General features: G+C 76.0%; 60 protein-coding genes and 1 tRNA gene (1 of these 61 cut by a window edge). 35 read left to right on the forward strand and 26 right to left on the reverse strand.

Annotated features, from left to right (window positions below):
• Positions 1–139 precede the first annotated feature (139 nt).
• From SK069_RS11885 to SK069_RS11900, 4 genes are all read right to left on the reverse strand, one after another.
• Positions 140–895 carry a 2-oxo acid dehydrogenase subunit E2 gene (locus SK069_RS11885; protein WP_319954453.1) on the reverse strand — a complete coding sequence of 252 codons (756 nt, stop codon included), beginning with the start codon at positions 893–895 and terminating at the stop codon, positions 140–142.
• A 371-nt stretch (positions 896–1266) separates the two neighbouring features.
• Positions 1267–1578 (reverse strand): AzlD domain-containing protein, encoded by a 312-nt coding sequence (locus SK069_RS11890; RefSeq protein WP_319954454.1) that lies wholly within the window; start codon positions 1576–1578, stop codon positions 1267–1269.
• Complete coding sequence (locus tag SK069_RS11895) at positions 1575–2300, reverse strand: AzlC family ABC transporter permease (protein WP_319954455.1); 726 nt, start codon at positions 2298–2300, stop codon at positions 1575–1577. The genes SK069_RS11890 and SK069_RS11895 overlap by 4 nt, the downstream gene beginning before the upstream one ends.
• 144 nt (positions 2301–2444) lie before the next feature.
• Complete coding sequence (locus SK069_RS11900; RefSeq protein WP_319954456.1) at positions 2445–3068, reverse strand: hypothetical protein; 624 nt, start codon at positions 3066–3068, stop codon at positions 2445–2447.
• A gap of 131 nt (positions 3069–3199) precedes the next feature.
• Between SK069_RS11900 and SK069_RS11905 the strand changes: the two genes are divergently transcribed.
• The 8 genes from SK069_RS11905 to SK069_RS11940 all read left to right on the forward strand — a co-directional run bounded on the left by SK069_RS11905 (position 3200) and on the right by SK069_RS11940 (position 11756).
• A complete protein-coding gene (locus SK069_RS11905) occupies positions 3200–4297 on the forward strand; it encodes a polysaccharide deacetylase family protein (RefSeq protein ID WP_319954457.1) in 1098 nt (365 codons plus the stop codon).
• Positions 4294–5076, forward strand: coding sequence for a lipoyl(octanoyl) transferase LipB (gene lipB / locus SK069_RS11910; protein WP_319954458.1), 783 nt, complete (start codon positions 4294–4296; stop codon positions 5074–5076). Before SK069_RS11905 ends, lipB begins: the two co-directional genes overlap by 4 nt.
• A gap of 142 nt (positions 5077–5218) precedes the next feature.
• On the forward strand, positions 5219–6136 hold the full coding sequence (gene lipA / locus SK069_RS11915) for a lipoyl synthase (protein ID WP_319954567.1): 918 nt from the start codon (positions 5219–5221) through the stop codon (positions 6134–6136).
• A 91-nt stretch (positions 6137–6227) separates the two neighbouring features.
• Positions 6228–6779 (forward strand): hypothetical protein, encoded by a 552-nt coding sequence (locus SK069_RS11920; protein WP_319954459.1) that lies wholly within the window; start codon positions 6228–6230, stop codon positions 6777–6779.
• Positions 6780–6924: 145 nt separating this feature from the next.
• Complete coding sequence (locus SK069_RS11925; RefSeq protein WP_319954460.1) at positions 6925–8133, forward strand: acyl-CoA dehydrogenase family protein; 1209 nt, start codon at positions 6925–6927, stop codon at positions 8131–8133.
• Position 8134: 1 nt separating this feature from the next.
• On the forward strand, positions 8135–9274 hold the full coding sequence (locus SK069_RS11930) for an acyl-CoA dehydrogenase family protein (protein WP_319954461.1): 1140 nt from the start codon (positions 8135–8137) through the stop codon (positions 9272–9274).
• A 152-nt stretch (positions 9275–9426) separates the two neighbouring features.
• Entirely contained in the window at positions 9427–10794 is a 1368-nt protein-coding gene (locus SK069_RS11935) for a S1C family serine protease (RefSeq protein ID WP_319954462.1), read from the forward strand.
• Positions 10794–11756, forward strand: coding sequence for a VWA domain-containing protein (locus SK069_RS11940; RefSeq protein WP_319954463.1), 963 nt, complete (start codon positions 10794–10796; stop codon positions 11754–11756). Before SK069_RS11935 ends, SK069_RS11940 begins: the two co-directional genes overlap by 1 nt.
• A gap of 57 nt (positions 11757–11813) precedes the next feature.
• On the opposite strand, the gene SK069_RS11945 is transcribed toward SK069_RS11940, so the two are convergent.
• Entirely contained in the window at positions 11814–12242 is a 429-nt protein-coding gene (locus tag SK069_RS11945; protein WP_319954464.1) for a TA system VapC family ribonuclease toxin, read from the reverse strand.
• On the reverse strand, positions 12239–12469 hold the full coding sequence (locus tag SK069_RS11950) for a hypothetical protein (protein WP_319954465.1): 231 nt from the start codon (positions 12467–12469) through the stop codon (positions 12239–12241). The genes SK069_RS11945 and SK069_RS11950 overlap by 4 nt, the downstream gene beginning before the upstream one ends.
• Positions 12470–12556: 87 nt before the next feature.
• On the opposite strand from SK069_RS11950, the gene SK069_RS11955 reads away from it, so the two are divergent.
• From SK069_RS11955 to SK069_RS11990, 8 genes are all read left to right on the forward strand, one after another.
• Positions 12557–12850, forward strand: coding sequence for a hypothetical protein (locus tag SK069_RS11955; RefSeq protein WP_319954466.1), 294 nt, complete (start codon positions 12557–12559; stop codon positions 12848–12850).
• A gap of 1 nt (position 12851) precedes the next feature.
• Entirely contained in the window at positions 12852–13505 is a 654-nt protein-coding gene (locus SK069_RS11960) for a response regulator transcription factor (protein WP_319954467.1), read from the forward strand.
• A 3-nt stretch (positions 13506–13508) separates the two neighbouring features.
• The gene (locus SK069_RS11965; protein WP_319954468.1) at positions 13509–14636 is read left to right on the forward strand and encodes a sensor histidine kinase; all 1128 of its coding nucleotides are present in this window, start codon (positions 13509–13511) and stop codon (positions 14634–14636) included.
• Positions 14633–15685: an AAA family ATPase gene (locus SK069_RS11970; RefSeq protein ID WP_319954469.1), complete on the forward strand. Its 1053-nt coding sequence runs from the start codon at positions 14633–14635 to the stop codon at positions 15683–15685. The genes SK069_RS11965 and SK069_RS11970 overlap by 4 nt, the downstream gene beginning before the upstream one ends.
• A 24-nt stretch (positions 15686–15709) precedes the next feature.
• A complete protein-coding gene (locus tag SK069_RS11975) occupies positions 15710–16621 on the forward strand; it encodes a DUF58 domain-containing protein (protein WP_319954470.1) in 912 nt (303 codons plus the stop codon).
• Positions 16618–17598, forward strand: a complete 981-nt coding sequence (locus tag SK069_RS11980; protein ID WP_319954471.1) for a VWA domain-containing protein — start codon at positions 16618–16620, stop codon at positions 17596–17598. The genes SK069_RS11975 and SK069_RS11980 overlap by 4 nt, the downstream gene beginning before the upstream one ends.
• Positions 17599–17810: 212 nt before the next feature.
• Entirely contained in the window at positions 17811–18056 is a 246-nt protein-coding gene (locus SK069_RS11985; RefSeq protein ID WP_319954472.1) for a hypothetical protein, read from the forward strand.
• Positions 18057–18278: 222 nt separating this feature from the next.
• Positions 18279–19088, forward strand: a complete 810-nt coding sequence (locus SK069_RS11990; protein WP_319954473.1) for a class I SAM-dependent methyltransferase — start codon at positions 18279–18281, stop codon at positions 19086–19088.
• Between the two features lie 72 nt (positions 19089–19160).
• Here SK069_RS11990 and SK069_RS11995 read toward each other — a convergent pair whose 3' ends face one another.
• Complete coding sequence (locus SK069_RS11995) at positions 19161–20555, reverse strand: serine protease (RefSeq protein WP_319954474.1); 1395 nt, start codon at positions 20553–20555, stop codon at positions 19161–19163.
• A 253-nt stretch (positions 20556–20808) separates the two neighbouring features.
• Complete coding sequence (locus SK069_RS12000; RefSeq protein WP_319954475.1) at positions 20809–21288, reverse strand: glutathione peroxidase; 480 nt, start codon at positions 21286–21288, stop codon at positions 20809–20811.
• A 201-nt stretch (positions 21289–21489) separates the two neighbouring features.
• On the opposite strand from SK069_RS12000, the gene SK069_RS12005 reads away from it, so the two are divergent.
• Positions 21490–22860, forward strand: a complete 1371-nt coding sequence (locus SK069_RS12005) for an SLC13 family permease (RefSeq protein WP_319954476.1) — start codon at positions 21490–21492, stop codon at positions 22858–22860.
• 1016 nt (positions 22861–23876) lie between these two features.
• On the opposite strand, the gene SK069_RS12010 is transcribed toward SK069_RS12005, so the two are convergent.
• Positions 23877–25451: an MFS transporter gene (locus SK069_RS12010; protein ID WP_319954477.1), complete on the reverse strand. Its 1575-nt coding sequence runs from the start codon at positions 25449–25451 to the stop codon at positions 23877–23879.
• A 125-nt stretch (positions 25452–25576) separates the two neighbouring features.
• Between SK069_RS12010 and SK069_RS12015 the strand changes: the two genes are divergently transcribed.
• Positions 25577–26218: a TetR/AcrR family transcriptional regulator gene (locus tag SK069_RS12015; protein WP_319954478.1), complete on the forward strand. Its 642-nt coding sequence runs from the start codon at positions 25577–25579 to the stop codon at positions 26216–26218.
• A 26-nt stretch (positions 26219–26244) separates the two neighbouring features.
• On the opposite strand, the gene SK069_RS12020 is transcribed toward SK069_RS12015, so the two are convergent.
• Entirely contained in the window at positions 26245–26490 is a 246-nt protein-coding gene (locus SK069_RS12020) for a DUF6457 domain-containing protein (protein ID WP_319954479.1), read from the reverse strand.
• Positions 26491–26627: 137 nt separating this feature from the next.
• On the opposite strand from SK069_RS12020, the gene SK069_RS12025 reads away from it, so the two are divergent.
• Positions 26628–27533: a hypothetical protein gene (locus SK069_RS12025; protein ID WP_319954480.1), complete on the forward strand. Its 906-nt coding sequence runs from the start codon at positions 26628–26630 to the stop codon at positions 27531–27533.
• A 42-nt stretch (positions 27534–27575) separates the two neighbouring features.
• Here SK069_RS12025 and SK069_RS12030 read toward each other — a convergent pair whose 3' ends face one another.
• On the reverse strand, positions 27576–28919 hold the full coding sequence (locus SK069_RS12030; RefSeq protein WP_319954481.1) for a PucR family transcriptional regulator: 1344 nt from the start codon (positions 28917–28919) through the stop codon (positions 27576–27578).
• Positions 28920–29046: 127 nt separating this feature from the next.
• On the opposite strand from SK069_RS12030, the gene SK069_RS12035 reads away from it, so the two are divergent.
• Together SK069_RS12035 and SK069_RS12040 are read left to right on the forward strand one after the other, a co-directional pair.
• Entirely contained in the window at positions 29047–30534 is a 1488-nt protein-coding gene (locus SK069_RS12035; protein ID WP_319954482.1) for a flavin-containing monooxygenase, read from the forward strand.
• 43 nt (positions 30535–30577) lie between these two features.
• Positions 30578–30650 (forward strand) — tRNA-Ala (locus SK069_RS12040).
• A gap of 244 nt (positions 30651–30894) precedes the next feature.
• Here the strand turns inward: SK069_RS12040 and SK069_RS12045 are convergent.
• From SK069_RS12045 to SK069_RS12060, 4 genes are all read right to left on the reverse strand, one after another.
• Positions 30895–32016, reverse strand: coding sequence for an NAD(P)/FAD-dependent oxidoreductase (locus tag SK069_RS12045; protein ID WP_406628285.1), 1122 nt, complete (start codon positions 32014–32016; stop codon positions 30895–30897).
• Between the two features lie 5 nt (positions 32017–32021).
• Positions 32022–32600 carry a type 1 glutamine amidotransferase domain-containing protein gene (locus SK069_RS12050; protein ID WP_319954484.1) on the reverse strand — a complete coding sequence of 193 codons (579 nt, stop codon included), beginning with the start codon at positions 32598–32600 and terminating at the stop codon, positions 32022–32024.
• 31 nt (positions 32601–32631) lie between these two features.
• Entirely contained in the window at positions 32632–33771 is a 1140-nt protein-coding gene (locus SK069_RS12055) for a glutathione-independent formaldehyde dehydrogenase (RefSeq protein ID WP_319954485.1), read from the reverse strand.
• Positions 33772–33894: 123 nt separating this feature from the next.
• Positions 33895–34833, reverse strand: coding sequence for a GlxA family transcriptional regulator (locus SK069_RS12060; RefSeq protein WP_319954486.1), 939 nt, complete (start codon positions 34831–34833; stop codon positions 33895–33897).
• A gap of 83 nt (positions 34834–34916) precedes the next feature.
• Here SK069_RS12060 and SK069_RS12065 point away from each other — a divergent pair, with 83 nt between their 5' ends.
• The 3 genes from SK069_RS12065 (at position 34917) to SK069_RS12075 (ending at position 36607) form a co-directional block, all read left to right on the forward strand.
• The gene (locus tag SK069_RS12065) at positions 34917–35222 is read left to right on the forward strand and encodes a putative quinol monooxygenase (protein ID WP_319954487.1); all 306 of its coding nucleotides are present in this window, start codon (positions 34917–34919) and stop codon (positions 35220–35222) included.
• A gap of 133 nt (positions 35223–35355) precedes the next feature.
• Entirely contained in the window at positions 35356–36006 is a 651-nt protein-coding gene (locus tag SK069_RS12070; RefSeq protein ID WP_319954488.1) for a sigma-70 family RNA polymerase sigma factor, read from the forward strand.
• Between the two features lie 199 nt (positions 36007–36205).
• Complete coding sequence (locus SK069_RS12075) at positions 36206–36607, forward strand: GlcG/HbpS family heme-binding protein (RefSeq protein WP_319954489.1); 402 nt, start codon at positions 36206–36208, stop codon at positions 36605–36607.
• 95 nt (positions 36608–36702) lie between these two features.
• Here SK069_RS12075 and SK069_RS12080 read toward each other — a convergent pair whose 3' ends face one another.
• On the reverse strand, positions 36703–37137 hold the full coding sequence (locus SK069_RS12080; protein ID WP_319954490.1) for a hypothetical protein: 435 nt from the start codon (positions 37135–37137) through the stop codon (positions 36703–36705).
• A 121-nt stretch (positions 37138–37258) separates the two neighbouring features.
• Between SK069_RS12080 and SK069_RS12085 the strand changes: the two genes are divergently transcribed.
• Complete coding sequence (locus SK069_RS12085; protein ID WP_319954491.1) at positions 37259–37471, forward strand: hypothetical protein; 213 nt, start codon at positions 37259–37261, stop codon at positions 37469–37471.
• Between the two features lie 27 nt (positions 37472–37498).
• On the opposite strand, the gene SK069_RS12090 is transcribed toward SK069_RS12085, so the two are convergent.
• Both SK069_RS12090 and SK069_RS12095 read right to left on the reverse strand, forming a co-directional pair.
• On the reverse strand, positions 37499–38251 hold the full coding sequence (locus tag SK069_RS12090) for a hemerythrin domain-containing protein (RefSeq protein ID WP_319954492.1): 753 nt from the start codon (positions 38249–38251) through the stop codon (positions 37499–37501).
• Positions 38252–38294: 43 nt separating this feature from the next.
• On the reverse strand, positions 38295–38804 hold the full coding sequence (locus tag SK069_RS12095; RefSeq protein ID WP_319954493.1) for an HPP family protein: 510 nt from the start codon (positions 38802–38804) through the stop codon (positions 38295–38297).
• Between the two features lie 85 nt (positions 38805–38889).
• Here SK069_RS12095 and SK069_RS12100 point away from each other — a divergent pair, with 85 nt between their 5' ends.
• On the forward strand, positions 38890–39798 hold the full coding sequence (locus SK069_RS12100; protein WP_319954494.1) for a LysR family transcriptional regulator: 909 nt from the start codon (positions 38890–38892) through the stop codon (positions 39796–39798).
• A 46-nt stretch (positions 39799–39844) separates the two neighbouring features.
• Here the strand turns inward: SK069_RS12100 and SK069_RS12105 are convergent, their stop codons facing one another.
• Complete coding sequence (locus SK069_RS12105) at positions 39845–40240, reverse strand: RidA family protein (protein ID WP_319954495.1); 396 nt, start codon at positions 40238–40240, stop codon at positions 39845–39847.
• A gap of 151 nt (positions 40241–40391) precedes the next feature.
• Positions 40392–41606, reverse strand: coding sequence for an oxygenase MpaB family protein (locus SK069_RS12110; RefSeq protein WP_319954496.1), 1215 nt, complete (start codon positions 41604–41606; stop codon positions 40392–40394).
• Between the two features lie 254 nt (positions 41607–41860).
• On the opposite strand from SK069_RS12110, the gene SK069_RS12115 reads away from it, so the two are divergent.
• Both SK069_RS12115 and SK069_RS12120 read left to right on the forward strand, forming a co-directional pair.
• Positions 41861–42055 (forward strand): hypothetical protein, encoded by a 195-nt coding sequence (locus SK069_RS12115; protein WP_319954497.1) that lies wholly within the window; start codon positions 41861–41863, stop codon positions 42053–42055.
• 42 nt (positions 42056–42097) lie between these two features.
• On the forward strand, positions 42098–42802 hold the full coding sequence (locus tag SK069_RS12120; protein ID WP_319954498.1) for a trimeric intracellular cation channel family protein: 705 nt from the start codon (positions 42098–42100) through the stop codon (positions 42800–42802).
• Here SK069_RS12120 and SK069_RS12125 read toward each other — a convergent pair.
• The 3 genes from SK069_RS12125 to SK069_RS12135 all read right to left on the reverse strand — a co-directional run bounded on the left by SK069_RS12125 (position 42774) and on the right by SK069_RS12135 (position 47390).
• Positions 42774–43820, reverse strand: a complete 1047-nt coding sequence (locus SK069_RS12125) for a hypothetical protein (protein ID WP_319954499.1) — start codon at positions 43818–43820, stop codon at positions 42774–42776. The two genes, SK069_RS12120 and SK069_RS12125, sit on opposite strands and share 29 nt — an antisense overlap.
• Before the next feature lie 168 nt (positions 43821–43988).
• Positions 43989–45131 (reverse strand): zinc-binding dehydrogenase, encoded by a 1143-nt coding sequence (locus SK069_RS12130; RefSeq protein ID WP_319954500.1) that lies wholly within the window; start codon positions 45129–45131, stop codon positions 43989–43991.
• A gap of 21 nt (positions 45132–45152) precedes the next feature.
• Positions 45153–47390 (reverse strand): LuxR C-terminal-related transcriptional regulator, encoded by a 2238-nt coding sequence (locus SK069_RS12135; protein WP_319954501.1) that lies wholly within the window; start codon positions 47388–47390, stop codon positions 45153–45155.
• Positions 47391–47766: 376 nt separating this feature from the next.
• Between SK069_RS12135 and SK069_RS12140 the strand changes: the two genes are divergently transcribed.
• From SK069_RS12140 to phoU, 3 genes are all read left to right on the forward strand, one after another.
• On the forward strand, positions 47767–48144 hold the full coding sequence (locus tag SK069_RS12140) for a Na-translocating system protein MpsC family protein (RefSeq protein ID WP_319954502.1): 378 nt from the start codon (positions 47767–47769) through the stop codon (positions 48142–48144).
• 62 nt (positions 48145–48206) lie between these two features.
• Positions 48207–48587, forward strand: coding sequence for a Na-translocating system protein MpsC family protein (locus tag SK069_RS12145; protein WP_319954503.1), 381 nt, complete (start codon positions 48207–48209; stop codon positions 48585–48587).
• A 55-nt stretch (positions 48588–48642) separates the two neighbouring features.
• The gene (gene phoU / locus SK069_RS12150; RefSeq protein ID WP_319954504.1) at positions 48643–49344 is read left to right on the forward strand and encodes a phosphate signaling complex protein PhoU; all 702 of its coding nucleotides are present in this window, start codon (positions 48643–48645) and stop codon (positions 49342–49344) included.
• A 92-nt stretch (positions 49345–49436) separates the two neighbouring features.
• Here the strand turns inward: phoU and SK069_RS12155 are convergent, their stop codons facing one another.
• On the reverse strand, positions 49437–50069 hold the full coding sequence (locus tag SK069_RS12155; RefSeq protein ID WP_319954505.1) for a TetR/AcrR family transcriptional regulator: 633 nt from the start codon (positions 50067–50069) through the stop codon (positions 49437–49439).
• Positions 50070–50119: 50 nt separating this feature from the next.
• Between SK069_RS12155 and SK069_RS12160 the strand changes: the two genes are divergently transcribed.
• Together SK069_RS12160 and SK069_RS12165 are read left to right on the forward strand one after the other, a co-directional pair.
• Positions 50120–51232: a phosphotransferase family protein gene (locus tag SK069_RS12160; RefSeq protein ID WP_319954506.1), complete on the forward strand. Its 1113-nt coding sequence runs from the start codon at positions 50120–50122 to the stop codon at positions 51230–51232.
• A complete protein-coding gene (locus tag SK069_RS12165) occupies positions 51229–52224 on the forward strand; it encodes a hypothetical protein (RefSeq protein WP_319954507.1) in 996 nt (331 codons plus the stop codon). Before SK069_RS12160 ends, SK069_RS12165 begins: the two co-directional genes overlap by 4 nt.
• Positions 52225–52242: 18 nt before the next feature.
• Here SK069_RS12165 and SK069_RS12170 read toward each other — a convergent pair whose 3' ends face one another.
• Positions 52243–52749, reverse strand: a complete 507-nt coding sequence (locus SK069_RS12170; RefSeq protein ID WP_319954508.1) for a DUF6328 family protein — start codon at positions 52747–52749, stop codon at positions 52243–52245.
• A gap of 94 nt (positions 52750–52843) precedes the next feature.
• Here SK069_RS12170 and SK069_RS12175 point away from each other — a divergent pair, with 94 nt between their 5' ends.
• Both SK069_RS12175 and SK069_RS12180 read left to right on the forward strand, forming a co-directional pair.
• On the forward strand, positions 52844–53218 hold the full coding sequence (locus tag SK069_RS12175) for a Na-translocating system protein MpsC family protein (protein WP_319954509.1): 375 nt from the start codon (positions 52844–52846) through the stop codon (positions 53216–53218).
• Positions 53219–53423: 205 nt separating this feature from the next.
• Entirely contained in the window at positions 53424–54380 is a 957-nt protein-coding gene (locus SK069_RS12180; protein WP_319954510.1) for a glycosyltransferase, read from the forward strand.
• A gap of 47 nt (positions 54381–54427) precedes the next feature.
• Here SK069_RS12180 and SK069_RS12185 read toward each other — a convergent pair whose 3' ends face one another.
• A protein-coding gene (locus SK069_RS12185; RefSeq protein WP_319954511.1) for a hypothetical protein crosses the window boundary here: on the reverse strand, positions 54428–54551 show its 3' portion. 353 nt of this gene lie beyond the right edge of the window; the window shows 124 of its 477 coding nt (coding positions 354–477); its start codon lies off the right edge, out of view; it ends in the stop codon at positions 54428–54430.

Consider the following 54551-nt stretch of genomic DNA (forward strand, 5'->3'; position numbering starts at 1 on the left):
GCGTCCCCCACGCCCCCTCCGGGGACTCACGCGCTCGGGCCCCGTCGCCCGGAGGGACCCGGCGTCGAGCCGGGGACCGGTGACCCGGGCGCGAGCGACGCCCGGCGACGCGATCACCGTCGAGCGGGCGGCGCTGGACTCAGCCGAGCAGCACGGCCGGCTGCTCGAGGCTCGCCGCCAGGTGCGCGAGGAACGCCGCCGCGTGCGCGGGCAGGACCGCCCGGTGGTCGGCGCTGAGCGTCAGCGTCACGACGTGGCGGGCCTGGACGGCGTCGCCGACGATCCACGGCCGTCGCGCGATCCGCCCGACGGCGAGCGCCGCTCCGATGCCCGGGGGCATGATCACGTCGAGCCGATCGGGGCCCTCGGAGCCCGCGTCCAGCAGCGCGAACGTCGCCCCGCCGCTGTCGGGCGCGCGCAGCTCGCGGGCCGTCGCGCGCGCCTGCAGGTCGCGGCGGCGGGCGGCGATCGTCGCGAGGTCCTGGCCGTCGGCGTCGTGGACGACGGGCGTCGCCAGCGCCTCGCCGTCGTCGAGGAGCAGGGCGACGTTCGCGCGGGACCAGTGCTCCAGCCGCCCGTCGCGCCAGGCGCCGCTGACGCGCTCGCCGGCCCGCAGCGCCAGCCCGCACGCGCGGATGATCGCGTCGATCGGCTCCGGGGCGCCGGGGCCCGCGCCCGGGAGCAGCGCGACGAGCTCCGCGACGTCGACGTCGCGGCTGGCGCTCCACGCCGGCACGGTGGCGCGGACCTCGGCGAGGCGCCGGGCGAGCGCCGTCTGCGCCTTCGTCGGGATCCGGCTGGTGACCGTGCCGCGCTTCGTGCCCTCCTCGACGGAGACGCCGTCGTCGGGGCCCGTGGTGGCAAGCGCGTTCGGCTGGGGCGGCGAGGAGGACACGGGCCTTCGAGGATCGCACGCCGCCGACGTCGACGGCCGGTCGGGCGCGGGCACGGCGCGTGGGCGAGCGCTGGGGGGAGCACGCGGAGGCCGTGACCAGCGGACGCACGAAGACTCCCCGGCGCCGGTCGGCGCCTCCCGCGCAGGAGGTTCCGGTCGGGGAGCGCGCCGAACGCCCTCCGGCGCGGAAGGGGCACCTTCGCGGAGGACGTTCGCCCCGCCGCGCCGCCGCGCGCCCTTCGACCTCGGGGCGTGCCTCCCCGCGCGGATGAGGGCGCGCCGCACCCCGCGGTCGGCATACGTGCCCCGAACCCAGGGCGGGTCGGGGTGACCCGCACCCCGGGGGGAGCGGCATGCGTCCCGGGTCCGGCTCACGTCAGGGCGCGCAGGCCCGCCGTCGTCCCGGCGGCCACGACGACCGCGACGAGGATCGTCCCGCCCCGCCACGCGACGAGCCCGCCCGCAGCGACGCCGGCCGCCTCCGTCCCGAGGTGCCACTCGCCGTCGCGGCTCGCGACGCCGGTGACGACGAGCGCGGCCAGCAGCGCCGGCGCCAGCAGGGCAAGCACGCCCGCGGCCGGCGGGGGAAGGGCGCGACCGCCGAGCGCGACGGGGCCGGCCGCCTTGATCGCCGCGGTCACGACGGCGACCGCGACGATCAGCGCCCAGGGGTCGATCCTCATCGCTCGTCCTCCGCCGCGGAGGCGGCCGGGCGACGCCGCAGGCCGGCGAGCGCCGCGACGCCCGCCGCGAGCACCGGCACGCCGGGCGGGGCGACGGGGATCAGCAGGAGCGCGATCAGCGCGCCGGCCGCGGCGACGCCCCGGCCGCGGCCGCCCCGCAGCTCGTGCAGCAGGAGGACGAGGAAGAACGTCGGGTAGATCGCGTCGAGGCCGAGCCGATCGGTGTCCCCGAGCACCCCCGCCCCGAGCGCGCCCGCGAGCGTGCCGACGAACCACGTGAGGTACTGGATCGCCGTGGCGCCGAGCAGGAACGACCGATCGAAGCTCCCGTCGCCCCGCGCGGCCATCGCCCACGACGCGTCGACGACCGCCTGGCCCTCGAGGCCGCGACGCAGCGGTCCCCCGGGCAGGGACGGCGCGAGCACGATCCCCATCGGCAGGAACCGCGAGTTCATGAACGCCGCGGCCACGACGGCCGCGCCGAGCCCGCCGCCGGCCGTGACGATCGACAGCGACGCGAACTGCGCCGACCCGGCGAAGACGACCGCCGACATCGCCACCGCCTGCGGGGCGGTGAAGCCGCCCCCGACCGCGAGGGCCCCGAACGACGCGCTCAGCAGCAGGTTGGCGAGGGCGAACGGCGTGCCCGCACGCAGCCCGCGCCGGAACGCGGGGCGATCGATCTCCGTCCTCGGGTCCCCGGTCGCGCGCAGGCGTGGCACGCGGCCCATGGTGCCGATCCCGCCGCAGCCGCCCGTCGCGACCGGCGATCCGAGGCGGACCGACCAGGAGGCAGCGCTCCTCGGCGGCGCCCCCTCGCGGGGAGTGATCCCCTCCCCCCACGGGCAGGTGGGCGCGCTCGAGGCTCAGGGATCGACGGTCTCCAGCCCGCCGACCGCCTCGTTCGGGCGTCGGTCGACGTCCTCGCGGGCCTCCGGCGTCGCCGCGTCCGTGCGCACGAGGGCGCACCAGGCGCGACCCGGTTGCCCGATCGGCAGGCAGGTCCGATAGAGGTCCTCGCGGTAGCGGCGCACGTCGGCGCGGTCGAGCCGGACCGTGTCCGGAGCCACCCGGCGCGCGAGCTCCTGGGCCGCCTGGACGATCCGGTCGATCCGGTTGCGCTCGTCGACGACCGCCGGCCGGTGCAGCAGCCCGCCGACGGCCAGGGCGAGGGCGGCGGCGCCGATCGCGTAGGTGGCGGCCCGGTCGCGCGCGACGATCCGCGGCAGCGACGGGTCGCGGCGACGCAGCAGAAGCGACCCGAGTCCCCCGCCGGCGATCACGAGCGCGAGGTTCAGGAACGCCGCGAGGAGCAGCCCGCCGAGGAGCGGGCCGCCGCCGCCGGTGAAGGGGAGCTTCGCGAGCAGGACGCCGTCGAGCGCGACCGCGACGACGAACGCCCCGCGGGCGCTCGCCCCGCGCGTGCGCCACCGCAGCCGGCGCAGCCAGAGCGGCACCCGGGCGCCGGAGCGGGGACCCTCGTCGCGCATCGCGTCCCAGGGTACGCCGGGCGCCTCGGCGCGTCCCCGCTCGTTCGACGCCGGTCGAGCCGGCGGCGGCCGCTCGCGGTCGATCGAGGGGTGCGCGGGGCGGAGGCCGACGTGGTCTACCGTGACCGTCCGTGGTGCCCGGAGACGACGACGACTGGGGCTGGGACGACGAGCCGCCGGAGGCGCCGACGCCGCGCGCGGCGCGGTCCGCCGACGCGAGCGCGGATGGCGCGCGTGGCGACGCCGATCCGCCCGCCGAGGACGCCCGTGCGCCGCGATCGTCGGAGGGCCGGGACGAGGACGCCGAGGACGAGCCCGCCGCCGCCCCACCGGCCGCGTCCCGCGTGCCGCCGCCGGGCCGTCACCGCGCCTCGCTCCTCGCGCTGCTCGCGGCGCTCCTCGTGCTGGGCACGGCGGTCGCGCTGCTCGTCGACGGGGGCGACGAGCGGCCCGCGCACCATGCCCCGGAGCGGTTCCTCGCGCGGCAGACCGCCGCGGCCGGGCGCGACGCCGCCGCGCATCTCGGCGAGCTCGCCGCGCTGCGCCGGTTCGCCCGGAACGGCCGTCCGATCTACTGCGGCGGCGCGCGCAAGCCGATGGTCGCCCTGACCCTCGACGACGGGCCGTGGCCGCTGTCGGGCCGCTTCATCGCGCTGCTCGCCCGCGAGCACGTGCCGGTCACGGTCTTCCGGATCGGCCGCAACGTCCCGGGCCGCGAGGAGTACGTGCGCGTCGAGCGCAACCTCGGCTGGGCCTCCGGCTCGCACACCCAGACGCACCCGCAGCTCGCGCGGCTCAGCACCCGCGACCAGGAGGACGAGATCCTCGCCGGCCAGCGCGCCAGCACCCGCGCGCTCGGACGGCCCCCGATGCTCTTCCGCCCGCCGTACGAGTCCCACGACGGCCGGACCGACCGGATCCTCCGGCGCCACGGCCTCGTCCAGGTGCTGTGGAACGTCGACACGCAGGACGCCCTCGGCGTGTCGGCGTCGACGATCGCGGAGCGCGCGATCAAGGGCCTGCACCCCGGGTCGATCATCCTCATGCACGAGGTGCAGGAGAACACCCTGAAGGCCCTGCCGCGGATCATCCGCGCCATGCGCCAGCGGGGCCTCGAGCCCGTCACCGTGCCGCGGATGCTGGCGGAGGACCCGCCGACGGCCGAGCAGCTGCGCAAGGGCTTCGACGGCTGCCCCGTCGACCTGACGCCGGGCAAGGCGGCGTCGTGAGCGCGTCCGCGATCGAGGTCGCGGACCTCGGCGTCGTCCCCTACGGCGACGCGCTGGAGCTCCAGTCCCGCCTGCGGGAGCTGCGCCTCGCGGGCGAGACCGGCGACCTCCTGCTGCTGCTCCAGCACCCGCCGGTCTACACGCGCGGCCGCCGCAGCGACCCGAGCGAGCTGCCGCTCGGCGAGGAGCGCTACCGCGAGCGGGGCATCGACGTCGTCGCCGTCCGGCGCGGCGGGCGCGTGACCTACCACGGGCCCGGGCAGCTCGTGGCGTACCCCGTGCTCGCGACGCGCGACGTCCCCGCGCTGGTGGCCGCGCTCGAGGCGGCGATGGTCGCGGTGGCGCGCGAGCACGGCGTCGACGCTCACGGCCGCAGCGACGAGGCGATCGAGCTGACGGGCGCGTGGACGGCCGACGGGCGCAAGCTCGGCGCGGTCGGCCTGCACGTCTCGCGCGGGGTGACGACGCACGGCCTGGCGCTGAACCTCGTGACGGACCTGCGGCCGTTCGGGTGGATCGTGCCCTGCGGCCTCACCGCGCCGGTGAGCTCGCTGGCGCGCGAGCGGGGCGCCCCGGACCTCGCCGACGACCCCGGCCTCGACCACGAGCCGCTCGTCCGCGCCGCGGGCGCGACCCTCGCGACGGCGCTCGGCGCGACGCTCGAGCGACCGCTGCGGTCCGTCCCCGCCGCGGAGGCGTGGCGCCGTGCCGGGCTGGAGCCGGTGCGGGTCCCGTCGGCGGTCCCCCGCTGGGCCGCGGGCGACGCGCCCGCGACCTGAGCGGCGGAGGCGACGCACGGGAGCGGGCGTGCGCGAGCGCTACGCTCCGTGAGCCGTGGCCGACGACGCCAGCCAGACCGCCCTCCCCGTCCGTCAGACCCGCTCGCGCGCCAACCCGGGCGGCGCCGACGTCCAGCGGGTCATGGGCACCTCGACGATCCCGTTCCGGACGCGCAAGCCGGAGTGGTTCAAGGTCCCCGCCCCGGGCGGCGAGACGTACCGCGCGCTGCGCAACCGGATGGAGGACGAGAACCTCCACACGGTCTGCCAGGAGGCCGCCTGCCCGAACATCGGCGACTGCTGGGAGCGCGGTACCGCGACGTTCATGATCCTCGGCGACACGTGCACCCGCCGCTGCGGGTTCTGCCACGTCATGACGGGCACGCCGACGTGGAACGATCCGCTCGAGCCGGCGCGCGTGGCGCGCTCGATCGCCCGGATGGGCCTGCGTCACGCCGTGATCACGTCCGTCGACCGCGACGACCTGCCCGACTACGGCTCGCGGATCTGGGCGGCGACGATCAACCAGGTCCGGCGCCAGTCGCCGGACACGAAGGTCGAGACGCTGACCCCCGACTTCCGCGGCGAGGAGATGCCGCTGGCGACGGTCATCGACGCCGGCCCGGACGTCTTCAACCACAACGTCGAGGTCGTCCCGCGGCTCTACCCGCTGGCGCGGCGCGGCTCGACGTTCGTGCGCTCCTGCCGCGTGCTGCAGAACGCCAAGGCGATGGGCGGCGACGCCGTCACGACGAAGTCCGGCCTGATGGTGGGCCTCGGCGAGAGCTTCTCCGAGGTCGTCGAGACGATGAAGGCGCTCCGCGCCGTCGACGTGCAGATCCTCACCGTCGGCCAGTACCTGCGCCCGACGCGCGACCACCTGCCGGTCGTCCGCTACTGGCACCCCGACGAGTTCGACGAGCTCGCCCGGATCGGCATGGAGGAGCTCGGCTTCGACCACGTCGCGGCCGGGCCGCTCGTGCGCTCGAGCTACCACGCGGACGAGCACGTCGGCCAGGACCGGCCGGGCGTCGGCCCGCTCGCCGACGCCGCGGCCTGAGCGTCGGCGCGTCCCCGCCGCCGCGCCGACGGCGGCACGCGGCGAGCCGCGGGGACGCCCGAGCGCCGCGGGGGCGGTAGCGTCGCCCGCCGTGCTGCCGCTGAAGGACGCCATCGACCGGCCCCGTCACCCGCTCGCGTGGGTGCTCGCCGGCACGGTCCTCGCCGTCGGCGTCGTGCGGCCGATCGTCGCCCTGCTCGCGGCGCTCGTCGTGCTCGTGACCGCCGACGCGATCGCCCACCGCAGCCGGCCCGGCGTCGCGATCGCCGCCGCGATCGTCGGCGGGGCGCTCACCGTGCTCTTCGCCTACGACCTCGGCGACAGCACCCCGCCCCATGCGTGGAACCCGCTCGGGCCGCTGGCCGCGGTCGGGGCCGCAGCCGCGCTCGCCGGCGTCTCGGTGGGGATCGCTCCGACGTCGCGCGTGCTCACGCTGTCGCTCCTGCCCGGGGCCGGCGGGATGCTCGCGGTGCCGGCGGCGGTCTGGACCCTCGTCGGCATCGCCCTGATCGTCGTCGGTCAGGCGACGAACGCGATCCTGCCGCCGGGCACCGGCCTCACGACGCTCCTCACCCTCGCGGTCCTCGGCCTGGCGCTCGTCGTCGGGACGCCGCTGGGGTGGCGCGCGCGGCACCGGCACTGATCGCGCCGCGTGACCACGGCGGCGCGGACCGCGTCGATCGATCGGGTGATCGACGAGCGGCGGCCGACCCCCTATGCTCTTGACTGGCCGGTCAGCCAGCCAGCGCGCGGGCAGGCCGCTCCGACGACCGCGAAGGGGAGACGACGTGGACCTGAACGACGATCCGCAGCAGGCGGCCTACCGCCAGCAGGTGCGGGCCTGGCTGGACGAGCACGCGCACGAGGCGCCCGACCTGCAGGCGATCGCCGACGAGCACGAGCGCGTCGCCGCGCACACCGCCTGGCAGGGCCGGCTGGCCGAGGCCGGGCTCTGCGGCGTGACGTGGCCCGAGGAGTTCGGCGGCGCCGGGAAGGGCCCGCTCGAGCAGGTCATCGTCAGCCAGGAGCTCACCCGCGCCGGCGTGCCCGCCCACTTCGACGTCATCGGGGTCGGGATGATGGGCCCGGCGATCATCGCCCACGGCACCCCCGAGCAGAAGGCGGCCCACCTCGGCCCGCTCCTGCACGGCGACCAGGTCTTCTGCCAGCTCTTCAGCGAGCCGGCCGCCGGCTCCGACCTGGCCGGCATCACGACGAAGGCCGTCGAGCAGCCCGACGGCAGCTTCCGCATCACGGGGCAGAAGGTCTGGACGACCTACGCCCAGCACGCCCAGTACGGCGTGCTGCTGGCCCGCACCGACCCGGGCGTGCCGAAGCACAAGGGCCTGACGATGTTCATCGTCCCGATGGACGCCGAGGGCGTCACCGTCCGCGGCCTGCGCCAGATCTCGGGCGAGGCGGAGTTCAACGAGGTCTTCCTCGACGAGGTCCAGGTCGGCGCCGACGCCGTCCTCGGCTCGATCGGCGGCGGCTGGACCACCGCGCTCACCGTCCTCATGTTCGAGCGCCTGACGCTCTCCGGCGCGGTCAGCTCGTACCGCCCGGATCGCTTCGCCGCCGCCCTGGCCGCCGAGCCCGGCGCGCGCGAGGACGACGACGTCCGCCGGCGCCTCGGCGCGATCGGCGTCGAGCTGCTCGCGACCCGCTTCGCCGGCTTCCGCATGCAGAGCGAGCTCGCCGGCGGCCGTCTTCCGGGCCCGGAGTTCGGCCTCGGCAAGGTCACGGTCGTCGCCTCGGCGATCGCGGCCGCGGACCTCATCACCGACGTCATCGGCCCGGAGGCGCTCGAGGAGTCGAGCGAGTGGGCGTACATGACGTCGTTCCTGCCCGGTCTGAAGTCGGCCGGCGGCACCGAGGAGATCCTCCGCAACACGCTCGGCGAGCGGGTCCTGGGCCTGCCGCCCGAGCCGCGGCTGGACAAGGGGATCCCCTTCAACGAGATCGGCAAGAACGCGGCCCCGGTGGGAGGCAACTGACATGGACCTGTCGCTGACCGACGAGCAGGAGTACCTCCGCGAGGCCGCCGCCGGCGCGCTCGGGCGGGTCGACACCGTCGCCGCCGCCCGCGAGGCGCTCGAGGACGAGGGCAAGCGGCCGCAGCTGTGGCCGACCGTCGTCGAGCAGGGCTGGACCGGCCTGCTGACGAGCGAGGAGCGCGGGGGCGCGGGCCTCGGCCTGTACGACGCCGCGCTCATCGTCCAGGAGGGCGGCAAGCGCCTGGCCCCGCTCGGCCTCGCCACGGCGCTGCCGGCCGCGGCGATCCTCGACGCCGCCGGCGACGCGGACGCCGCGCTCGCCGCGGGTGGCGAGCAGCGCGTCGTCTGGCTGCCGGTCGCGCCGCCGACCGACCGCGACGCCCGCTGGACGAGCGACGCCCGCCGCGGCCTCGTGCGCCCGGCCGCGCCGTCGGCCGCGGTGAGCGGCGACGAGGTGACGCTCACCGGCGAGATCGCCTGGGCCCCCGACGCCGCGCAGGCCGACCGCCTGCTCGTCGTCGGCGTGACCGACGACGACGCGACGGCCCCGGTGGCCGCGATCGTCGACGCCTCGGCCGCCGGCGTGACCGTCGAGCCGGTCGTCCGCTACGACGCCACGCAGCCGCTGGCGCACGTCCGCCTGGACGGCGCGGTCGGCCGCCGGGTGGACGCCGACGCCGACGCCCTGGCCGCGGGCTTCCACGTCGCGCAGACCCTGCTGGCCGCCGACGCCGTCGGCGCGGTCGAGACGCTGCTGGAGATGGGCGTCGCCTACGCGAAGGAGCGCCAGACGTTCGGACGGCCGATCGGCTCCTACCAGGCGGTCAAGCACCACCTCGTCGAGGTGCTGCGCCTGCTGGAGAACGCGCGCTCGCTGCTCATCTACGCCGCTTGGGCGCACGAGCACGACCACGCCCAGCTCGCGCTCGCCGCCTCGGCCGCTCGCTCGGGCGCGGGGCACGCGCTGGAGGTCGCCAGCCGCGAGACGATCTCCGTCCACGGCGGCATCGGCGCCACCTGGGAGCACGACGCGCCGCTGTTCTTCCGGCGCGCGCAGCTCACGCGGCGCCTCCTCGGGGGCACCGACGGGGCGACCGACCGGGTCGCCGGCGAGCTCCTGAGCGGCGTCGCGACGGTCTGATCGCCGCTCGATCGTCGCCGCGCCGGGACCCGCTCCCGGCGCGGCGACGGTCCGCCCGCCCGACGCGGCGCGGTCCGCGAACGCCCGCCTTACCCTGGACTGACGCGGGGTGCGCCAAGCTGCGACGTGCCGCTCGCCCCGCGGCCTCCCCGATGCCCGATCGCCGCTCGCTCTGGAACGACAACGCCGACGAGGATCGGCGCTGGCTCGACGGCGAGCCGCCGTCGGCCGGCTCGCGAGGACCGCGCGGGGGCGAGGAGCCGACGGCCGTCGCCCCGCCGCGCCCGTCGCCGACGCCCTCCACCCCGCCGACCGCCCCGCACGACGCGCGCGCCGCGACCGCGCCGCACGAGCCGCGCCCGGAGCGCGCCCCGCGCCGACCGCTCGTCGCCGGGCCGCTGATCGCCGGCACCCGCGCGCTGCGGGCCGCGGTCGCGATCGCCGCGCTCGCGCTCGTCGTCGCCGGCATCACCGTCGGGATGCTCCTCGGCAGCAGCCGCACGGAGGACGTGACGCTCGTAAACCCGCCCAACGGCAACACGGCCGCGCCGCTGAAGGGCGCCTACGACGCAGCGCGCGACGGCGTCGTCCAGATCCGCACCAGCAGCGGCAGCGGCACCGGCTGGGTCTACGACGGCAACGGCACGATCGTCACGAACGCCCACGTCATCGACGGCTCGCGCGACGTGCGCGTGCGCTTCGACGACGACGGGCCGCTCATCCGCGCCCGCACGCTGGGCACCGACGTCTCCTCCGACCTCGCGGTCCTCAAGGTCGACCCGTCCGACGCCCCGAAGCTCACCGTCCTGAAGCTCGGCGACTCGTCGAAGGTCGAAGCGGGCGACCCGGTCCTGGCGATCGGCTTCCCGCTCGGCCTGGAGCGCACCGCGACGGCCGGCATCATCTCGGGCATCGGCCGCCAGATCCAGGCGCAGAACGGCTTCAGCATCGACCGCGTCATCCAGACCGACGCGCCGATCAACCCGGGCAACTCGGGCGGTCCGCTGCTCGACGTCCGCGGGCGCGTCATCGGCGTGAACTCGCAGATCGCGACCTCCGGCGCCGGCTCGAACGGGAACATCGGGATCGGCTTCGCGGTGCCGTCGGAGACCGTCGCGAACGTCGTGCCGACGCTCGCCGCCGGCCGCGAGGTGCGGCACGCCTGGCTCGGCATCTCGATGGCCGAGCTCCCCGGCGTGGACGGCGTCGCCCTCGGCTCGGTCGTCCCCGGGGGCCCGGCCGGCGACGCGGGCCTGCGGGCCTCCAGCGCGAGCGACCTCAACCGCGGGGAGCCCGGCGACGGCGACGTCATCACCCGCGTCGACGGGCAGCAGATCAACCGCGACCACCAGGTCTCCGCGATCGTCAACGGCAAGAAGCCGGGCGACACGATCGAGATCGAGGTCGAGCGCAACGGCGACCGCCGGACGGTCGAGGTCCGGCTCGGCGAGCGACCGGCCGCGGCGAGCGGCTCGTCGTCCGGGGGCGGCTCCGGGGGCGGCGGGAGCCTCATCCCGTGATGCCCCTCGCCTTCGGCTTCGGGCAGCCGCTGCTCCTGCTCCTGCTGCTGCTCCTGCCGATCGCGGCGTGGGGCTACTGGCAGGCCGAGCGGCGGCGCGGCAGTCGCCTGGCGAGCGCCGCGGTGCTGCCGTCGGTCGTGCCCCGGCCGTCCGGCTGGCGGCGCCACGTCGGCCCCGCCGCGTACGGCCTGGCGATCGCGGCGCTGCTCGTCGCGCTGGCCCGCCCCGAGCACCAGACGCGGGTGCCGGTCGAGCAGGCGAGCGTCCTGCTCGTCACGGACCGCTCCGGCTCGATGCGCGCCCGCGACGTCAGCCCGACCCGGATGGACGCGGCGAAGGCCGCCGCGACGCAGTTCCTCGACGAGGTCCCGGACCAGATCCGGGTCGGCGCGATCGCGTTCAACCACCGCGTGCGGCTCGTCTCGCCGCTGACCACCGACCGCGAGCGCGTCGCGCGCGCGATCGACCGGCTGACGGGCCGTGGCAGCACCGCGGAGGGCGACGCGCTCGCCGTCGCCGTGCGGACGCTGCGCCAGCAGTCGCTGGCCTTCGGCTCGCAGGTGCCCTCGGCGATCATCCTGCTCAGCGACGGGGAGTCGGTGAAGGGCCGCGATCCGGCCGCGGTCGCCCGGGCCGCCGGGCGCTACGAGATCCCGATCCACGCGATCGCGCTGGGCACCGACGACGGCGTGCTCGAGAGCCGCGCGTCCGACGGGTCCGTGAAGCGCGAGCGCGTTCCGCCGGACCGCAGGACGCTGCGCGAGATCGCCGACCGGTCCGGCGGCACGTACTCCGACGCGCCCTCGGCCGCCGCCCTGCGGCAGGTCTACGAGGAGCTCGGCAGCGCCGTGGCGACCGAGGAGCAGGACGAGGAGCTCGCTGTCTTCCCGGTCGGGATCGCGCTGCTGCTCGTGCTCGGCGGTGCCGGCGCGTCGCTGCTGCTCCTCGGCCGCGTCCTCTGAGGACCCGGGGTCCGGCTCCCCGACCCGTCGGCGCTGGACCCCAGCCGGGATCCACGTTCAGAGCACGACGAGGTGCTCGTCCGTGGCGCCGGGCACGGCCGACCGGGGGATCCGCCCGTCGAAGGTCACGAGACGCCCCCCGTGCCGCACGGCAAGGGCCAGCAGGTACAGATCGGTGACCTGCTTCGGCCCGTGCACGCGGGTCGCGTCGATCGCCGACCCGTCCCAGAGGGCGACGTCGCAGGGCCACCGCTCGTGGTGCGGCGTGCTCGTCGCGGCACGGAGCATCTCGATCGCCATCGACGGCGAGACGTCGGCGGGATATCGCGGCTGCGAGACGACTCGGACGAAGCCGTTCTCCGTCAGTGCGCAGGAGGCCCACCCCGCCGCGATCTCCTCGGCGACCCACCGCCGCGCGGCGACGTGCTGCGTATGCGACTCGTCGTGCAGGGCGATGAGGACGTTGACGTCGAGCAGGGCTCTCATTCGCCGGACTCGTCGAGCAGCTCGTCGACCAGCGTTGTCGTGACGACGGCGTCGCGCCGCGGGATCGTGTGGAACCCGAGGCTCGGCGGCGCGCCCTCGAGCGGACCGCCCGCCAGCGCGCGCCGCGCCAGCTCCGAGACCACGGCGCCGGCGCTACGGCGCTCCCGCCGGGCGCGTTCCTTGACGGCGAGGAGGACGTCGTCGTCGATGTCCAGCGTGGTGCGCACGCACGTGATGCTACGGCATCATGTCCCAGGAACCACTCGGCCGGGCTTTAGGGTCGCCTGAGCGTCGTGCGGTTCCCTGGATGTCCCATGCGCTCCGCCCGTGCCGCGCTCCCCCTCCTCCTCGCGGGCTCGGCCGGTGCGGCGCTGCTCGGCGTCGGGACGACCGGCCTCGCCGGGCTCGACGGCCCGCTGCGGACCGCCGCGGTGACCGCGCAGCAGCGCGCCGTCCAGGAGCAGCAGGTCGCGCAACGCGCCGAGCGCCGCCGGCCCGCCCAGGTCCAGGACGACGAGGCGCAGGACGACCGGGCGCCGCGCTGGCGCGCCGTCGACTGCGCGCACGACGAGCGCCGCAGCCGCCGCCTGCGCGCGGAGGAGCTCTGACGTGCGGGTCCTCGTCGCCGAGGACCACCCCCGCGTCGCCGACGCCCTCGCTCGCGGCCTGCGCCGCGACGGGTTCGCGGTCGACCTCGCGCCCGACGGCGACCAGGCGCTCTTCAAGGCGCGCGTGCACCCCTACGACGTCGTCGTGCTCGACCGCGACCTGCCGCGCCTCCACGGCGATGACGTCTGCCGGACGCTGAACGCCGAGCAGCCCGCGACGAAGATCCTCATGCTCACGGCCGCTGCCGCCCTCGAGGACCTCGTCGACGGCCTCGCGCTCGGGGCCGACGACTACGTGACGAAGCCGTTCCGCTACGCCGAGCTGCGCGCGCGGATCGACGCGCTGGGCCGGCGCACCGGCGACGTCCGCCCGACGGTCCTGCGCCGCGGCGACCTCGAGCTCGACCCGGCGCGCCACGTCGCCCGGCGTGCCGGCCGCGACCTCGACCTGTCGCCGAAGGAGTTCGGCGTCCTGCAGGTCCTGCTCGCCGCCGAGGGCGCGACGGTCACCGCCGAGCAGCTGCTCGAGCGGGTCTGGGACGAGAACGTCGACCCGTTCACGAACAGCGTCCGGATGGTCCTCGTCACCCTGCGGCGCAAGCTCGGCGAGCCCGCGCTGATCGAGACCGTACGTGGCGTCGGGTATCGCCTCTGACCGATGCCTCGCCGCGCCCGACGTCGCCTGCCGCTGCGCGCCCGCCTGACGGCGACGTCGACCGCCCTGTTCGCGATCGGCACCTCGGTGGTGCTCGCGGTCGCCTACGGGATCCTCGACCGGCACCTCGGGCGGACGCTGCCCAGCGACCTCGCGGCGCCGATCCTCTCCGACGCGGCGCTGCAGCTCGCGCTGACGCTCGTCGGGATCACCCTGCTCGCCGGGGCCGCCGGCTGGTGGGCCGCGGGCCGGGCGCTACGCCCGCTCAAGCGGGTGACCGCGACCGCGCGCCGCGTCAGCGACGAGCAGCTCGACGAGCGGCTCGCCCTCGACGGTCCCCGCGACGAGGTCCGCGAGCTCGCCGACACGTTCGACGCGATGCTCGACCGGCTCGCCGCCGGGATCGACCGGCAGCGGCGGTTCGTGGCGAACGCCGGCCACGAGCTGCGCACGCCGCTGACGGCCCTGCGGACCGACATCGAGGTGACCCTCGCCGATCCGGACGCCGACGTCGCGGCGCTGCGCCGGATGGGCGAGCAGGCGCTCGGCGACGTCGACGAGCTCGAGGGGCTGCTCGCGAGCCTGCTGGCGCTCGCCCGGGCGCAGCGGGCCCCGCTGCAGCGTCGGCCGGTGGCGCTCGACGGGCTCGTGCGCACGGCGCTCGCCGACCTGCCCGGCGACGCGCCGGCGGTCGAGCTCGAGGCCGCGCCCGCGCCGGTCGTCGGCGACCCGGCCCTGCTCGCGCGGGTCGTGGCGAACCTGCTGGACAACGCGTGCCGGTACAACCGCCCCGGCGGGTGGGTGCGCGTCGCCACCGAGCGGGCGGCGGGTCGCGGCCCGGGCGCCGGCACGGCGGTCCTGCGCGTCGCGAACACCGGCCCGCGCGTGGACCCGGACGACCTCGAGCGGCTGACCGCGCCGTTCGAGCGGCTCGGCCGTCACGGCGACGGGCGCAACCACGGCCTCGGGCTGTCGATCGTCGCGGCGGTCGTGCGGGCTCACGGCGGCGACCTGACGCTCGCGGCGCGCCCCGAGGGCGGGCTCGAGGTGACGGTCCGGCTGCCGGGCGACGACGCCGATGCGCCGTCTTACGCACAACTGACGGCCCAGGGCGTAGCGTCGTCGACGTGAGCACGACGCCGCCCGCCCCCGCCACGCCGATCGAGGACGCCGCGCGCGACCTCGAGGCCGTGCTGCACGAGGTCAAGCGGGTCGTCGTCGGCCAGGACGCGATGCTCGAGCGCGTGCTCGTCGCGCTGCTGGCCGGCGGGCACGTCCTGCTGGAGGGCGTGCCCGGCCTCGCGAAGACCCTGACGGTCAAGACGCTCGCGACGGTGCTCGGCGGCAGCTTCCGGCGCGTCCAGTTCACGCCGGACCTCGTGCCGGCCGACCTCGTCGGCACGCGGATCTGGCGCCCGGACACCGGGACGTTCGACATCCAGCTCGGCCCGGTCTTCGGCAACCTCCTGCTCGCCGACGAGATCAACCGCGCGCCCGCGAAGGTCCAGTCGGCGCTGCTGGAGGTCATGCAGGAGCGGCAGGTCACCCTCGGCGGCCAGACCCACCCACTGCCCTCGCCCTTCCTCGTCCTCGCGACGCAGAACCCGATCGAGTCCGAGGGCACGTACCCGCTGCCGGAGGCCCAGGTCGACCGCTTCCTCCTGAAGGTCCTCGTGGACTACCCGACGCTCGAGGACGAGGCGACGGTCGTCAGCCAGGCGGTCGCCGCCCCGGCCGCGGTGCGCCAGGTGCTCACCCCGGAGCGCCTGCTGCAGCACCGCGAGACGGTCCGCGCCGCGCACGCCGACGGCCAGGCGGTGCGGTTCGCCGTCCGCCTCGCCGACGCCACGCGCCACCCCGACCGCTACGGCCTCGGCCACCTGCGCGACGCGATCGAGGTCGGCGCCAGCCCCCGCGGCCCGATCGGGCTGATCCAGACCGCGCAGGCGCTCGCGGTCCTGCGCGGCCGCGACTACGTCACCCCGCGCGACGTGCGCTCGCTCGCGCTGGACGTCCTGCGCCACCGGCTCGTGCTCTCCTACGAGGCGCACGCCGACGGGATCACCGCCGACGACGTCCTCGCCCAGGTCCTCGACGCGGTCGACCCGACGAGCGGCGACGGGCAGGGGCGCCGGCTGGAGGCGCTCGGCGACGACCACGCCGTCGACGTCGCGGCCTGACCCGGGCCCCGGGCACCCGCACCCATGCGCGAGACGGAGCTCATCGACCCGCCGGGCCGGCAGGGCCCCGGCCCGGTCGACGGCGCCGCGGTCCACGCGCTCGAGCTGACGCTGGCGCGGCGGGCCAGCGGCGTGCTGCCGGGCGAGCACCAGGCGCCCGGCATGGGCCAGGGCACGGAGCTGAGCCAGCTGCGGCCCTACGTCGAGGGCGACGACGTGCGCCACCTCGACGCGTCCGCGAGCGCCCGGACCGGCGAGCCGCACGTGCGGCTGCACGTCCCCGAGCGCGCGCTGACGACCTGGGTCGTGCTCGACGTCTCCGCGTCGATGGCCTTCGGCACCCGCGACCGCCTGAAGTCCGACGTCGCCGAGGGCGTCGTGCGCGTCGTCTCTCGGCTGACGGTCCGTCGCGGCGGCCGGATCGCCCTGCTGCGCTGGGGCGGGCCCGCGGGCGCGACCTTCCTCCCGCCCGCCGGCGGGCGCCCGGCGCTCGGGGCCATCGACCGGGTGCTCGCCGAGGGCGTCGGCCCCGACCGGCGCCGCTCGCCCGAGGACCTCGCCGGGGCGCTGCGCCGCGTCCACCAGGTCGCGCGCAAGCCGGGGATGGTCGTCGTGGTCAGCGACCTGCGCGACCCGTCGGGCTGGGAGCGGCGCCTGGCGCTGCTGGGTCAGCGCCACCGGCTGCTCGTCGCCGAGGTCGTCGACCCGCTCGAGCAGCAGCTGCCCGACGCGGGCGTCGTCCTCATGGAGGACCCCGAGACGGGCGAGCAGCTCGAGGTCGACACCTCTTCCCCCGTGCTGCGCGAGCGCTTCGCCGAGGCCGAGGCGCGCCGCCGCGCCGCGATCCACGAGGCGCTGCGCCGGACCCGCGCGCGGCATCTCGTCGTGCAGACCGACGGCGACTGGCTGCGGGCGCTCGGACGGGGGCTGCGATGAGCCTCCACGCCCCGTGGTCGCTGCTGGCGCTGCTGCTCGTCCCGGTCCTGCTGCTCGCGATCCGGGCCGCGGCCCGGCGCCCGAACCGGCACGTCGTGCGGATGCCGGCGCTCGCGACGCTACGGACCGTCGTCCCGGCGACGCCGTCGCACCGCCGGTGGCTGCCGCTGGCGCTCCTGCTGCTCGCCGTGGCGCTGCTCGTCCTCGCGCTCGCCCGTCCCCAGCGGACCGTCGCCGTGCCGGAGAAGCGCACCTCGGTGATGCTCGTCAGCGACGCGTCGCGCTCGATGCTCGCCACGGACGTGCCGCCGACGCGGCTGGACGCGGCGCGCGCGGCGGCGATCCAGTTCCTGCGCACGGTGCCCCGCAGCGTCCGCGTCGGCGTCGTCGGCTACTCGACGACCCCGCACACGATCGTCGAGCCGACGACGAACCGCCAGGCCGCCCGCTCCGCGCTGGAGAGCCTGCAGGCCGACGGGGCCACCGCGACGGGCGATGCCCTCTCCGTCGCGCTCGACGCGCTGCAGGCCGAGGGCGACGCGCGCGGCAGCGACCGCTCGCCCGGCGCGATCCTCCTGCTCTCCGACGGCGCCGCCCAGGGCGGGGCCGACCCCGTCGAGGTCGCCGGCGTGGCGCGACAGCTGCGGATCCCGATCTACACCGTCGCGCTCGGCACGCCGAACGGCACGTACCAGGTGCCCGGCGGCGTCGGTCCCGGCGGGTGGAGCCAGGGTCCGCAGACGCGTGCGGCGACCCCCGACCCGGCGACGCTGCGGCGGATCGCGCGGATCTCCGGCGGGCAGGCGTTCACCGTCGACGACGCGTCGGAGCTGCGCCGGATCTACGAGCGCCTCGGTCAGCGCGTCGGCAGCGAGGAGGAGCAGCGCGAGCTGACCGCCGGCGTCGGCGGCGCCGCGCTCGTCGCGCTCGTCCTCGCGCTCGTGCTCGGCCTGCGCTGGCGGCCGCGCGCGGTCTGAGCGGCGCGGGCCCGCCCGGGGCGCTCGACGCGCCCCCGGACCGTCGCGCGGGCGGTGGCGCGCGCGCTCGACCCGCCGCGGGGCCGTCGCGCCGGGGGATCCGGGCCGCGAGATCCCGGCGTCGATGATCTAGGCTCGGTCGCGATGTCCCCCCTTCCGACGCCCGCTCCCCGCCGCGCGGCGCGGCCCGTCCGGCGCCCGGCCTGACCGCGATGTCCCTCCGCACGTACGTCGCCCGCCCGACGCGACGGATCTTCGTCGTCTCGTTCGCGATCGTCGTCGTGGCGATCGTCCTGACGGGACTCGTGCTGTCCCTCGCCGGAGTCGACGGCGGACTGCGCGACGTCCTCGCCGCAGCGATCGGCGCGTTCCTCGGCACGCCCCTGGCCGCGTGGGTCGTCGCGCGGCGCGACCCCACCGGCGACGCCAGCGAGGAGCGCGACGCCACCGGCGGCTGACGTCACGGCGACGGTTGTCGGAGCGTCGAGTCCCGGTGCGCGGCCGGGCGGCTCCCGCGGGCGCGGCCCGCCGGGCGGGTCCGTCCCGGTCCTCCCGGGGCCTCGGACCACGCCGGTGCGCCCGTCCCCGAGCGCTCGCTCCGCCGGTGCGCAGCGTCGCCGCCGGCGTCCGCGGGGGCACCGCGCCCTGTCTCGTCGCGCGCATCCAGGAGACTCCCGTCCGTGCCCTCCGCGAGCCCCCAGAGCGACGCCGTCGCCCCGCCGCCGCTGGACCGCCTCGCCCCGCTCCTGGCGCCGGGCGTCGTCGCCGTCGACCGCGATGGCCTCGTCGACACGACCGGCGCCGCGCGCGACCCCGCCCCCGGTCCGAGCGGGCCCTCGCCCGCGCGCAGCCTCGCGCAGCGCGCGATGCGCTGGCGGCTCCTGCCGCTGATCTACGAGCGGGCGTGGCGGCCGCTCGCGTTCACCGCCGCCGCCGGCGGACGGACGACCGCCGCCGAGCAGCGCCAGATCGACCGGCTGCTCGGGCTCGACGGCGACGGGCCGCCCCGGCGCGTGCTCGACGTCGCCTGCGGTCCGGGCAACACGACGCGGCGCCTGCTGCCCCGCCTCGGCGACGACGCGCTCGTCGTCGGGCTCGACGCCGCGCCGGCGATGCTGCGCACCGCGGTGACCGAGACGACCGACCCCCGCGCGGCCTACGTCCTCGGCGACGCCGGCGCGCTGCCGTTCGTCGACGGGGCCTTCGACGCGGTCACCTGCCTCGGGGCGCTCTACCTCGTCGAGGACGCCGAGCGGGTGCTCGAGGAGCTCGCGCGCGTCCTCGCCCCCGGCGGGCGGCTCGTCGTGCTGACGAGCTGCGTCCGCGGTCCCGGACCGCTGCCGGCGATCGAGCGGCTCGCCGCCGCGCCGAGCGGGCTGCGGGTCTTCGGGCGCGACGAGGTGACCACGCGCCTCGCCGCGCTCGGGCTGACCGACGTCGAGCAGCAGGTCTCCGGCGTCCTGCAGCTCGTCGGCGCCCGCCGGCGCTGAGCCGCGCGCCGGGCGGCGAGGCGTCCTGTCCAGGGGTGCGCCCGACCCCGCGGCGTCGTGCTCGGGTCCGCCTCAGCGCGACCGGCGCCGCAGGGTCGTGCGCGACGTGCCGCTGGAGACGTTGCCGGCGACGTCGTCGGCCCGAACGGCGAGGCGGTACGTCGCGCCGGTCAGCCGCGGCGTGCGGATCTGCCAGATCGCGCCGGCGCGGTGGTGGCCCCGGAGCGTCCGGGTGCGGGTCCGACGGCAGGTCGTGCGGCGCGCACCGCGGCCGCAGGCCGCCTGGGCCGTCCAGCGCAGCGTGCCGGTGACCGAGGCGATCCCCGAGCTCGGCAGCGGGTCGGACACGCGGACCCGAACGATGCAGCGCCGCGCGTCGCAGGAGCGGGAGCGGACGCGGGCCGTCGGGGCGATCGCGTCGTCGCCCGCGGCGCCGGCGTCGGTGGTCGCCTCGGACGCGACCGCGTCACCGGGGCCGGTCGGCGCGGCGCCGAGCTCGCGCCGGACGAACGCCGAGATCTGCGCGTGGGCGACGCGGGTGTAGAGGCCCGGGAACTGCGGCAGCGCGCAGCCGATGCCGTAGCTCACGACCCCGACGAGGACCGCCACGCCGTTCTGGGCGGCGGCGAGGGGCCCGCCGCTGTCGCCCTGGCAGGCGTCGACGGTCGGCCGCGCGTCGGTCGTCGCGCAGAGCATCGTGTCGGTGAGCGTCACCCCGGCGGCGGCGTAGCGCGCGGCGCAGAGGACGGGCGACAGCAGCTGGACGAGACCGGCGCGCAGCTCGCCCGGGTAGTCCTGCTTCGCCGAGCCGCCGACGGGCTGGGCGAGCACGCCGCCCCACCCGCTGACCTGGCTCGTCGTGCCGGCCGCGACGTCGCCGGAGGGCAGCGCGAGGGGCGCGACCTTCGCCCGGGTCGCCGGCGTGCCCGAGTAGAGGGCGCCGGTGAGCGTCAGGACCGCGATGTCGCCGCGCATCGTGCGCTTGTCGAAGTCGCTGCGGCCGTCGCCGTTCTCGTCGTAGAGCCGGATCGCGCTCACCGCCGAGCCGACGGCGTCGGAGGGCAGGACCGTGCTGCGGGGCATCGTGGCGATCCCGCCGAGGACGCGCACCGCGCTCGTGCTGATCGTGCCCGTCCGGTCGTCGTCGACGCAGTGCGCGGCGGTCACGACCGTCCGCGGCCCGATGATCGTGCCGCCGCAGAACTGGGTGTTGTACGGCGTGTTGAGGCTCGCGTCGGGGTAGCGCCGCGGGTTCCACAGGACGACCTGGTACGGAGCGCTCGCCGCCGAGATCGCCCCGCCGTTGACGACCCGCGCCGTCGCTCGGGCGTCGGCCGAGGCACCGTCCGGCAGCCCCGCGAGGAGCGACGCGACGATGGTCGCGAGGACGGCGAGGAGGAGCGCCCGCCGGCTTCCCCACGAGGGGGAGCGGCGGGAGGCGACGAACGACGGACCGGCGAGCTGCACGGCTGGCGGATCGGCCGCCTCACCGTGTGTCTGCCGTCCACCTCCGCCCCGATCCGCCGGGTGTCCAGGCGGTCACCCTGAACGTTCGTCCTCCGCCTCCGCCACCCGTCCAGCGGCTGGACGAAGGGTGTCCGCACGAGCTCCCGGGGCTCGCGCATCGACCCTCCGTCCAGCCCGGGCGGCGGGGATGTCCGGGCCCCGCGAGCCGCCCCGGAGCGTGCCCTGGAGCCGCCGGCGCGTCGCGCGCGCGGCCTCAGAGCAGGCGCTCGATGGCGCCGACGAGCTCGGGGTCGCTCGGCTCGGTCCGCGCGCCGAACCGCTGGACGAAGCGGCCGTCGCGGTCGAGGAGGTACTTCGTGAAGTTCCACTCCGGTGCCTCGGAGGCCTTCGTGAGCTCGGCGAAGAGCGGCGTCGCCTGCTCGCCGAGGACGGTGTGCTTCGCGAAGAGGGGGAACGTCACCCCGTAGTTGCGCTGGCAGAACGCGCCGATCTCCTCGTCGCTGCCGGGCTCCTGCTCGAGGAAGTCGTTCGCGGGGAAGCCGAGGACGACGAGGCCCGCGTCGCCGTGCTGCTCGTACAGCGCCTGCAGGCCCTCGTACTGCGGGGTCAGCCCGCACGCGCTGGCGGTGTTCACGACGAGGACGACCTTGCCGCGGTACTCGGCGAGGTCCTGCGGGGTGCCGTCCAGGCGCGGCAGCGTGCCGTCGAGGAGGACGGGGCTCTCGGTGCTCATGCCCGCGACGCTATCCCCTCCGACCGACCGGCCCGCGAGCGCGGGCGGGAGGCGGCGCGACGGGGAAGGCGGCGCGGACCGGACGGGATCGGCCCGGGCCCGAACGCGGCGCGCGCGAGCCGGAGACCGGGCATGCCGACGGAGACGGCGGGAGGACGACCGAGGACGGGACGGCGCCGGCGGAGGGGTACCGTCCCGTGCGTGCCGCTGGCCACGGGTGACCTCGCGCTCTCGATCGAGCGGGCCTGGCCGGCGTTCGTGCTCGTCGCGGCGCTGCTCCTGCTCGGCGCCGTCGCCGATCGCGGCGGCCTGTTCCGCTGGGCCGGCGCCGGGCTCGAGCGGCTGCCCGGACCGCCCGTCGTCCTGCTCCTGGCCGGGCTCCTGCTCGTCGCGGCGGTGACCGCGGTGCTGAATCTCGACACCGCGGTGGTCTTCGTGACCCCCGTGCTCGTCGTCGCGGCGCGCCGCCGCGGTCTCGATCCCCGGCCGGCCGCGATCGGCGCGCTCGTGATGGCCAACGGCGCGTCGCTCCTGCTGCCCGGGGCGAACCTCACGAACCTCGTCGTGCGCGAGGCGGGCGAGCTGGGTGGCTCGTGGCTCGGCACGTTCGGCGGCCCGGCGCTGGCCGCGACCGTCACGACCGCGCTCGTCCTGCTCCTGCTCGACGGTCGGGGACGCCCCGACCCGGTGCTCGCCGGGACGGGGCGGGACGCCGCGGCGGCCGGCCCGGCGGTGGGCCCGGGTCTCGGGACGGCCGTGGGCGTCACCGGCCCGGCGATGGGCCCCGCCGCAGGCCCCACGGAAGACCCCGCCGCAGGCCCCACGCGAGGCCCCGCCGCAGGCCCGACGGTGGGGCCGGCCGCGGACCCGGCGGTGGGGCCCGGCGCAGACCCGACGGCGAACCCCGCCGCAGACCCGACGGCGAACCCCGCCGCAGACCCGACGGCGAACCCCGCCGCAGACCCGACGGTGGGGCCGGCCGTGGGCCCCGCCGTGGAGCCGGCTCGCGAGGCGGTCGGAGGAGGCGTTCCCGCGCCCGACCTCGTCGCCGTGGTGGCGGTCCTGGCGGCGGCGGTGGGCATCGTGCTCGTGCGCCAGCCCGCACTGCCGGTCCTCGGGATCGCGCTCGTCGCCGCCGCGGCCGAGGCCCGCCGTGCGCGCGTCCCGGTGCGGACGTGGATCGACGCCGTCGGCCCCGGCGTGCTCGCCGGGCTCTTCGCCCTCGTCGTCGCGCTCGGGTGGCTCGCGCTCCGGTGGGACGGGCCGTCGTCCCTGCTCGACGGCGCGTCGCCGGCCGAGACCGCGGGCCTCGCCGCCCTCGCGACGGTGCTCGTGAACAACCTGCCGGCGACGGCGCTCCTCTCCGCCGTCCCGCCCGCGCATCCCGACGCGCTCCTCGTCGGCCTGAACCTCGGCCCGAACCTCTTCGTGACGGGCTCGCTCGCGGCGTGGCTCTGGTGGCAGACCTGCCGCCGCGAAGGGGTCGCGGTCCGCCTCGGCGCGGTCCTGCGGCGCTCCGTCCCCGCCGCGGTGGCCTCGATGGTCGTCGCCGTCCTCGTGCTCGGCGGCTGACCGGCACCGGGCGAGCGGGATCGTCGTCCGCGGTCCGCGGTCCGCGGTCGATCGTCGGCAGTCGATGCTCCGCAGTCGATGGTCGGCAGTCCGCCGTCGATGGTCCGCCGTCGGTGGTCGGCAGTCGGCGCGTCCGCGGCCGGCGGTCGGCGGCCGGCGGTCGGCGGCCGGCGGTCGGCGGTCGGCGGTCGGCGGTCGGCGGAGCGAACCTCCCCCGGGACCCTTCGTCCTCGGCGCGCAGAGGTCGTTCCCGCCGCGGCACGCTCACCACCTCCCCCGCGTCCGCCAGAACCGTCCGCGGAGGAGGTCGTCGTCGCCGGCGGCCGGTCGCCCGGCCCCGACACCGCCCTGCCTCGCACGCGGAGGACGTCCCCACGGCCGCACGCCCCCTACCTCCCCCGCGCCCCGCCAGCGCGGAGGAGCTTGGCGTCGCCGGCCGCCGGTCGCCGGCCGCCCGGCTCCAAAACCTCCCCGGGACGCCCCGCCTCGGCACGCGGAGGACATCCACGCCGCAGCACGCCCCCAACCTCCACCGCGCCCCACGAGCAGCCGCTGCGGAGGAGGCTGGCGTCGCCGGCCGCCGGTCGCCGGCCGCCCGGCTCCGGAACCTCCCCCGGACGCCCGGCCTCGGCACGCGGAGGACATCCACGCGGCAGCACGCCCCCAACCTCCCCGCGCCCCACGAGCAGCCGCTGCGGAGGAGGCTGGCGTCGCTGGTCGCCGGTCCCCGTCCCCGGCGTCCGGTCTCCCATCCGCGGCCCCCGCGGCCCCCGGTCTCCCATCCGCGGCCCCCGGTCTCCCGTCCGCGGCCTCCGGTCTCCGGTCTCCGGTCTCCGGTCTCCGGTCTCCGGCCGACGGCCGACGGCCGACGGACCCTCTCCCCGGACGTGCTCCCTCGGCGCTCGAGGGACGTTCCCCCCGCCGCAGGCTCTCGACCTGCCCGCGGCCCGCGCGGACCATGCGCGGAGGAGGTCCCGCGACCGCTGATCCGCCGCACGCGCGACGGGCCGCGTCCGTCAGGTCCCGGCCGGCCCCGCGGGCCGGCCCGCCTCGCCGCGGGGGTAGAAGACGAGGAAGAGCACGAGCGCGACGAGGAACGCCCCCGCCGCGACGACGGCACCGGTGCTCCAGCCGGCGCCGGCCGCGCCGACGAGGACCTCGTGGTGGCGCGTGCCGGCGTCTCCCGCCGCCGCGACGGCGCGCTCGCCGGCGCCCGGGGAGGTGAGCACGGCTTGCGCGAGCGGGTCGCTCGTCGTCTCGAGCCGGTCGCGGACGTGCGCGCGGTAGGCGGCGTTGAACGCGGTGCCCGAGATCGCGATGCCGAGCGTCGCGCCCAGCTCGCGTGCCAGGTCGTTGACGGCCGAGGCGACGCCCTGGCGCGCCGGCGGCAGGGGGGCGCTGATCGCGTCGGTCCCCGGACCGGCGGAGAGGCCGATGCACGCCCCGAACACGACCATGGCGACGAAGAACAGCGGATAGGAGTCGGTCTGGCCGGAGAGGGCGAAGCCGACGCAGCCGACGCAGCCGGCGGCGAGCGCCAGGGCGAGCGATCCACGGAAGCCGATCCGGCGCGCGATCCGGTTGCCGAGCAGCGCCAGTGGCAGCATCGTGATCGCCATCGGCGCGAGCCCGATCCCGGCGGTGAGGCTGCGGAAGCCCAGGACGTACGCCTCCCACTGGTAGGCGAGGAAGACCATCCCGAAGAGCCCGCCGAACATGAGCGTCATCGCGAGCACCGGCGCGGCGAACGCCGGGATCGCGAACAGCCGCACGTCGAGCAGCGGCGCCGGTGCGCGGAGCTCCCAGGCGACGAAGGCGAGCCCGAGCACGACCGCTCCGGCGAGCGGCACGAGCGTGTGCGGGTCGACCCAGCCCGCGACCGGCCCCTCGGTGAGCCCGACGACGAGCGCCGCGACCGCCGCCGCGGAGAGCAGCGCGCCCGGCACGTCGAGCGTCGTGTGCCGCGGATCGCGCGTCTCCGGCACGACGAGCAGCGCGAGCAGCAGGCACGCGACGGCGGCGACCGCCGCCGCGCCGAACGCCCACGGCCAGGTCCCGACCTCGAGCACCGCGCCGGTGAGCATCGCGCCCGACAGCCCGCCGACCGGGACCGCGGCCGCCCAGACGGAGATCGCCGTCGGGCGGCGCCGCGCGCTGACGACGCCGGTGACGGACGCGAGCGTGCTCGGGAATCCGATGCCCGAGCCGACGCCGGCCACCGCGAGGCTCACGAGCAGCATCGTCGGGTCGCGCGCCTGGCTCGCGCCGAGCAGCCCGAGCGCGAGCAGCGACAGGCCGGCCACGAGGAACCGCTTGCGACCGAACCGGTCGGCGAGGACGCCCGACGGCAGCAGCAGCGACGCGAGCGCCAGCGGGTAGCAGTCGGCCGCCCACTGGAGCTGGCGCTGCGTGGCGTCGAGGTCGCCGGCGATCTCGGGCACCGCCGCGAGGACGGTCGTGATCGCGAGGAACATCGTCGCGGCCGCGGCGCTGGCCACCGCGACGACGGCGCTGCTGCGTCGCGCGCCGTACCCGGACGTGGAGGGGCCGGCGCCGCGCTCCGGCGGGACGGTGACGATCGTCGAGGCCATGCGCTGAAAGAATATTCATACATGCAGTTCGGAATCAATCCACGGGCGGCCGTCGTCGGGTCCGGGCGGCGGGCGGAGGACCCGTGCGTCACCCGCCGCGACGACGGACTAGGGTCGGATGCCGCATGGCGAGCGAGCCCGACCAGCCCCGCCGACGGGGGCGCCGACCGACCGACCCGCAGGTCGTCGTCGACGCGCTGGCGCGCCTCCTCGAGGACCGGCCGCTGCAGGCGATCAGCGTCGAGGAGCTCCTCCAGGCAGCGGGCGTGGCGCGCTCGACCTTCTACACGCACTTCCCGACGAAGTTCGCCGTCGCCCGCTCGGCGCTCGACGACGCCCTGCGCGAGATCGACGAGCACGTGGCGGCGTTCGTGCGGCGCGACGCGCGCGAGGACCCGGTCGAGGCGCTGCGCCGCACCGCGCGCGAGAGCCTCGAGGTCTGGTTGCGCCATCGCGCGATCCTCGAGGCGGTGCTGACGAACGCCCCGCTGGACGAGGAGCTCGCCGTCGCGGCCGCCGAGATGCGGCGGCGCCTGGCGCAGCCGATGATCGACGAGCTCCGGCGTCGCCGCGAGGAGCGGCTGGGCCGGACGGCCATCGACCCGCAGCTGCTCGGCACCGCGCTCATGGAGTCGACCCTGCGCCTCGTCGTTCGGGCGGGCCGCGACCCCGAGCTGCCGGACGAGCAGACGCTGCCCGAGGTCATCACGACGATCTGGGGCGCCGCGCTGCTGCTCGAGCCCCAGCCCGGCGCCCAGCGCGGCTGAGCCGGCGACGACGCGCGCCAGCCGGCTCAGTCCTCGGCGCGCAGCCGGGGATCGTCCTCGACGAGCGCGAGCAGCTCGTCGACCGGCCGGCCGGTCCGGCCGGCGATCCAGCAGGCGATCGGGGCCGCCTGGCGCTGCGAGCGGTGGGCGGCGTGGCGCGCGAGGTCCAGCAGCGCGGCGAGCTCCTCGTTCGTCGGCGCCGGGCCACCGGAGGCCTCGGCGAACGCGGCCAGCCAGCCCTGGATCGTCGTCGTGTCGTCGGCGTCGCTCATGCCCCGATGCTCGCCGATCGCGCCCGCGGGGACCGGGCGGGTGCTCGTCCGGGGCGATCGGCGGGCGCCCGGGTCGGTCGCGAGCCGGTGCCGGATGCCGTGCGCGCACGGGTGGGCCGCCGTACGGTCGGCGGACGATGCCCGCCCGTCCCGGCCCCCTCCTCCGACGCCGGTGCACCGTCCTCGCGGCGATCGCGGCCACCGCGGCGACGCCGATGGCGGTGACGACCGCGCCCTGGGGCAGCGACGCCGCAGCCGCGAGCGCCCCGGCCCCGCGCACGACCGTCGCGGTCGACGGCGCGACGGTGGGGCCCCCGCGCGCGGCGCCCCGGGACGCGCGCACGGCGGCACCGACCGGCCCCACGACGGGACGGGGCGGCCGCACGGCGCTGCGAAGGGCACCCGGGACGCCGCCCGCGGGCGGGCGGCCGCGACACCGCGGCGCCCCGGCGCGGCGCGCCGTCGCTCGCCCGGCCGAGCGCTGCGCCCGGCGGGGCGCCCGGACGGTCGGCCGCGGCGTCGACGCCCGGCTCTTCACGCTCGACTGGGGCGGGGACGACCTGTACGGCCCGAACCGCAGCGTCTACGCCTGCCTGCTCGGTCGCGCCCCGCGGCTGCTGTGGTGGATGGAGAGCGGCGCGCAGCCGACGTTCGCGCCGGTGCGGTTCGCCGGGGGCATCGTCGGGTTCGGGCTGTCGGTGGCCGACGCGATGTGCCTGAAGGTCCTCGGGGCGCCCGAGTGCACCGAGCGGACGGTGGCCAGCTACGACCTGCGGACCGGTCGCCGCCGCCTCGAGGCGCGCGTGGCGCGCGACCCGGCGGCGCTCGCCGTCGGCGCCCGCGGCTGGCTCCTCTGGGCGACGCCCGCGGCCGGTGCCGCTCCCGGCGACGCGCTCGAGCTGTGGGGCCTGGCGCGCGACGACGACGGGCGGGCGATCCCCCGCCTGCTCGACCGCGGTACCGGCATCAGCGGCCTGCGCGTCTGGCAGGATCGCGCCGCCTGGACCCGCGACGGGGTCGTCCACGAGGCCTCGCTGCGCTGAGCCCGGGGGCCGAGCGGCCGCCGACCGCGTCCGGGCCGTCCGTCACGACGGGCCACCGGCCGACCGCGGCGGCCCCAGCCGCCGGCGCAGCTCCAGCGCGAGCTCGACGGCGAGGCGCCGCTCGCCGGGCGCGTAGCCGAGCAGCGCGGTCGCGCGGGCGACGCGCTGCAGGACCGTGTTGCGGTGCGCGTGCAGCCGCGCCGCGGCGCGTGGCGCGTTCTCCGCCTCGTCGAGGAACACCCGCAGCGTCTCGCGCAGGCGGTTCGCGGTCGCGTCGTCCTCGGCCAGGGGGCCGAGCGTCCGGCGGACGAAGTCGGCGGCGCGGTCCTCGTCGCCCGCGGCGAGCGTCGTGATCTCGAGCTCGGCGTACGTCGTGACCGGCGCGCCGCCGGGGGCGGCGGCGAGCAGCCGGTGCATCGCCTGTGCGGCGCCGTGGCTGCGCCGGAACCCGAGCGCGCCGGGCAGCGTCGGGCCGATCGCGACGCGGACGCCGGACGACGGCGCACCGGTCACGGCGTCCGCGCGCGAGGACGCGGTGGGCCCGGCGGGCGCGGGTGCCCCGGGCGCCGACCGCGCGGGCTGGGTCGGCGCCGTGCGCCGGGTCGCGCCCGGCGCGGGCAGGTGCTCCGGCGCCTCGATCGGCGCGTCGGTCGTGAGCCACGCCCAGAGCGTCGTGACGCCGGCGGCGAGCATGAGCGGCGGGCGGGCGCCGACGGCCTGCGCGAGCGCGACGGCGGCGGTCTCCAGCGCGCCGCCGTCGAGATCGGCGCGGTCGCTCCAGAGCACGGCGGCGGTGTGGTGCCGGGCGAGGTCGATCCCCAGCCGCTGGGCGACGGCGTCCTGCCCGATCGGCGCGCCGTCCAGCAACAGCCGGATCGTCTCCGCGCGCCGGGCGAGCGCGCCGCCGAGGACCTGGTCGCGCTCGTGCTGCATCTCCGCGACGACGCGGACGACGACCTCGTCGACGTAGCGGAAGAGCACCGCGAGGGAGAGGTCGAGCGTCGCCACGAGCTCGCGCTTGGAGGGCGCGAGGTGCTCGGCGGCGGTCATCCAGCGCCGCCAGAGCACCTGCTGGCCCTGGCGGTAGCCGTGGTAGATCGCGTCGGACTCGATGCCGCGTCGCACGACGGTCCGGGCGACGTCGAGCGCCTCCGGCGGCACGTCGACCGGGGCGCGCTCGAACCCGGTCTCGCCGCGTGCGGCCATCGCGAGGAAGCGGCGGGCGTTGCCCCGGCAGCTCGCGGCGACCTCGAGCCGGATCACGGCGTCGCCGTCGAACGCCGGGACGACCTCGACGATCGCCTCGACCATCTCGTCGACGAGCGGCTCGAGCTCGTCCTCCACCCGCTCGGCGATCGCGCCCAGCAGCGCCGTCCCCGCTCCCATGGCGGCGAGTCTCCCATCGCGTCGCGCCCGCGGGCAACGGTGGGCGACGGGCGGTCGCACACATCCCTGCCCGCTTCCCGGGCGAGGCCACATCGGCGCGCGGTCCGGCGCGGCCTACGGTCGGCCCATGAGCAACGACGGGCGGGACATCGACCTCGACGTGCTGATCGTCGGCGCGGGCATCTCCGGGATCGGGACGGCGTGCCAGCTCGCCGACCGCCTGCCGGACGTGCGGTTCGCGGTGCTCGAGCGGCGCGCGGCGATCGGCGGCACCTGGGACCTCTTCCGGTACCCCGGCGTGCGCTCGGACTCCGACCTGCACACGTTCGCCTTCGCCTTCAAGCCGTGGCGCAGCGACAACATGCTCGCCGACGGCCACGAGATCGTGGACTACCTGGAGGAGGCCGCCGCCGAGCACGGCGTGCGCGAGCGGATCCGGTTCGGCCACCAGGTCCTCGGCGCGGCGTGGTCGTCGCAGGACGCCCGCTGGACGGTGACCGTCGCGGTCGACGGCGAGGAGCGCGAGCTCACCTGCCGGGTGCTGTTCGGCGCCACGGGCTACTACGACCACGACGCCGGCTTCCGCCCGACGTTCCCCGGCGAGGAGACGTTCGAGGGCGAGCTGGTCCACCCGCAGCAGTGGCCGGAGGACCTCGACTACGCCGGCAAGCGCGTGGTCGTGATCGGCAGCGGCGCGACGGCCGTGACGGTCGTCCCCGCGATGGCCGGCACGGCCGGGCACGTGACCATGCTGCAGCGCTCGCCGTCCTACATCCTGCCGGTGCCGCGGAAGAACGCGATCGCCAACGCGATGCGCCGGGTGCTGCCCGAGCAGCGCGCGTTCGAGCTGACGCGGCGGATGAACATCGCGATGTGGCGCGGGGTCTACGCCGGCTGCCAGCGGTACCCGCGCGGGTCGCGACGGCTCATCCGGGCGGTGACGAAGGCGATGCTGCCCCGCGGCTATCCGGTCGACGAGCACTTCAAGCCGCGGTACGACCCGTGGGACCAGCGCCTCTGCGCGGTCCCGAACGGGGATCTGTTCAAGGCGATCCGCAAGGGCGACGCGTCGGTGGTGACGGACGAGATCGAGCGCTTCACGCCCGGCGGGATCCTGCTGCGGTCCGGCCGCGAGCTGCCGGCCGACGTCGTCGTGACCGCGACGGGCCTGAACATGCTGCCCTTCGGCCACGTCGAGATGACCGTCGACGGCGAGCCGGTCCGTTTCGACGAGACCGTCGCGTTCCGGGCGATGATGCTCAGTGGCGTGCCGAACTTCGCCTTCGCGCTGGGCTACGTGAACGTCGCCTGGACGCTGAAGGTCGGCCTCGTCGCCGAGCACCTCTGTCGCCTCCTGGACCACATGGAGCGCGAGGGCCACGAGGTGATGACCCCGGTCCTCGACGACCCGTCGGTGCAGCGCGAGCTCATCTTCGAGTTCGACGCCGGCTACATGCGCCGCGGGATCGGCGCCTTCCCCCGCCGCGGCTCCCACGGCCCCTGGACCGTCGACCAGGGCTACGTCGCCGACCGCGACCGCCTGCTCCACGGCCCGGTCGAGGACCCCGCCCTGCGCTTCTCCTCCCGCGTCCGCGAGCCCGCCCCACTCGCCTGACCGCCGCCCGCGCGCCCCGCCCCCGCGCTACCGTTCCGGGCGCGGGGCCTTAGCTCAGCTGGGAGAGCGCCTGCTTTGCAAGCAGGAGGTCAGGGGTTCGATCCCCCTAGGCTCCACCTCCACCAAGAACGCCTGCCTCGCAGGCGTTTCTGTGTTTTTCGGAGCCTTGACCAAAGAGCCCGATTCCGAGCCGCGGTCACGAGTGGGTAGCGCGAGTGGGTAGCGGATCGCCGCTCGGCTTGATCGCTCCGCCGAGCGTCGGCTTGCTGATCACCAGCTCCGACACGGGTGGTCAAGAGCGCTCGTCTGGGCCCCCACGGGTGATCGCCGGCGCCGCCATGGATTCCCGTGGGACCAAGGTCACGCGTTGCTCTCCGGTGCCGCGCCCAGGCGCGACTCGGGTCGCAGTCGGTCGTCGAGCCCGTCTCCCAACGCGCTTGCGGCAAGCAGTCCGCCGAGCCACGGAGCGAGCTTGAAGAGGTTGTGGCCGGCCACCAGGGTCAGGCCCGGCCGCGACCACGCGGCGACGCCGTCTGAGCTCCACGGAAGCTCGGTGACCCAGCAGTGGCGCACCCCGATCGGGACCGCGCTCAGGCCAGGGAGCGCCCGGCTGACGTACTTGGCGGCGCGGTCCGCGAGGTCCGCGAGCGCGGTGGCGTCAATGATGGTCCCGTCGTCTCGTACGCCCGCGGTGTCGCTCAGTCCGACCGCATAGGTCGCGCGATCCGGGCCGGAGGCCGCGTAGATGCCGGTCTCGCCGAAGACGCCGCTGCTGTCCTGCAGGCAGGCGGCTCGGGGCGGCGGCCGGTCTGCCGGCTCGAAGGTGCACCGGACGTGCGTGGATTGCTTGACCGGGAGCTCGAGGCCGACGCTGCGCGCAATCGCCGGTGTCCCGCGGCCGGCGCAGACAACGACGTGGTCGTGTTGGACCGTCCTTCCGCCCGTACGCACTTCGGTCCGGCCTGCACTGGTCTGCCGCACCTGCAGCACCTCGTCGTGCACGAGGTTTGTTGCGAGCTCGGCGACGAGTGCCTCGATCGTCGCGGTCGTCCGGATGCTGCCGCCGCGTGGGTCCAGGAATGCTGGGCCGTCGAACGGTCCGAGCAGCGGGAGGAGTTCCGCGAGGTCGCTCGGGTCGACCTCGTGGGCTCCGATCCCGTCCACGTCTCGCAGCAGCGCGAGCTTCGCGTCGACGTGTGGGCCGATGGTCAGCGCCCCGTCGGACGAGACCGTCTCGATCCCGAGCTCGTCGGCCCATTCGTCCCAGATCGCTCGGCTGTCGCGCGCGGCGACGACGAGTCGTGGATCGTCGTGAGCGTGGCGGAAGACGCGGGACTCTCCTCCGGACTGCCCCGCGCCGGCGACGCCACGTTCGTAGATCGTCACCGTCGCGCCCCGCTGCCGCAGCGCCCGGGCTGTCGCGAGGCCCACGATGCCCGCGCCGATCACGCCGACGTCCGCGGAGGCAGGAAGGGCGCTCATCGGGGTCAGGCGGTCGCGCCGGCCGCGGCCACGTCGTGCCTGCCTTCGGCGAACTCCTCGACGATCTTGGCGCAGAATGCCGGCAGGTCGTCGGGGTTGCGGCTCGAGACGAGTCCTTGGTCGGTCACGACCTCTTCGTCGACCCAGGTGCCGCCGGCGTTCTCGATGTCGGTGCGGATGCTCGGGAAGGACGTGATCGTCCGGCCCTTCACGAGGTCGGCCTCCACCAACGTCCACGGGCCGTGGCAGATCACCCCGACCGGCTTGCCGGTCTTGAAGAACGCCTGGATGAACGCGATCACGTCGGCGTTGACGCGGAGGTTGTCGGGGTTGACGACACCGCCGGGCAGGAGCAGCCCGGCGTAGTCCGCGACGTCGGCGTCGGTGATCTTCTTGTCGACCGGGAAGGTGTCGCTCTTGTTGATGTCGCCGTTCATCGCCTGGATCTCGCCGGTGTCGATCGACAGCAGCTCGGTGCTCGCACCGGCGGCCTGCACGGCGTCGCGCGGCTCCTCCAGCTCGACCTGCTCGACGCCGTCGGCGGCGATGATCGCGATCTTCTTGCCCTGCAGGTCGTTGCTCATCGGTCTCTCTCGCTCTCGTCGAGGGTGGGGGTCAGGCGGTGGGGTGCAGCACGACCTTCGTCCAGCCGTCCTGCCGCTCGTCGAACGCCTTGTAGGCGTCGGGGGCCTCGTCCAGCGAGAGCTCGTGCGAGACGATCTGCGACGGCTTGGCCTTGCCTTCGGTGATGAGGTCGCGCAGCCGGCGGTTGTAGTGCTTGACGTTGGCCTGGCCGTTGGCGACGTGCTGGCCCTTGAACCAGAAGTTGCCGTAGTCGAAGGCGATCTGACCGTTCTTGGCCATGTCGTCCTTGGCGCCCGGATCTTCGGGCAGGAACAGCCCGACGACGCCGATGCCGCCGGTCGGGCGGACGGCCGCGACGAGCTGATTCATCGTCAGGTTCGGAATCTCGGTGCCGTGGTGGTCGTGGCACTGGTAGCCGACGCACTCGGCACCGCGGTCCGCGCCCTCGCCGCGGGTCTCTTCGAGGATCTGCTCGACGACGTCGCCCTTGCGCGGGTCGATCGGGATCGCGCCGAGCTGCTCGCCGAGCGCGAGGCGGTCGTCGTGGAAGTCGACCAGCATGACCTTCGAGGCGCCCTTGATGACGGCGGAGTGCACGGCCATCAGGCCGACAGGGCCGCCGCCGTAGACGACGATCGACTCACCCGGCTGCAGGCCCGCGAGCTCGGTCGCGTGCCAGCCCGTGGGGAAGATGTCCGAGAGCATCACGTAGTCGAGCTCCTTCTCCTGCGCGCCCTCCGGCAGCCGCAGGCAGTTGAAGTCCGCGAACGGCACGCGCAGGTACTCGGCCTGGCCGCCGTTGTAGGGGCCCATGCCCGCGAAGCCGAACGCCGCGCCGGCGACACCGGGGTCGGCGGTCAGGCAGTAGCCCGTCTTGCCGGCCTCGCAGTTCTTGCAGAAGCCGCAGCCGATGTTGAACGGCAGGACGACGCGCTGGCCGACCTGCAGGGTCTCGACGCCGTCGCCGACCTCGACGATCTCGCCCATGTTCTCGTGGCCGAGGACCTTGCCGGGCTCGAGGTCCGTGCGGCCCTCGTACATGTGCAGGTCCGACCCGCAGATGTTCGTCGTCGTGAGCTTGATGACGACGTCGTTGGGACGCTCGATCTTCGCGTCGGGGACCTCGTTGATCGAGACGTCGTGGGGACCGTTGTAGACCAAAGCCTTCATGGGGTGCTTCTTGGTGGCGGGTCCTACCTGTACCCGGCCCCGGAGAGCGGATGCGTGGAATCGAACCTGACGGACCGCGTACCCGCAGTGCGAGGCCCTCGTCCGGTGTCGGGGCGCTTCGGTTCAGGCGGTGCTGGCGAGAAGTCGGCCGAGAGTGGTGGCGTTGGCGTAGCCGACGCGCGGGGCGATCTGGTCCATCGTCAGGTCGGTGGTGCGGCGCAGGTGTCGTGCACGCTCGGCACGGAGACGGCGGATGAGCTGGTTGGGAGTCGCCCCAGTCCTCTGGCGCACGTGGCGCTCCAGCGTGCGTCGGGTGACGTTGAGCGTGTCGGCGAGGTCGGACACGGAGAGGTCCTCACTGATGCGGCGCCGGACCTCGTCCTCGAGTCGCGTGACCAGCGCGTCGGTGGCGGCGAGGTGCCCGTGGAGGGCGTGGATCGATCGGGTGGGGCGCTCGTCGATGAGGAGGCGGTGGGCCACGGTCTCGGCGAGTCGCTCGGAGACCTCGGAGACGAGGCTGATCGCCAGATCGATGTGTGCGAACGCGGCTCCCGCAGTGAGGGCGTTGCCGCTACGGACGACCATGCGCGTGGTGTCCAGGTCGACCCGCGGATAGCGGCCCCGGAACGTCTCGTTGAGCCACCAGCTCGTAGCCGCCGTGGCGCCGTCGAGCCGGCCGGATTCGGCGAGCAGGAACGTCCCGGTGCACGCGCCCGCCAGGCGTGGCAGTCCGGCGTCGGGGCTGTCGTGCAACGCGGCGCGGAGCTCGCGGACCTCCGGCAGTGCCAGCGCGTCCTCCACCGCCGACGCCGAGAGCGCCCCCAGCGCGGGGACGACGAGGACGTCGTAGTCGCCCAGGCCGTCGTCGACGGCGCGGTCGGCCTCGACGATGAGGCGACCGGCGGTCCGCACTGACGAGCGCAGCCCGACGACGGTCGTCCGGACCGGCGGGATGTCGGGGTCCACCGATCGGCGCAGCGTCTCGGCGACCCGCAGGATGTCGAGGACGCTCGTGAACGCCGAGTCGAAGGTCCCGGGGATCGCGACGACGCCGACATGCATTGGCGCAAACGATACGAGACGCGTCGCATCGAGGAGGAGCGGAAGTGGGAACGTGAGGTTTCACAACGCGAAGGAGCACTCTTATGACCCGTCCCGGACTCGTCATCCAGTTCAAGACCAAGCCCGACACCGCCGACCAGTTCAACGACATCCTCGTCCGCGCGCTGGAGCACGTCGAGGCGGAGCCCGGCACCCGGCCGTGGCTGACGCTGCGCGCCGAGCAGGACCCCACCGTCTTCTACCTCGTCGACCTCTTCGACGACGAGGACGCCCGCAACGCGCACCTGAACGGCGCCGCCGCCGAGCTGATCCTCGGCACCGGCGGCGACCTCCTGGCCGAGCAGCCGACCCCGGTGCCCACGACGCTCGTGGCCGGCAAGGCCGTATGACCACCCGCACCGAGCGAGCGGTGCCGTCCTCTCGCTCGGTGTCACGGCGGGAGCAGGTCGACGCTGATCTGCTTGCGTCGTTACCGGGCCGACGGAGATCTGCAGGCGCGGGAGCGGCTGGTGGAGCGCTTGCATGCCGCTGGTGCGCTCGGTCGCCCACCGCTACGCAGGATGCGGCCAGGACCCCGAGGACCTCACGCAGGCCGGTCTGGTCGGTCTCACCAACGCGATCGAGCGCTACGACCGCGGACGCGGCGGTCGGTTCGTCAGCTACGCGGTCCCGAACATCCAGGGCGAGATCCGCAAGCACTTCCGCGACCGCACATGGGCCGTGCACGTGCCGCGTGCGGTGCAGGAGCTCGACGCGCGCCTCCAGCGCGCCCGCACGGAGACCCTCCAGGAGACCGGCCACGAGGCCACCGTCGACGACCTGGCGCTGATGCTGGACGTCACCACCGACGAGGTCGAAGACGCAAAGGCTGCGGGCCGCAACTACCGAGCGCTGTCGTTGGACCACCCCGCAACGGAGGGCGCCGAGCCATTTGCGGCACACGGAGCTGTTGACCCGGGTTTCGCTCGAGTCGACGACCTCGACGTGATCGACCGAGCGATGCGAGGCATCAGCGAACGCGACCGACGGATCGTGCGTTGGGCATTTCGTGACGAGCTGTTGCAGCGCGAGATCGCCGAGCGGATCGGCGTCTCGCAGATGCAGGTCTCCCGAATCCTGAAGGCCGCGCTGGCCCGGATGGCCGAGTACAGCCGCGGCCACAAGACGGACTGACCGCCAGAGCCGACGACCTCGCGGCCACCAACGCCGAAGTGACCGGACGGATCCATCCGATCACCCCCCAAAAACTGCACACGCGACGACCGGAACGCGTCATCGACCCGCGAATCACGACCGGGCAGCCCAGCACCGACTCGACGCATGAGCTGCTGTTGCGCCGCAACCACAAGACGTTCGAACGAATGGAGCACCCATGAGCACCATCACCCTGAAGAGCGCCCACCGGCTGATCGAGGCCGCCAGTGCCGAGGCCGAGCGGATCGGTGTGCCGATGAACATCGCCGTCGTCGACGCCGGCGGGAACCTGACCGCGTTTCACCGTCAGGACGGTGCGTGGATCGGATCGATCGCGATCAGCCAGGCCAAGGCCTACACCGCCCGCGCGTTCGACATGCCCACCGCCGACCTGCAGCCGATGGTCCAGCCGGATCAGCCGCTCTACGGCCTCGAGGCCAGCGACCCGGGCAACATCATCGCCTTTCCCGGCGGCATCCCGTTGACCCAGGACGGACAGATCATCGGGGCCATCGGCGTCAGCGGCGGACTCGTCGACCAGGACCAGCAGGTCGCAGCAGCAGGAGCAGCAGCGCTCTGAACCCTAATGGTGCGGGCCGGCCCCCGTCCTTCGTGACGTGATCAGCGAGGTACACCACATCCCGCTACTTGACTGACCGTCGCATCCGCCGCCGGTCAGGATCCCGACAGGCGGCCGCCCGTGGCGCGGTCGTGCGCGACGGCGAAGAGCGCGACGAGCGTCTCCGGGTCGCCGACCCGCCCTTCCGCGGCGTACTCCCGCACCCGACCGAGCCGGGCCTCGACGACCCGGCCCAGTGGTCCGCCGGCGCGCGGCACCGCGCTCGGCAGCTCGGTGTGGAACGAGGAGACGCGCACGGGCCGACCGCCGGATCCCGCCTCGAGCACCGCGACCGCCCAGGTCGCGCGGACCGGGATCAGGATCTCGTCGGGGAGGAACCAGAAGACGCGCTCCCAGTCGTCGTCCGGGTCCGTGGGGTCGTCGGCGTGCGGCAGCGGACGACGGAAGGCTCGCAGGCACCCGTCATCGCCCTGCGATAGCCAGACCCGCGGGCCGTCGTGGAGGAGGACCACGCTGTCGCCGGACGTCACGCGAGCACCGTAGAGGCCGCGTCCGACGACGCGCGACGTCGAGGGGGTTCCACGGATCGGCTCGGCCGTGCGACCGAAGGCCCGGACGTCTCGCGTTCCGGGCGACGGGTAGCGGGACGTCATGGGCCTCTTCTCCATCCGCGGGACGCTCGCGATCGTCGGCGCGGCGCTGACGTTCGGGATCGCCGCCGGGCTCGGGGCGTCGCGGCCGGTGGCCCTCGTCGCGGCGGTCGTCGCGGGGCCGGTCGTGCTGCCGGCGCTGTTCGCCTTCGGGCCGCAGGGCCGCGCCGTGGACCGCGCGGAGCGCTGGCTGCGCACGCCGAACGCCCGGTGACCGCCGGGGAGAGCGCGTCGGCGCGCCTCAGCGCTCCAGCTCGGTCCGGCCCGAGGTCGTGCTCGGGTCCTCGCCGCGGCGCATCGGCGGCAGCTGCTCGACGAGCCCGGCGAGGCCCGCCAGGGCGCCGCTCAGCCGGCGGCCGGCGGCGGCCACCGGCGCCGGGCTGTGGCGGACGCCGCGGTCCACGACGTCCCGGGTGCGGTCGAGCGCCGAGAGCGGCAGCGCCGACAGGACGTTGCCCGGCGGCCGGCGCGCGACGACGGGATGGGCGTGCGTCGGGGCGATCCTGCGCACGAGCCCCCACGCGCGCCCGAGCCGGCGCAGCTCGGCGGGCGTCAGCGCCCGCTGGAGCCGCGGGAAGAGCTCGTCCTCCTCGTCGCGGACGTCCTCGCGCAGCAGGGCGATCGCGCGGCGGACGAGCTCCTCGCGACCCGCGTCGCCGCGGCGGCTGCGGTCGACGGCGGCCACGATCTCGTTGATCTCCTGGTGCTCGCGCTCGACCTCGACGGTCAGCGCCTCGCCGTCCGGGAGCGCCCGGCGCGCCGCGGGCCAGAGCACCGCCTCCTCCGCGAACGCGTGCGGGAAGACGAGGCGGCAGAGGTCCTCGAGCGCCTCGTCCTGGGCATCGCCCGTCGTCGCCTCGACCCGCCGGACCAGGCGGTCGAGCTTCTCGTGGTCGCGGCGCTGGCGCACGAGGACGCTGCCCGGACCGCCCAGCTCGGCGTCGGACTGCTCGGCGACCGAGCGCAGGGGGAGGTCGTCGATCCGCGTCGGCATGCCGCGGGGGCTACCCGCGCCCCGCGCGCCTCATCCGCGCCGGTCAGGAGGTCGCCGCGACGGGCTCGCCCCGCCGGGGCCGCGGCACCGGATAGCGATGGCCGTGCAGGAGCGGCGTGAGGAGCATCGTCGTGGCCACGAGGGTCGCGGCGCCGGCCAGGACGACGGCGAGCGGGAACCAGATCTGGCCGTGGTACTGGATCGCGACCGCCGCGGTGGCGACGCCCGGCGCGTGCAGGACGTCGAGGCGCATCATGGCGACGGCCGCGCCGGCGGCGGCGAGCGCCATCGCCAGGGCGCCGACCCCGAGGAGGTTGCCGACCGCCACGCCCGCCACCGCGCCGACGACGTGCCCGCCGACCACCCGCCGCGGCGCCACGCCCGGCAGATGGGGCGCGGAGTGCTTCAGCGCCGCGGTCGCGAGGAACGGCGCCATGAGCAGCGGCATGTCCAGCACCCGCCCCATCGCGGCGATGAGCACGGCGCTGCAGAACACGCCGACGGCCATCCGCAGGTACGGGACGAGGGGCGCTGGGACGTCGAGGAGCGGCATGAACGGCGAGGAAGCGTGCCGACGGCGGGACGCACGATCAACTATCAATCGGTGATGTGCTCATAAGCTGCATCGATCAGCGCCCGTGAACGTCCGGCACCTCGAGTTCTTCGTCGCGGTCGCGCGGGAGGGCCATTTCGGGCGCGCGGCCGCCGCGTGCCACGTCTCGCAGCCGGCGCTCTCGATGGCGCTGCGGCGACTGGAGGCCGAGCTCGGGACGCGGCTCGTCGAGCGGGGCACGGGCGGCACCGTCGGCCTGACCGACGCCGGTGCCGCCCTCGTCGACCGGGCCCGCCTCGTGGTGCGGGGCGTCGAGGACGTGCGGAGCGCCGCCTCCGCGCTCCAGGGCCGCCTGACCGCGACGCTGCGCCTCGGCACCGTCCCGACGGCGGTCACCGCCGTCGCGAGGCTCACCGCGCCGTTGCTGCGGGAGCACCCCGGCGTCCGGGTCCGGATCCACACGGCGCCGACCGACGTCCTCTCCGCGCAGGTCCTGCGGCGCGAGCTCGACGCCGCGCTGCTCTACGGCGACCGCCCGCGCGGCGGCCTCGCCTACCGGCCGCTGTACCGGGAGCGCCTGCTGTTCGCCGAGGCGGCCGACGCCCCGCCCGACCCGCTCGGCGAGACGACGATCGACTGGCGGGCGGTGGCCGAGCACGAGCTGTGCCTGCTCGTGCCGGAGATGCAGCACCGGGCGATCGTCGACGACGCGCTCGAGCAGGCCGGGGCGGTCGTCCGCCCGCGGGTGGAGACCGACTCGTTCGCGTCGCTCCTGGAGTTCGTGCGCCAGGGCTGGCCGACGATCATCGGCCATCCGTGGCTGCTGGCGCCGCACGGCCCCGGCGCGCTGCGCGCCCGCGAGATCGTCGGGCCGTCGCTCGCGCCGACGATCGCGCTGGCGACGCCCGCGTCGGGGCAGGCGACGCCGGTGGTCCGGGCGCTCCTGACGTCGCTCGCCGGACGCGACGCGGACGACCTCGACCCCTCGCCGTAGCCCCCTTGGCGCCGTCGGGGGCGCGGCGAGCGGCGCGCGTCCGGGCTCAGGCGCCGTCGGGCAGCGCGACGATCGCGTCGACCTCGACGAGCGCGCCCTTCGGCAGCGCCGCGACGCCGACCGCCGCCCGCGCCGGCGAGTCCTCGCCGAAGTACTCCGCGTAGACCTCGTTGACCTCGGCGAACGTCCCCATGTCGGTGAGGTAGACCGTGGCCCGCACGACGTCCGTCAGCGCGCCCCCGGCGGCCCGCACGACGGCCTGCAGGTTCTCCAGCGCCTGGCGCGCCTGCCCGGCAGCGGTCGTGCCGACGACCTCGCCGGTCCTGGGATCGAGCGGGATCTGCCCGGACACGAACAGCAGCCCGCGGGCGGCGATCGCGTGGACGTACGGGCCGATCGCGGCGGGGGCGTCGGGGGCGGTGATCGGACGGCGGTCGGACATCGGGGCTCCTGCGGTCGGGGCGGTCGCGCCGCAGCGCCGGATCGGGACGCGATCGACGCAACGACGCTGCTCATGGTGCCGTGCTGCGCGGCGGCCGCGGGCCGCGCAGCGGTCGGGCACGGCTCGCGTGGGAGGACGCCGACCTGCGCGATCAGTCGCGGTTCGGGTTGTTCCGATCCGGGATCTCGATGTGGAGCTCCTGCCCGTCGCCGAGGTACCAGAGGGCACCCAGGCGCAGGACCTCGTCGAAGGCCCAGGAGAGGTGGTCGCTGCCGGGCAGCAGCAGGCCCGCCTCCTTCAGGCCGACGAACGCCGGCCAGCTCGCCGCGAGGCCGCCGTCCAGCGCGGGGTTGCGCGGCAGCTGCAGCCAGTCGGCGATCCGGTCGCCGAGGAAGTGGCGGGTCATCGACTGCAGCAGCGGCCGGGAGAGCGCGCCGCCGTCGACCTCGGCGGCGAGGTTCACGAGGATCCGTGCGAGCTCGATGCCCTCGGGCGTCGGCGCGAGGACCGGGTCGAGGATCTGCGGCGCCTGCGCGTTGGCCGCCGCCCACGTCGCCGGGATGTACTCGTCGCGCACGCCGAGCAGGTGCGCCGCCACCTGCCAGGAGTGCAGGAACGCGTCGGCCTCGGCGCCCGAGATGCGCACGCCCCAGGCCTTCATCGCGCGCATGACCGACGTCGGCAGGCTGTGCCACGTGACGAGCACGTCGCGCTGGCTGATCGGGATCCGCTCGTCCGCCGTCGCGCTCCAGTGCGCCGACCGTGGCAGCAGGTGCCGGACGCCGGCGTGCGCGAGGCGCGTCTTCACCGCGGTGACGACCATCGACCCGTCGGGACGGAACGCGTTGCGCGCCCCGATGTCGTAGCCGAACTTCGCGGTGCGGGAGATGCGGCGCTTCATGTCCGCGCCGCCCTTGGAGGAGTAGACCGCGCGCGCCTCGTGCGGGATGACGGTGCTCATCATCCCGCTGACGAACCCGTAGGAGACGCCGAGGTACGTCCCGCGGCGCTCGTTGAACGCCACCGCCGCGGCGAGCTTGCGCGTGTCGGTCCACTCGGGCAGACGGCGCGCCTGCTCGAGGAACGCGTGCAGGTCGGCGGGCAGTCCGGCCGGCAGCGCCTGGCCATTGCGGGTCCAGCCGCGCAGCAGCGCGTTCACCCGCGCGGTCTCGCCTCGCTCGATGACGGCCGCCACGACGGGGTCGGCCTCCGGGTCCCACACCTCCCACGGCGGCGTCTGGCCTCCGAGTCCCGCGACGGACTGCGTCGCCGACCATGCCCACGTCGGCGCCGCGGCGCCCACGACGCCGAGCGCCCCCATCGCGCCACCCGCCTTGAGCAGCTGTCGCCTGCTGATCGATCCCACGGTGCACCGTCCTCCGACGTCGCCGACCTCTCCGCGGACGACCGTACACGAGACAACGGGTAACATGTTGTCTCTTTGCATCACCCGCCGCAGGGAGGGGCCCGCGTCCCGATGGAGCCCCGGTCGGTGGCCTGGACCGGCGCGGCGTCGCCCGCCGATCCGTAGAGTGGGGCGTCCACCTGCGCGCCGCAACGCGCGCGGGACCAGAGCGAACGGCCGACCTGTCACGGGTCCTGGCCAGAGAGGGGGCACCGATGGGTGCCACCAACCAGCAGACCGGGGTCCGCCCGGTGGAGCACCGGACCGATCGGTCGTGGTGGGAAGGACCGCAGGTCGCGCAGGCGCGCGGCACGGCGAAGGCACGGGCGATCCGCGCTCGGCACGCCCTCGGCGTCGATCGGCAGGTCGACGAGGTGCTGCGCATGCGCCGGCACCGCGCGCAGGGCTGAGCCCCGCGCCGCGTTCCGGGACGGCTCCCTACTGTCCCGTGCGTGGTCCCGACGCCGCCAGCGGCCCTCGTCCTCGCCGACCGCCTCTCCGCGGCGCTGGCCTCGTCGGTGACCGTGCCGCTCGGGCTCGACCTGGCGGCCGTCGCGGCCGGCGCGGTGTTCGGCGCGCTCCTCGCGCTGCGGCGCGCGCTCGACATCACCGGGGTGCTGGGCCTGGCGATCGTCGGCGGGCTCGGCGGCGGCGTCGTGCGCGACGTGCTGCTCGACCAGCCGCCCGTGGCGCTCGCCGACGCCGCGTACCTGCCGACGGCGATCGGGGCGGGACTCGCCGTCGCGCTCGTCGGGCACGCCCTCGCGCGCGTCGACCGGCTGCTGGAGGTCGTCGACGCGTTCGCCCTCGGGCTGTTCGCGATCGTGGGTGCGTCCAAGGCGCTGGACGCCGGTCTGGGACCGGTGGCGTCGGCGACCGTCGGGGTCGTCGCGGCGACCACCGGGGGCATCGCCTGCGACGTCCTCAGCGGGCAGCGTCCGCACGTCCTGGGCCCGGGACCGATCTACGCGTGGGCCGCCGTGGCCGGCAGCGCCGCGTACGTCGCCGTCGACGAGCTGATCGGCAGCGTGCCGTTCGCGGTCGCCGCCGCGATGGCCGCCACGGTCGTCCTGCGGTGGCTCGCGATCCACCGGGGGCTCAGCACGAAGCCGTTCGCCCCCGCGCCGCCTACAGGACGTCGTCGAGCAGGTAGGTGAACGAGCGGCGCTTCTGGCCCCGCGGGTCCAGCAGGCCGGAGTCCCAGGAGCCGTTGCGGGTGCCCGGCGTCCACGCCGGGTTCGGCTCGGACTGCAGCTGGTAGACGTAGATCCGCTGGATCCGGCTCGCGTAGCGCTTCGCGATCGTGTGGAGGAAGCGCGTCGCGTCGTACTGGTACCGCTCGCGCGCCACGTCGCCGGAGGCCTTGCGCCGCTGGGCGAGGAACGGGTTGCTGCGCTCCGACGACGCCTTGCGGCTGTAGACGCCGCCGGACTCCGTGATCCAGACCTTCGATCGCCTCACCGCCGACGAGCGCAGGAAGCGCCCGGTCTCGGTCGCCTTGCCGTCGTTGACGTCGTTGTAGTTGTTCAGGCCCCAGGCGGGGATCGACCGGCCGGCGGCGCGTCGCACGCGCAGCGCGTAGGCGCCCGCCTCGCGACCCGACGTCAGGTGGATGTCGCCGCCGAGCAGCGTGCAGCCCGAGCACGACGCGAGCTCGCGCTTCACCGCGCGGTAGAGCCGGCCCAGCGCCTCCGGCTTGCCCCGGAACGGGCCGGTGAGGTTCGGCTCGTTGAAGAGCGAGAAGTCGCGGACCCACGGGTACGTCGCGCGGAAGCGGCGGACGTCCTGCACGAACCGCGTCGTCGACACCGCGTTGCGCAGGGACCGCGAGCCCGACGCCGTCACCCAGAACGTCACGAGCGGCCGGACGCCGGCCGCCCGCGCCGCGGTGAGCCAGGCGTCCAGCAGGGCCGCGTGGTAGCCGAGCGTCGGCGAGTCGCGGTAGCGCAGCGCGTCGTAGCGCACGACGTAGCGCGCGGTGGAGAGGCCCGCTGCGCGCAGCTCCCCGAACGCCGGCTGCGCGAACGTCGTCGCCTTCTGGTCGGCGAGGCCCCAGGTCGTCGCCCCGGCGGGCGCGGCAGCGACGCCGGCGGCCAGGACGACGAGCGCCGGGACGGCGCCGCGCAGGGCGCGCCGGCGGGTCGCGGGACGGACGGGAGCGGCTGAGCGGGGCATGGCGATCGCGGAGGTCGTCGGGAGCGCGGACGGGCGTGCGCGGCGGAGCGTCGCACACCGCGCGGCGCACGCGCGACGCCTCAGGACCAGGATCGGACGACGCCCCTCGGCCACGCGTCCAGGGGACCCGGCCGGCCCGGTCCCGCGTGGACCCGCTCGGTCGGGCCGTCAGCCGGCGCGGTCCAGCCCCGGCGCCACGAGCCGCTTGCCGCCCGTCCCGGTCCGCGCCGAGGCGGCCAGCTGCTCGGGGTCCAGCAGCGCGCCGAGCGGGATCGACGTGTCGTACTCCGTGCGGAAGGTCGTGCCGAGCTCGGCCAGGACGCGGGCGCGCATCGCCCCGGCGGCCGCGGGACCCAGGCGCTGCAGCGCGCGCATGAGGAGGAAGCCGCCGACGCTCCACGTCATGCCGATCGCGCGGTGGATCTCGGTCGGCGAGCGGTCGAGGCTGCCGTAGACGTAGACCTGCTTCGGCACGTCGGTGCCGTACGGCGACCACGGCTGGTCGAGGCGGTCGCGGGCGGCGCGCTCCATCGCGCCGAGGATCCGGCTGGCGAGCCGGCCGCCGCCGACGGCGTCGAAGGCGAGCGTGGCCCCCGTCTCGGCGACCGCCGCCGTGAGGGCGGCGTCGAAGCCGTCGGCCGACGAGTCGACGACGTGGGTGGCGCCGAGATCGCGCAGCAGCGTCGCCTGGGCCGGGCTGCGCACGACGTTCACGAGCTCGACGCCGTCGGCGAGGCAGATCCGCACGAGCATCTGCCCGAGGCTCGACGCGGCGGCGGTGTGCACGAGGGCCGTGTGCCCCTCGGCGCGCATCGTCTCGACCATCGCCAGGGCGGTGAGCGGGTTGACGTGCATCGCGGCGGCGTCCTCGTCGCGCACCTCGTCGGGGAGGATCGCGACGTCGGCGGCCCGCACCACGCGGAAGTCCGCCCACATGCCCCCGGCGAGGGCGGCGACCCGCCGGCCCTGCAGCTCCTCGGCGCCCGGGCCGCAGGCCACGACGGTGCCCGTGCCCTCGTTGCCCAGGCGGAGCGCCAGGCCGAGGCGCTCGCGCACGTGGGGCAGCACCCGCGGGTCGAGCGCGGCGCGCAGCTCCCGGCCGTCGCGCTCGAGTCGGACGCTGGACGGGTCGGCGGGCCCGAGCAGCACGCCGAGGTCCGAGGGGTTCACCGGCGACGCCGAGACGGCGACGAGGACCTCGCCGTCGCCGGGCACCGGCACCGCCTCCTCGGCGATCGCGACCCGCAGCTCCCCGTCGGCGGTGATCGTCGACCGCACCACGCGGCCGCTGGACGGCACGGACGTGCTCATCCAGCGACCGTAGCGCGGCGGTCACAGCAGGCGCCGCGCGCGGGCCACCGCGACGGCGTCCTCGCGGCTCGAGACGCCGAGCCGGCGGTAGATCCGCCGCACGTGCGTCTTCACGGTGTTCGGCGAGACGTAGGAGTCGGCGGCGATCTCCGCGATCGACCGGTCGCTCGGCAGCCGGCGCAGGACCTCGAGCTCGGCGGGCGAGAGGTCGGTGCCGTGCAGCTCGTCCTCCTCGCGGTGGCGGACCGCCCGCTCGAGCTCGCGCAGCTCCTGGGCGTGCCGTCCGACGTCGCGGTACCGCGCCGCGATCGCGCGCGCCTGGCCGGCCGCGTCGCGCGCCTCGGGCAGGTCCCCCTCGGCGAGGGCGAGGCGCCCGCGCGCGACGAGGCTCGCGAGGTGGTGGACGCCGTCGGGCGCGCGCCCCGTGCAGCGCACGACGTCCTCGAGGACCGCTCGTGCCTCGTCGAGCTCGCCGGCGGCGACGAGCGCGCGGCCGAGGGCCCGGTACGCGGGCGCGAAGGCGACGGACGTCGCCTCGCCGGTCCGCTCGGCGATCGCGACCGCCGCGCGCGCCCGCTCGACCGCCGCCTCGCCGCGACCGGCGTCCGCGTCCAGCAGCGACAGCAGCGCGAGCCGCCACGACTCGGCGGCCGGGTCCCCCCGCACGACGAGCTCCGGGCGCACGAGCTCGCGCGCCTCCCGATCGCGCCCGGCGAGGCGCAGGACGATCGCGTGGAGCGTGCGCGCGTGGAACAGCGTCGCCGGGTCGGCACGGGCGTGCTCGAGCGCGCGCGGAGCGACGTCGAGCGACTGCCCGACGTTCCCGGCCAGCGGCGAGAGCAGCGCGAAGTCGACGATCGGGGCGAGCTCCGGGAACGCATCGCGGTCGGCGGCGAGCCGCTCGACGTGCTGCCACGCCGTCGGCGTCGCGTGGACCAGGGCGTGGTGGGCGGCCGAGAGCGCCTCGACGACCGGATCGGGCCGCCCCGCCGGGAAGCGCTCGAGCAGGCGCCCGAGCGCCGGCAGCTGCTGCGCGCGCAGGAGCACCGGCCAGCCGGCGAGCAGCAGCTCGGCGGCGCGGTCCGTGGCGCCCGCGTCGAGGGCGTGGCCGACCGCCTCGTCCCACCGGTGCTCGCGCGCGAGGCGCTCGGCGACGCGGAGGTGCAGCTCGGCCGCCAGCCCGGGCGACCGGTCGTCGAGCCGGCGGCGCAGGACGTCGCGCAGGAGCCGGTGCTGCCGGGGCGCCCGGCCGGCCCCGCCGTCGGTGACGAGGTGCGCGCGCCGCAGCTCGCGCACGAGCGGCGCCGTCGGGACGTCGTCGTCGAGCACGGCGGCGCAGAGCTCCGGCTCCAGCCGCTCGAGCACGGAGGTCCGGCGCAGGAGGCCGGCGACCGCCGGCGACGAGGGCGCGACGACCTCCTCCACGACGTACTCGCCGATCGCCTCGTCCGCGTCGACGACGCTCGCCAGGACGCGCGCGGGATCGTCGGTCGACCGGAGGGCGCGCCCGGCGAGCGCCAGCCCCGCCGGCCACCCCTCGACCTGCTCGTCCAGGCGGTCCAGCTCCTCCGGCGACAGCGCGAGTCCGAGGCCGGACGTGAGGAAGCGCTCGGTCTCGTCCCGTCCCATCCGCAGCTCCCCCGGGCCGATCTCGGAGACGACCCCGTCGACGCGGAGCCGGCCCAGGGGGAACGGGGGCGGCGTGCGCCCGACGAGCACGACGGGCAACGCGGGGGCCACGAGGGTCGCGACGGCCGCGAGCACCGCGTGGGCGTCGGGCGCCGTCACCTCGTGATGGTCGTCGAGCACGAGCGCCACCGGTGGACCCGCGCGGCGCTGCAGGCCGTTGGAGAGCAGCGGCACGACGACGTCGACCGGGTCGGCCCCGGCCAGGAGCGCGGGGCCGGCCTCGGCGACCGCCGCCTCGTCGTGCTGCCCGATGGCGGCCAGCAGGTGCGCCGCGAGCCGGACGGGATCGTCGTCGCCGCGGTCCAGGCGGACCCAGGCCACCGGACCGTCCGCGGCGCGGGCCCACGCCGCGACCGCCGTCGTCTTCCCGTATCCGGCAGGGGCCGCGAGCACGGCGAGCGGGCGGCCGGCCGCCGCGGCGATCCGCGCCGAGAGCGCCGGGCGCGCGACGTCGTCCTCGCGCCTCGCGGGCACGCGGAGCTTCGCCGCCACGATCAGTGGCGCTGCGTCGGGGGTGGCGGTGGTGAGGAGCCGCTGGAGCGCTGCCCGCTCGGGCGTCGTGCGGGTCACCGCCGCCGATCGAGGGGGCCGGGGACTGAAGGCCGGAGCATCACGCCGTTCTACCCGCCCTGCGCGATCGCATGCGCGACGCGCCACGGCGCTCTCGCGGAGCGACAGCGCCACCCGACGCGGCGGTCCGGTGCCGGGTGCCGCGCCGACGGGCATCGCGACGGAGGCCGGGGACCCGGTCCCGGCGCGACCGACCGACGCGACGCCGGATCACTCGGGTGATCCGGCCGCGTCGCCCGGCGCCTGGTCACCCGGGTGACGCGCCCCGGCGACACGGGCCGCGGCCCGCGCGGAGGCCACCACCGACCCCACCGGGGCCGCGATCCCCGGGCGACGCGGTGCGGCCCGTCCGGGCCGATGGCGGTATGTCCTGGGCGTGGCGGACGCGACGGGACCCCCGGAGGAGGCGCGGCAGGCGCGGCGAGCGCCGCTCCTGGAGATCTCCAACGGCGTGGTGGGGCTGCACAAGCGCTACTACGGCAAGGGACCGGAGAGCTGCCGCGCGATCTACCAGGGCGACGTCGTGGTGGTCGTCCTGCGCGGGACCTTCACGCCGCTCGAGAGCACCCTGGTGGAGTCCGGGCGCGCCGAGACGGTGCTGGAGCAGCGACGGGCCCTGCAGGAGGTCGTCGAGGACGAGATGAAGCTCCTCGTCCGGACCGCCGTCGGCCGCCCGGTCGAGGCGTACCTCAGCGCCAACCACGTCGATCCCGACGCGCAGGTCGACGTCTTCCTGCTCGAGCGGATGGACTGACCGCCGGGGTCGCGGAGCGGCGCGGACGGGTGCGCGGGCGCTCGCTGGGTATCCGACCCTCGATGGCCGACCCCCGCGAGGACGAGGACGAGCAGCCGCCGGAGGTCCGGCAGACCCCCCTGCTGCAGATCTCCAACGGCGTGGTGGCGCTGCACAAGCGCTACTACGGCAAGGGCCCCGAGAGCTGCCGCGTGATGTACCACGGCGACGTCGTCGTGGTCGTGCTGCGCGGCAACTTCACGCACCTCGAGACGACGCTCGTCGCCTCGGGCCGGGTGGAGCCCGTGCTGCAACAGCGACGAGCCCTGCAGCTCGTCACCGAGGAGGCGATGAAGGCGCTCGTCAGCGACGCGACGGGCCGCGCGGTCGACGCGTTCATGAGCGCGAACCACGCCGCGCCCGACGCCCAGGTGGAGGTCTTCCTCCTGCGCCCCGAGGGGTGAGGGCGACCGCGGCGCCGACCGCATGCACCGCCGTTCGATCGGGTAGAACGGGGCGATGCCGCTGCGCACCCGCTACTGCGAGGAGCTCGCCGCCCTCCAGGGCGTGGCGCTGGGCGCGCTCGACCTCGTCGCGGCGCAGGTGGCGCGCGCGACGGAGGCGCTGGAGCACCAGGACGTCGAGCTCGCGACGTTCGTCGTCGTCGACGACGACCGGATCGACGGCCGCTACCTCGAGGTGAACCAGGGCGCCCTGTCGCTCTTCGCGCTCCAGGCGCCGGTCGCCACCGACCTGCGGCTCATCACCGGGCTGATGCACGTCGCCAAGCACTTCGAGCGCATGGGCGACCAGTGCGTCTCGATCGCGAAGCTCCTGCCGCTGACCGGCAACGATCCGCCGCGACGGGACGAGGTCCTGCGCGCCGTCCTGCGGATGGGGGCGCTGGCGCGGGACGAGGTCGTGCAGTGCCGGCAGGCGCTGGAGCGGCGCGACGTGGCGCTCGCCCGCGACCTCCTGCGTCGCGACCAGGAGCTCAACGCGCTGAACCGGCGGGTCTTCCGGCTCGCGATCGAGTTCGGGGACGACCTCGACACGCGCGAGTGGCTCATGACGATGACGATGGTGGCCCGCGCGTTCGAGCGGATCGGCGACAACGCCGTGGACATCGGCGAGCAGGTCGCGTTCATCGTCGAGGGCCGCTTCCCCGAGGACGCGTCCCGGACGCCGGCGGCCGAGCGCCCCGGCGGCATCGCGAGCTAGCGCCCCGACGTCCCGCGCTCGGCCCGCACCGGGTCCGACTCGCTCGCGCGGGGCGCCCGGCGACCCGGCGTGGCCGCACGCGACTCGCGGGGTCAGCCGCCGGACGGCGTGACGTCGCGGAGGCTCGCGACGATCCGGCGCAGCGCGCGCTCGAGGTGCGCGTCGTCGGCCGCCCGGGCGAGGTGGCCGCGCAGGCGGTGCGCCGTGGGCGCCTGCGCGGCGTCGATCCCGTCGAGCCGGCCGCCGGTGGAGCGGCGGCGGCTGAGGTGGTAGATGCTCGCGCCGCAGGCGTAGTTGAAGAGCGTCACGAACGCGCCCGCCGCCTCGTCGTCCGGGAACCCGGCCCGGGTCAGCAGCTCGAGCACGCGGTCGGCGAGCTGGGTGGCGACGGGGCCCTCGATCGGCCGCCGCAGCGTCGCCTCGGCGACCGACGGGTGCGCGGTCAGCAGCCGGTGCAGCGCGGTGAAGAACCGCAGCAGCTCGGGCTCCCACGCCGCCTCGGGATCGATCGCGGGCAGCTCCCGCAGCGTCCGGTCGACCATGAGGTCGACCAGGGCGTCCTTGCCGTCGACGTGGTTGTAGAGCGCCATCGCCGAGACGCCGAGCGCGCTGCCGACCCGGCGCATCGTCACGGCGTCCAGCCCGTCGGCGTCGGCGATCCGCAGCGCCGCGGCGACGACCTGCTGCTCGTCGAGCGTCCGGCGGGGCGTGCTTGCTCGCGCCACGGCCCGGATGATAGGTATTTACTAAGTAAGTACGACGGAGGGTCCTGGGGATGGCACTGAAGAACGAGCTGGAGCCGGCGGAGGTCGCGCGCCGCCTGTCGGCGTGGCTGCCGGACGCGCTGGGCGTCGACGGTCCCGTCGCGGTCGACGACGTCGAGATCCCGCACGCCAGCGGGATGTCGAGCGAGACCGTGCTGCTGCGCGCCTCGTGGACCGGGGAGGACGGCCCCGTCCGGCGCGGGCTCGTGGTGCGCGTGCCGCCGGCGGTCGGGCTCTTCCCCGACCCCGACCCCGCGCGCGAGGCGGCGACGATGCGCGAGCTCGCCGCGCATGCCGACGCCCCGGTGCCCGACGTCCTCGCCCACGAGACGACCGGCGACGTCCTCGGCAGCCCGTTCCTGCTCGTCGCCCGGGCCGAGGGCCGCGTGCCGGGCGACGACCCGCCGTTCGTCACCGGCGGCTGGGTCGTCGATCTCGCCCCGGAGGAGCGGGCCACGATGTACGACGGCGCGCTGCGGGCGATCGCCGGGATCCAGGCCGTCGACGTCGCCGCGTCGGGCCTGAGCTGGCTGCATCCCTCCCCCACCGGCGAGGCGGCGCTGGAGCGCGACCTCGCGGCCTGGCGCGGCTTCCACGCCTGGGCGGCGCGGGAGGGCCAGAGCCCGCTCATCGACGCCGCGCTGGAGCGGCTCGCCGCGACGCGTCCCCGCAGCCCGGACGCGCCCGTCGTCGTCTGGGGCGACGCCCGCTTCGGCAACCTCATGTACGGCCCCGACCACGAGGTCACCGCCGTCCTGGACTGGGAGATGGCCACCGTCGGCCCGCGCGAGGTCGACCTCGGCTACTTCCTCTTCTTCGACCGGATGTACTCCGAGGGCATCGGGGTGCCGCGCCTGACCGGCTTCCCCGAGCGGGCGCAGGTCGTCGAGCGGTTCGAGGAGCTCACCGGGCACGCCCCGCGCGACCTCGACTGGTACGAGGCGTGGGGCGCGCTGCGCGGGGCGATGCTCCTCGTGCGCGTCGGCAACCTCATGATCGAGCACGGCCTGATGCCGGAGGGCGCGCCGTTCCCGGTCAGCAACCCGGCCTCGCACGTCCTCGCCGGGCTGCTGGAGCTGCCTCCGCCCGGCGACGCCGCCGCCTGGATCACGGGGAGCCGGTGAGCACCATGACGATCGATCGCAACGTCGCGCCCAAGCCCGACGTGCCGCTCTGGAACGAGACCCGCTGGAACGGCTGCTGGAACCCCGACGCCGGCGTCGGGATCTACCTGCACGCCGGCCGCTTCCGCCAGGAGCTCGACCTCTGGTGGGCGCAGGTCGTGGCGTACCTGCCCGACGGCGCGCTCTGCGTCCAGCGGCTGTGGGGCCGCAACGCCACCGACGACGGCGTCGCGCTCGGCGGGCTGGACCTGCGGATGACGCAGGACGGCTGGCGCGCGAGCTACGACGGGGTCGGCGAGCGCACGAGCACCGCCGCGATGGCCCGCGGCGTCCGGGGGGCCTCGGCGCCCTCGCGCGCGTTCGCCTTCACGCTCGAGGCCACGGCCGTGACGCCCGTCTGGGACCAGCGCCCGGCGGGCGGCGACGACGCGCCGCTGCACGCCGGCGACGCGCACATCCAGCAGGCGTTCGCCACCCGCGGCGCGCTGCGGGTCGGCGAGGAGCGGCACGACCTCGGCGGGATCGGGTTCAAGGACCACTCGAGCGGCAAGCGGGACTTCGGCCCCTGGCGCAGCCACGAGTTCGTCCTCGCCGTCGGCCCGGAGTGGACGGCGCACCTCATCTCGATGGCCGGCCCGGACGGCACGGCGCTGCCGCCGATGGGCGCGCTCATCACGCGCGACGGCGCCCAGGAGGCGATCACGCGGCTGGAGACCGTGCCGCTGCGCGACGCCGCGGGCGCCCCGGCGAGCGGCCGGCTCGCGTTCGAGACCGACGCCGGACGGACCGGCTCCTACGCCGTCGAGCTGCGCCACGCCGCGCCGCTCTCGATCACCGAGGACAACGACAACATGAACGGCGTGAGCTGGGAGGTCGACGGCGACCCCGTCGTGGTCGTCGAGGGCAACGCGCGCCTCGTGGCCGACGACGGCACCGTGCTGCACGCCTTCCACGAGCGATCGATGCGCCGCAGCCTGCTGCCGCGTCCCTGAGCGCCCGGCCGTCCCGGCTCACCGGCGGATGATCCGCCGCCGGCGGGCCGGGACGACGGCCCACAGCACGCCGACCCACGCCACGACCCAGGCGAGCGGGAGGAACCGGACCCAGCCGTCGAGCACCCGGTCGCCCACGAGCAGCGCGACCGCGCTCAGCGCGACCGCGGAGGCGAGCGCGCCGAGCAGCAGCAGCCGCGATCCGGTCGCCACGAGCCACGGCGCCTGGCCCCGGTGCAGCACCGCCCGGTGCAGGACGCTCGGCGCGAGGAACGCCACGGTCGCCGCGATGCCCGCGAGGATCGCCACGACGTACGCGTCGCGCTGCAGGCCCTCCAGCTCGGTGTTGAACGGCACCGCGAGGAGGAAGCCGACGATGACCTGGACGCCGACCGCGGCCACGCGCGTCTCCGCCAGCAGCTCGGAGATCTGGCGGGTGTAGCGCTCGCTCGGGGTCTCGTCGTCGCGGCGACGGTGGACGTGGTGATCGTCCTCCGCGCGGTCCGGGGGCGTCGCGTTCGTCACGGCGCCGCCCCGGGTACCCACGCCGCACGGGTCGCACGCACGCGAGGCGCCGTCCCCGCCCACGGGCGGGGAGGAAGGCGCTAGCCTGGCCCTCATGGCCGCGAGCGACGACGCTCGACCGGGCACGACCTCCTCCCCCCCGTTGCTGGAGGTCTCCAACCGCGTCGTGGCGCTGCACAAGCGCTACTACGGCAAGGGCCCGGAGAGCACGCGCGTGATCTTCCACGGCGACACGCTCGTGGTGATCCTCCGTGGCGGGTTCACGCGGATCGAGAGGACGCTCGTCGACGAGGGGCTCGAGGATCAGGTCCTGCAGCAGCGCCGCGACCTGCAGGCCGTGATGGAGGAGCGCTACGTCGACCTCGTGCGCACGACGCTCGGCCGGGAGGTCGAGGCGTTCCTCAGCGCCAACCACCACGATCCCGACGTGCAGGTCGAGATCTTCCTGCTGCGTCCCGCCGACGACTGAGCGCGGCGTTTGCCGCGCCGGGCCGGGGGTAGCCACCGGCCGTGCGCGCGCTCCGGCTCGTCCGTTCGCCGCGGCGGACCCCACGCCCTCGCGGCCGGCGGCAGCGCTGCTCCTCGGCGCGCCGTCCCGCCGGGCCCTGCCGGGCCCGGGACGGAGCCGGAGCGCGCGCCCGCTCCCGTTCGCGACCCGCCGGCGGAGCAGGGGCGTGAGGGTCCTCCTCTGGCACGTCCACGGCGCGTGGACGACGAGCGTCGCGCACGGCGACCACGACCTGCTCGTCCCCGTCCTGCCCGACCGGGGACCGGACGGTCGCGGGCGCGCCCGCACCTACGCGTGGCCCGAGCGGGTCCGCGAGGTCGCGCCGGAGGAGCTCGCCGACGAGCCCGTCGACGTCGTCGTCCTGCAGCGGCCGCACGAGCGCGAGCTGGCCGCCGCCTGGCTCGGACGCTGGCCCGGGGAGAACGTGGCCGCGCTCTACGTCGAGCACGACGCGCCGCAGGGCCGGATCGCCGAGCTGCACCACCCCGCGTCGGGCTGGGGGATCCCGATCGCCCACGTGACGCACTTCAACCGCCTCATGTGGGACTGCGGCGACGCGCCGACCCACGTGCTCGAGCACGGCATCCCGGACCCCGGCGAGCGCTTCACCGGCGAGCTGCCACGGGCCGGCGTCGTCGTCAACGAGGCGCGGCGGCGCGGGCGCGTCACCGGCACCGACCTCCTCCTGCGCCTGCGCGGCGACGGGCTGCCGATCGACCTCTTCGGGATCGACAGCGAGGTCCTCGACGGTCAGGGCGACCTGCCCCACGACGAGCTGCTCACCGCCCTGGCGCAGCGGCGCGCCTATCTGCACCTGAACCGCTGGACCTCCCTGGGCCTCTCGCTCATCGAGGCGATGATGCTCGGGCTGCCGGTGATCGCGCTGGCCACGACCGAGGCGCCCGCGGTCCTGCCGCCCGACGTCGCGCTCGTGACGAACGACCTCGACCGGATCGCCGCGCGCTGCCGGGCGCTGCTCGACGACCCCGAGGCCGCGCGCGAGGCCGGCCGGCGCTGCCGGGCGCACGCGCTGGAGCGCTTCGGCCTGGAGCGCTTCCTCGCCGACTGGGACCGCCTGCTCGACGACGCCGTGGCGCGGTGCCCGGCGGCCCGTCCCGGGTGAGCCGGCGTCCGCCGGGCCGTCCGTCGGCGGGGCGACCCGCCGCCGGCTCAGCCCGCGAGCACGGCGCGCACGACGCGTCGGCGCGCCGTCTCCAGCAGCGCCCACTGCTCGTCGGCACGGGCGATCAGGCGCTCGAGATCGATGTCGCGCAGGCGCTCGTCCTCGAGCTCG

It is taken from the genome of Patulibacter brassicae (assembly GCF_033949425.1).
In the GTDB taxonomy this organism is placed as follows: Bacteria; Actinomycetota; Thermoleophilia; order Solirubrobacterales; family Solirubrobacteraceae; genus Patulibacter; species Patulibacter brassicae.

Coding starts and splice junctions, on each gene's coding strand:
- SK069_RS12020 (WP_319954479.1), bottom strand. CDS start 26,490: ATGAGCGACGCCGACGACACGACGACGATCCAGGGCTGGCTGGCCGCG.
- SK069_RS11940 (WP_319954463.1), top strand. CDS start 10,794: ATGCCCCTCGCCTTCGGCTTCGGGCAGCCGCTGCTCCTGCTCCTGCTG.
- SK069_RS12025 (WP_319954480.1), top strand. CDS start 26,628: ATGCCCGCCCGTCCCGGCCCCCTCCTCCGACGCCGGTGCACCGTCCTC.
- SK069_RS11965 (WP_319954468.1), top strand. CDS start 13,509: ATGCCTCGCCGCGCCCGACGTCGCCTGCCGCTGCGCGCCCGCCTGACG.
- SK069_RS12075 (WP_319954489.1), top strand. CDS start 36,206: ATGAGCACCATCACCCTGAAGAGCGCCCACCGGCTGATCGAGGCCGCC.
- SK069_RS12050 (WP_319954484.1), bottom strand. CDS start 32,600: ATGAGCAACGACCTGCAGGGCAAGAAGATCGCGATCATCGCCGCCGAC.
- SK069_RS12015 (WP_319954478.1), top strand. CDS start 25,577: ATGGCGAGCGAGCCCGACCAGCCCCGCCGACGGGGGCGCCGACCGACC.
- SK069_RS11945 (WP_319954464.1), bottom strand. CDS start 12,242: ATGAGAGCCCTGCTCGACGTCAACGTCCTCATCGCCCTGCACGACGAG.
- SK069_RS12160 (WP_319954506.1), top strand. CDS start 50,120: ATGGCACTGAAGAACGAGCTGGAGCCGGCGGAGGTCGCGCGCCGCCTG.
- SK069_RS12115 (WP_319954497.1), top strand. CDS start 41,861: ATGGGTGCCACCAACCAGCAGACCGGGGTCCGCCCGGTGGAGCACCGG.
- SK069_RS11955 (WP_319954466.1), top strand. CDS start 12,557: ATGCGCTCCGCCCGTGCCGCGCTCCCCCTCCTCCTCGCGGGCTCGGCC.
- SK069_RS11980 (WP_319954471.1), top strand. CDS start 16,618: ATGAGCCTCCACGCCCCGTGGTCGCTGCTGGCGCTGCTGCTCGTCCCG.
- SK069_RS12035 (WP_319954482.1), top strand. CDS start 29,047: ATGAGCAACGACGGGCGGGACATCGACCTCGACGTGCTGATCGTCGGC.
- SK069_RS12175 (WP_319954509.1), top strand. CDS start 52,844: ATGGCCGCGAGCGACGACGCTCGACCGGGCACGACCTCCTCCCCCCCG.
- SK069_RS12125 (WP_319954499.1), bottom strand. CDS start 43,820: ATGCCCCGCTCAGCCGCTCCCGTCCGTCCCGCGACCCGCCGGCGCGCC.
- SK069_RS12070 (WP_319954488.1), top strand. CDS start 35,356: ATGCCGCTGGTGCGCTCGGTCGCCCACCGCTACGCAGGATGCGGCCAG.
- phoU (WP_319954504.1), top strand. CDS start 48,643: ATGCCGCTGCGCACCCGCTACTGCGAGGAGCTCGCCGCCCTCCAGGGC.
- SK069_RS12000 (WP_319954475.1), bottom strand. CDS start 21,288: ATGAGCACCGAGAGCCCCGTCCTCCTCGACGGCACGCTGCCGCGCCTG.
- SK069_RS12010 (WP_319954477.1), bottom strand. CDS start 25,451: ATGGCCTCGACGATCGTCACCGTCCCGCCGGAGCGCGGCGCCGGCCCC.
- SK069_RS12105 (WP_319954495.1), bottom strand. CDS start 40,240: ATGTCCGACCGCCGTCCGATCACCGCCCCCGACGCCCCCGCCGCGATC.
- SK069_RS11890 (WP_319954454.1), bottom strand. CDS start 1,578: ATGAGGATCGACCCCTGGGCGCTGATCGTCGCGGTCGCCGTCGTGACC.
- SK069_RS11900 (WP_319954456.1), bottom strand. CDS start 3,068: ATGCGCGACGAGGGTCCCCGCTCCGGCGCCCGGGTGCCGCTCTGGCTG.
- SK069_RS11975 (WP_319954470.1), top strand. CDS start 15,710: ATGCGCGAGACGGAGCTCATCGACCCGCCGGGCCGGCAGGGCCCCGGC.
- SK069_RS12030 (WP_319954481.1), bottom strand. CDS start 28,919: ATGGGAGCGGGGACGGCGCTGCTGGGCGCGATCGCCGAGCGGGTGGAG.
- SK069_RS12055 (WP_319954485.1), bottom strand. CDS start 33,771: ATGAAGGCTTTGGTCTACAACGGTCCCCACGACGTCTCGATCAACGAG.
- SK069_RS12045 (WP_406628285.1), bottom strand. CDS start 32,016: ATGAGCGCCCTTCCTGCCTCCGCGGACGTCGGCGTGATCGGCGCGGGC.
- lipA (WP_319954567.1), top strand. CDS start 5,219: ATGGGCACCTCGACGATCCCGTTCCGGACGCGCAAGCCGGAGTGGTTC.
- SK069_RS11930 (WP_319954461.1), top strand. CDS start 8,135: ATGGACCTGTCGCTGACCGACGAGCAGGAGTACCTCCGCGAGGCCGCC.
- SK069_RS12145 (WP_319954503.1), top strand. CDS start 48,207: ATGGCCGACCCCCGCGAGGACGAGGACGAGCAGCCGCCGGAGGTCCGG.
- SK069_RS12085 (WP_319954491.1), top strand. CDS start 37,259: ATGGGCCTCTTCTCCATCCGCGGGACGCTCGCGATCGTCGGCGCGGCG.
- SK069_RS12090 (WP_319954492.1), bottom strand. CDS start 38,251: ATGCCGACGCGGATCGACGACCTCCCCCTGCGCTCGGTCGCCGAGCAG.
- SK069_RS12060 (WP_319954486.1), bottom strand. CDS start 34,833: ATGCATGTCGGCGTCGTCGCGATCCCCGGGACCTTCGACTCGGCGTTC.
- SK069_RS12065 (WP_319954487.1), top strand. CDS start 34,917: ATGACCCGTCCCGGACTCGTCATCCAGTTCAAGACCAAGCCCGACACC.
- SK069_RS11935 (WP_319954462.1), top strand. CDS start 9,427: ATGCCCGATCGCCGCTCGCTCTGGAACGACAACGCCGACGAGGATCGG.
- SK069_RS12095 (WP_319954493.1), bottom strand. CDS start 38,804: ATGCCGCTCCTCGACGTCCCAGCGCCCCTCGTCCCGTACCTGCGGATG.
- SK069_RS12130 (WP_319954500.1), bottom strand. CDS start 45,131: ATGAGCACGTCCGTGCCGTCCAGCGGCCGCGTGGTGCGGTCGACGATC.
- SK069_RS11985 (WP_319954472.1), top strand. CDS start 17,811: ATGTCCCTCCGCACGTACGTCGCCCGCCCGACGCGACGGATCTTCGTC.